50 protein-coding genes, 1 tRNA gene and 2 pseudogenes (1 of these 53 running past the window's edge) are annotated in these 57671 nt (G+C 59.4%); 21 read left to right on the forward strand and 32 right to left on the reverse strand.

The genetic code is table 11. From position 1 onward, the window contains the following. On the forward strand, window positions 1-1374 hold a 1374-nt coding region (locus tag K6U75_09625; GenBank protein MCL6475297.1), incomplete at its 5' end, for a HEAT repeat domain-containing protein. A 27-nt stretch (window positions 1375-1401) separates the two neighbouring features. Here the strand turns inward: K6U75_09625 and K6U75_09630 are convergent. Both K6U75_09630 and K6U75_09635 read right to left on the reverse strand, forming a co-directional pair. After that, window positions 1402-3276: a DUF87 domain-containing protein gene (locus K6U75_09630; protein MCL6475298.1), complete on the reverse strand. Its 1875-nt coding sequence runs from the start codon at window positions 3274-3276 to the stop codon at window positions 1402-1404. Between the two features lie 13 nt (window positions 3277-3289). Beyond that, complete coding sequence (locus K6U75_09635) at window positions 3290-5146, reverse strand: hypothetical protein (GenBank protein ID MCL6475299.1); 1857 nt, start codon at window positions 5144-5146, stop codon at window positions 3290-3292. A 367-nt stretch (window positions 5147-5513) separates the two neighbouring features. Between K6U75_09635 and K6U75_09640 the strand changes: the two genes are divergently transcribed. The 7 genes and pseudogenes from K6U75_09640 (at window position 5514) to K6U75_09670 (ending at window position 14911) form a co-directional block, all read left to right on the forward strand. Then, window positions 5514-5738 carry a PEP-CTERM sorting domain-containing protein gene (locus K6U75_09640; protein ID MCL6475300.1) on the forward strand — a complete coding sequence of 75 codons (225 nt, stop codon included), beginning with the start codon at window positions 5514-5516 and terminating at the stop codon, window positions 5736-5738. A gap of 324 nt (window positions 5739-6062) precedes the next feature. Further along, on the forward strand, window positions 6063-7175 hold the full coding sequence (locus tag K6U75_09645; protein ID MCL6475301.1) for a hypothetical protein: 1113 nt from the start codon (window positions 6063-6065) through the stop codon (window positions 7173-7175). A gap of 125 nt (window positions 7176-7300) precedes the next feature. Continuing rightward, window positions 7301-7546 (forward strand): annotated as a pseudogene (locus K6U75_09650) (DUF433 domain-containing protein). A 339-nt stretch (window positions 7547-7885) separates the two neighbouring features. After that, window positions 7886-9883 (forward strand): DNA sulfur modification protein DndD, encoded by a 1998-nt coding sequence (gene dndD / locus K6U75_09655; protein MCL6475302.1) that lies wholly within the window; start codon window positions 7886-7888, stop codon window positions 9881-9883. A gap of 9 nt (window positions 9884-9892) precedes the next feature. Beyond that, window positions 9893-11443 carry a DUF87 domain-containing protein gene (locus K6U75_09660; protein ID MCL6475303.1) on the forward strand — a complete coding sequence of 517 codons (1551 nt, stop codon included), beginning with the start codon at window positions 9893-9895 and terminating at the stop codon, window positions 11441-11443. 166 nt (window positions 11444-11609) lie between these two features. Then, on the forward strand, window positions 11610-14249 hold the full coding sequence (gene mutS / locus K6U75_09665; protein MCL6475304.1) for a DNA mismatch repair protein MutS: 2640 nt from the start codon (window positions 11610-11612) through the stop codon (window positions 14247-14249). A gap of 89 nt (window positions 14250-14338) precedes the next feature. After that, entirely contained in the window at window positions 14339-14911 is a 573-nt protein-coding gene (locus tag K6U75_09670; protein MCL6475305.1) for an SIS domain-containing protein, read from the forward strand. Window positions 14912-14994: 83 nt separating this feature from the next. Here the strand turns inward: K6U75_09670 and K6U75_09675 are convergent, their stop codons facing one another. Next, window positions 14995-16200 carry an endo-1,4-beta-xylanase gene (locus K6U75_09675; GenBank protein MCL6475306.1) on the reverse strand — a complete coding sequence of 402 codons (1206 nt, stop codon included), beginning with the start codon at window positions 16198-16200 and terminating at the stop codon, window positions 14995-14997. Window positions 16201-16465: 265 nt separating this feature from the next. Here K6U75_09675 and K6U75_09680 point away from each other — a divergent pair, with 265 nt between their 5' ends. From K6U75_09680 to K6U75_09705, 6 genes are all read left to right on the forward strand, one after another. Next, window positions 16466-16615 carry a hypothetical protein gene (locus K6U75_09680; GenBank protein MCL6475307.1) on the forward strand — a complete coding sequence of 50 codons (150 nt, stop codon included), beginning with the start codon at window positions 16466-16468 and terminating at the stop codon, window positions 16613-16615. Between the two features lie 20 nt (window positions 16616-16635). Continuing rightward, entirely contained in the window at window positions 16636-17391 is a 756-nt protein-coding gene (locus K6U75_09685) for a DUF1559 domain-containing protein (GenBank protein MCL6475308.1), read from the forward strand. Between the two features lie 203 nt (window positions 17392-17594). Beyond that, a complete protein-coding gene (locus K6U75_09690) occupies window positions 17595-18605 on the forward strand; it encodes an S-layer homology domain-containing protein (GenBank protein ID MCL6475309.1) in 1011 nt (336 codons plus the stop codon). Between the two features lie 28 nt (window positions 18606-18633). Continuing rightward, entirely contained in the window at window positions 18634-19965 is a 1332-nt protein-coding gene (locus K6U75_09695; protein ID MCL6475310.1) for a CsgG/HfaB family protein, read from the forward strand. A 1-nt stretch (window position 19966) separates the two neighbouring features. Further along, window positions 19967-21052 (forward strand): hypothetical protein, encoded by a 1086-nt coding sequence (locus tag K6U75_09700; GenBank protein MCL6475311.1) that lies wholly within the window; start codon window positions 19967-19969, stop codon window positions 21050-21052. 82 nt (window positions 21053-21134) lie between these two features. Continuing rightward, a complete protein-coding gene (locus tag K6U75_09705) occupies window positions 21135-22037 on the forward strand; it encodes a hypothetical protein (GenBank protein ID MCL6475312.1) in 903 nt (300 codons plus the stop codon). A gap of 58 nt (window positions 22038-22095) precedes the next feature. Here K6U75_09705 and K6U75_09710 read toward each other — a convergent pair whose 3' ends face one another. The 12 genes from K6U75_09710 to K6U75_09765 form a co-directional block, all read right to left on the reverse strand. After that, the gene (locus K6U75_09710; GenBank protein MCL6475313.1) at window positions 22096-24780 is read right to left on the reverse strand and encodes a carbohydrate binding domain-containing protein; all 2685 of its coding nucleotides are present in this window, start codon (window positions 24778-24780) and stop codon (window positions 22096-22098) included. Between the two features lie 27 nt (window positions 24781-24807). After that, window positions 24808-25443, reverse strand: coding sequence for a hypothetical protein (locus K6U75_09715; GenBank protein ID MCL6475314.1), 636 nt, complete (start codon window positions 25441-25443; stop codon window positions 24808-24810). 21 nt (window positions 25444-25464) lie between these two features. Then, entirely contained in the window at window positions 25465-25764 is a 300-nt protein-coding gene (locus K6U75_09720) for a DnaJ domain-containing protein (GenBank protein MCL6475315.1), read from the reverse strand. 355 nt (window positions 25765-26119) lie between these two features. Then, on the reverse strand, window positions 26120-26617 hold the full coding sequence (locus tag K6U75_09725; protein MCL6475316.1) for a ferritin: 498 nt from the start codon (window positions 26615-26617) through the stop codon (window positions 26120-26122). A gap of 50 nt (window positions 26618-26667) precedes the next feature. After that, window positions 26668-27879 carry a hypothetical protein gene (locus K6U75_09730; GenBank protein MCL6475317.1) on the reverse strand — a complete coding sequence of 404 codons (1212 nt, stop codon included), beginning with the start codon at window positions 27877-27879 and terminating at the stop codon, window positions 26668-26670. A gap of 12 nt (window positions 27880-27891) precedes the next feature. Next, window positions 27892-29295 (reverse strand): LPS export ABC transporter periplasmic protein LptC, encoded by a 1404-nt coding sequence (lptC, locus tag K6U75_09735; GenBank protein ID MCL6475318.1) that lies wholly within the window; start codon window positions 29293-29295, stop codon window positions 27892-27894. After that, window positions 29262-31406 (reverse strand): DUF4965 domain-containing protein, encoded by a 2145-nt coding sequence (locus K6U75_09740; GenBank protein MCL6475319.1) that lies wholly within the window; start codon window positions 31404-31406, stop codon window positions 29262-29264. Before K6U75_09740 ends, lptC begins: the two co-directional genes overlap by 34 nt. Next, window positions 31390-31857 carry a carboxypeptidase-like regulatory domain-containing protein gene (locus K6U75_09745; protein ID MCL6475320.1) on the reverse strand — a complete coding sequence of 156 codons (468 nt, stop codon included), beginning with the start codon at window positions 31855-31857 and terminating at the stop codon, window positions 31390-31392. The genes K6U75_09740 and K6U75_09745 overlap by 17 nt, the downstream gene beginning before the upstream one ends. Window positions 31858-31955: 98 nt before the next feature. Beyond that, the gene (locus tag K6U75_09750) at window positions 31956-32870 is read right to left on the reverse strand and encodes a carboxypeptidase-like regulatory domain-containing protein (protein MCL6475321.1); all 915 of its coding nucleotides are present in this window, start codon (window positions 32868-32870) and stop codon (window positions 31956-31958) included. Next, window positions 32867-35890 (reverse strand): hypothetical protein, encoded by a 3024-nt coding sequence (locus K6U75_09755; GenBank protein MCL6475322.1) that lies wholly within the window; start codon window positions 35888-35890, stop codon window positions 32867-32869. The genes K6U75_09750 and K6U75_09755 overlap by 4 nt, the downstream gene beginning before the upstream one ends. Before the next feature lie 16 nt (window positions 35891-35906). Continuing rightward, on the reverse strand, window positions 35907-37280 hold the full coding sequence (locus tag K6U75_09760) for a carboxypeptidase-like regulatory domain-containing protein (protein MCL6475323.1): 1374 nt from the start codon (window positions 37278-37280) through the stop codon (window positions 35907-35909). Between the two features lie 228 nt (window positions 37281-37508). Next, window positions 37509-37916: an arsenate reductase ArsC gene (locus tag K6U75_09765; GenBank protein MCL6475324.1), complete on the reverse strand. Its 408-nt coding sequence runs from the start codon at window positions 37914-37916 to the stop codon at window positions 37509-37511. Window positions 37917-38144: 228 nt separating this feature from the next. On the opposite strand from K6U75_09765, the gene K6U75_09770 reads away from it, so the two are divergent. The 3 genes from K6U75_09770 to K6U75_09780 all read left to right on the forward strand — a co-directional run bounded on the left by K6U75_09770 (window position 38145) and on the right by K6U75_09780 (window position 41867). Then, window positions 38145-38855, forward strand: a complete 711-nt coding sequence (locus tag K6U75_09770) for a DUF1559 domain-containing protein (GenBank protein MCL6475325.1) — start codon at window positions 38145-38147, stop codon at window positions 38853-38855. A gap of 11 nt (window positions 38856-38866) precedes the next feature. Then, the gene (locus K6U75_09775; protein ID MCL6475326.1) at window positions 38867-39712 is read left to right on the forward strand and encodes a DUF1559 domain-containing protein; all 846 of its coding nucleotides are present in this window, start codon (window positions 38867-38869) and stop codon (window positions 39710-39712) included. A gap of 121 nt (window positions 39713-39833) precedes the next feature. Continuing rightward, window positions 39834-41867: a hypothetical protein gene (locus K6U75_09780; protein MCL6475327.1), complete on the forward strand. Its 2034-nt coding sequence runs from the start codon at window positions 39834-39836 to the stop codon at window positions 41865-41867. Between the two features lie 52 nt (window positions 41868-41919). On the opposite strand, the gene K6U75_09785 is transcribed toward K6U75_09780, so the two are convergent. The 8 genes from K6U75_09785 to K6U75_09820 all read right to left on the reverse strand — a co-directional run bounded on the left by K6U75_09785 (window position 41920) and on the right by K6U75_09820 (window position 47322). Further along, window positions 41920-42252: a hypothetical protein gene (locus K6U75_09785; protein MCL6475328.1), complete on the reverse strand. Its 333-nt coding sequence runs from the start codon at window positions 42250-42252 to the stop codon at window positions 41920-41922. 11 nt (window positions 42253-42263) lie between these two features. Further along, on the reverse strand, window positions 42264-42542 hold the full coding sequence (locus K6U75_09790) for a hypothetical protein (protein ID MCL6475329.1): 279 nt from the start codon (window positions 42540-42542) through the stop codon (window positions 42264-42266). Window positions 42543-42549: 7 nt separating this feature from the next. After that, window positions 42550-42831, reverse strand: a complete 282-nt coding sequence (locus K6U75_09795; protein ID MCL6475330.1) for a hypothetical protein — start codon at window positions 42829-42831, stop codon at window positions 42550-42552. A 2-nt stretch (window positions 42832-42833) separates the two neighbouring features. Further along, on the reverse strand, window positions 42834-43547 hold the full coding sequence (hisA, locus tag K6U75_09800) for a 1-(5-phosphoribosyl)-5-[(5-phosphoribosylamino)methylideneamino]imidazole-4-carboxamide isomerase (GenBank protein MCL6475331.1): 714 nt from the start codon (window positions 43545-43547) through the stop codon (window positions 42834-42836). A gap of 136 nt (window positions 43548-43683) precedes the next feature. Then, window positions 43684-44316 (reverse strand): imidazole glycerol phosphate synthase subunit HisH, encoded by a 633-nt coding sequence (gene hisH / locus K6U75_09805; GenBank protein MCL6475332.1) that lies wholly within the window; start codon window positions 44314-44316, stop codon window positions 43684-43686. A gap of 2 nt (window positions 44317-44318) precedes the next feature. Further along, window positions 44319-44909, reverse strand: a complete 591-nt coding sequence (gene hisB / locus K6U75_09810; GenBank protein ID MCL6475333.1) for an imidazoleglycerol-phosphate dehydratase HisB — start codon at window positions 44907-44909, stop codon at window positions 44319-44321. A 25-nt stretch (window positions 44910-44934) separates the two neighbouring features. Then, window positions 44935-46221: a histidinol dehydrogenase gene (hisD, locus tag K6U75_09815; protein MCL6475334.1), complete on the reverse strand. Its 1287-nt coding sequence runs from the start codon at window positions 46219-46221 to the stop codon at window positions 44935-44937. Window positions 46222-46335: 114 nt separating this feature from the next. After that, window positions 46336-47322, reverse strand: a complete 987-nt coding sequence (locus K6U75_09820; protein ID MCL6475335.1) for a Gfo/Idh/MocA family oxidoreductase — start codon at window positions 47320-47322, stop codon at window positions 46336-46338. A 184-nt stretch (window positions 47323-47506) separates the two neighbouring features. Between K6U75_09820 and K6U75_09825 the strand changes: the two genes are divergently transcribed. Then, complete coding sequence (locus K6U75_09825) at window positions 47507-48619, forward strand: glycosyltransferase (GenBank protein MCL6475336.1); 1113 nt, start codon at window positions 47507-47509, stop codon at window positions 48617-48619. Here K6U75_09825 and pyrE read toward each other — a convergent pair. The 5 genes from pyrE to K6U75_09850 all read right to left on the reverse strand — a co-directional run bounded on the left by pyrE (window position 48616) and on the right by K6U75_09850 (window position 51841). Further along, complete coding sequence (gene pyrE / locus K6U75_09830; protein MCL6475337.1) at window positions 48616-49203, reverse strand: orotate phosphoribosyltransferase; 588 nt, start codon at window positions 49201-49203, stop codon at window positions 48616-48618. The genes K6U75_09825 and pyrE overlap by 4 nt on opposite strands. Window positions 49204-49290: 87 nt before the next feature. Continuing rightward, window positions 49291-49905, reverse strand: a complete 615-nt coding sequence (locus tag K6U75_09835) for a hypothetical protein (protein MCL6475338.1) — start codon at window positions 49903-49905, stop codon at window positions 49291-49293. Then, window positions 49902-50111, reverse strand: a complete 210-nt coding sequence (locus K6U75_09840; GenBank protein ID MCL6475339.1) for a hypothetical protein — start codon at window positions 50109-50111, stop codon at window positions 49902-49904. Before K6U75_09840 ends, K6U75_09835 begins: the two co-directional genes overlap by 4 nt. 1 nt (window position 50112) lies before the next feature. Beyond that, the gene (locus tag K6U75_09845; protein MCL6475340.1) at window positions 50113-50880 is read right to left on the reverse strand and encodes a hypothetical protein; all 768 of its coding nucleotides are present in this window, start codon (window positions 50878-50880) and stop codon (window positions 50113-50115) included. A gap of 10 nt (window positions 50881-50890) precedes the next feature. Continuing rightward, window positions 50891-51841 carry an ABC transporter ATP-binding protein gene (locus K6U75_09850; GenBank protein MCL6475341.1) on the reverse strand — a complete coding sequence of 317 codons (951 nt, stop codon included), beginning with the start codon at window positions 51839-51841 and terminating at the stop codon, window positions 50891-50893. Window positions 51842-52272: 431 nt separating this feature from the next. Between K6U75_09850 and K6U75_09855 the strand changes: the two genes are divergently transcribed. Continuing rightward, a complete protein-coding gene (locus tag K6U75_09855; protein MCL6475342.1) occupies window positions 52273-53319 on the forward strand; it encodes a sensor domain-containing diguanylate cyclase in 1047 nt (348 codons plus the stop codon). 44 nt (window positions 53320-53363) lie between these two features. On the opposite strand, the gene hisS is transcribed toward K6U75_09855, so the two are convergent. The 4 genes and pseudogenes from hisS to K6U75_09875 all read right to left on the reverse strand — a co-directional run bounded on the left by hisS (window position 53364) and on the right by K6U75_09875 (window position 56200). Then, entirely contained in the window at window positions 53364-54647 is a 1284-nt protein-coding gene (gene hisS, locus K6U75_09860; GenBank protein MCL6475343.1) for a histidine--tRNA ligase, read from the reverse strand. Between the two features lie 59 nt (window positions 54648-54706). Further along, window positions 54707-54783: transfer RNA gene (locus K6U75_09865), tRNA-Met, on the reverse strand. A gap of 38 nt (window positions 54784-54821) precedes the next feature. Then, window positions 54822-55289 carry a DinB family protein gene (locus K6U75_09870; GenBank protein ID MCL6475344.1) on the reverse strand — a complete coding sequence of 156 codons (468 nt, stop codon included), beginning with the start codon at window positions 55287-55289 and terminating at the stop codon, window positions 54822-54824. 728 nt (window positions 55290-56017) lie between these two features. Beyond that, a pseudogene (locus K6U75_09875) lies at window positions 56018-56200 on the reverse strand (DUF1559 domain-containing protein). A 182-nt stretch (window positions 56201-56382) separates the two neighbouring features. Between K6U75_09875 and K6U75_09880 the strand changes: the two are divergent. Both K6U75_09880 and K6U75_09885 read left to right on the forward strand, forming a co-directional pair. Continuing rightward, window positions 56383-57165: an ABC transporter permease gene (locus K6U75_09880; GenBank protein MCL6475345.1), complete on the forward strand. Its 783-nt coding sequence runs from the start codon at window positions 56383-56385 to the stop codon at window positions 57163-57165. A 23-nt stretch (window positions 57166-57188) separates the two neighbouring features. Continuing rightward, window positions 57189-57671 carry the 5' portion of an ATP-binding cassette domain-containing protein gene (locus tag K6U75_09885; protein MCL6475346.1) on the forward strand. The gene runs 288 nt beyond the window's last position, so 483 of the gene's 771 nt are visible here — the first part of the coding sequence; the start codon lies at window positions 57189-57191; its stop codon lies beyond the right edge, outside the window.

A 57671-nucleotide genomic window follows, 5' to 3' on the forward strand; every position in this document is an offset into this window, starting at 1 on the left:
GCCGACCTGCCTGCGCCCAAAGACCCGCTGGTGATGCCTGCCATCGCGATGCGCCAGACGCCTGAGCTGTGGGTGCGCATCTACCGCGAGTCGGAAAAGGACCCCGCAACGCTGTTGCGCTACCTGGAGCAACACATCGAGTTTGTTCAAAATCGCAAGAGAGCACCCAGTCTCGAGCCCCTCTCCGACCCGCAGGCTATCTTGCAGGTAGAAACCCATGCCTACGTGTTCAATCGTCTGGGAGACGTGGGCACGCCCGAGTTGATACCGGCGATAGAGCAGTTCATGGAGCGCAGGAAGGCGATGAACGACTGGGCGACGAAGGCAGACCTCGCTGTGGCACAGTTAACCATCGAGCGCATCCGGGCGCGCGCCAAGGGTGCCGAGGCGTACAAACAGACGATGCTGGACTGGGTGCAGAACGCGACGCGGTATCCCGACGCGCTCTCGCCCGATGGGCGCTGGAGAGCAATGGCGATAAGGCGGCTGGGCTATGGCATTCGTGCCCTTGCCAGGATGGGCGCAACCGATACGGTACCAGCCGTTCTGGAAGCGGTGCGAAAGGCGAGGCAGGAGATGTCGAAGGCGCAGTGGCTGTTCAATCAGTTTGCCATCCTGCACTTTCTGGCACAATTCGAGGATGAAAGGGTGCTGTCCGAACTGGAGGGTGTGCTGTTTCTGTATGGCCCCACTCTCATGCCGTGGGCAGGGGCAGAGTACCATCTCGAGCCGGGCGAGAAGGACCCGGAGTGGTTGTACTGGCATGTGCGCACGAAGGGCATGGACACGACCGAGACCGTCAAAGCCATCCTGCAGTCCATTGGCAACGGCGGTCCGGGCAGGTTTACCGATAAAATATTGCCGCTTTTTGGCGAGCAGGTGGTTCCTTTGTTGCTGAGGGCTATCACAGAGCCTCCGCGATGCGAGGCGCCCGAGAACATGCAGGCAGTGGCTATCCGTGTGTTAGGGGAGATGCGTTCTCGGCAAGCGGTGGAGTTGTTGCGTTCCGTGCTGCGGACGGGCACGGGTAGACTGCGCAAGAATGCTGCCACCGCGCTGGGCAAAATCGGTGACCCATCCGCCTTGCCCGACCTGCTGGAAGTGGCGCAGAACGATGCGGATGTCACTCTGCAGATGGACGCCATTACCGCGCTGGGCGAACTGGGCGACCCCCGCGCCGAACCGGTGCTGCTGAAACTGTTGGTCGAGCATCACGACTCCCGTATCCGTTACTGCGCCGCTGGGGCCTTAGCAAGGGCTGGTACTCGGGCAGCGATACCGGTGCTGGAATCCCGGATGGACAAGGAGAACTTCGTTCACGTCAGGTCGCAAATCGGCCGGGCAATTCGCGAGTTGCGCCGCAAGGGGCGGTGATGCGCCGCAGAATCAGCAGGATGTGGCTCACTCGCGGGTGCGCGCCACCTCGCGGGTTCGCTGCCACTCGCTCTTGAGCTGGTTCAGGAAGACTTCCACGCGCTGATTAGCGTCCTCGCAGTGGATGGGCACGGGCACGGCTTCCAGCCCGATGGCGTCGTGGCTCATCAACAGCCAGTCGCCCTTTTTGAACTTGAAGGTCTGCGCGAACATCTCCTCGGCGATGCCGAAGGCTTCCGCAATCGCCTGTCGGTCGGACTGGCGCGGCATCTTGCTGACGAAATAGGTGTGGGGCTGCGCCATGATGCTGGTGTCCAGGTAGCGCACGCGCTGGGTGGCGATGCCGATTCCGAGACCGAACTTGCGCCCGCGCCGCGCCAGCGTCATCACCACGAAGCGGGATCGCCCGTAGCTGTCGTCCGTGCCTTCGCGCCGCTGGGGAATGAATTCGTCTGCCTCGTCGAAGACGAACACCACCAGCGGGCTAATCTTGCCGCTCTTGCGTCGGTTCTCGAACATCACCTCGCCCAGCATGGCGGCGAAATCGCGCAGGCGGTCGGGGTCGTGCGACTGCACCACATATAAGCCAGAGGTATGCGGGTCGTTCAGGCGGGCTATCAGGTCGCCCAGCGTCATCTGGTAGGCCTCGTTCACGTGTCGCAGGCTGATGTATCGGCGGTGCGCCTCCTCGACGGCGGTGCGCAGCACCGTGAATGCCTCGCGGGCGTCGTTGGTAGTCAGCAAGCCGTTTTCGAACATCTCGTCGATCCAGTCGTTGATTTTGCGGGCGTTGGTTTCGTCGAAGGGAGTGTCGAAGTGGGTGATGACCCAGTTGCGCACCGCCTGCCGGATGGTGGCGTCGTTCCTGCCCAGCGTGCCGCGCGGTTGCCAGTGTCGCTCCACCAGCCTGCCCAGCGTGGGGGGCTTTTCGCGGTAGAGATGCAGGCGTGCGCCCTTGGGGTTCAGCAGCCGTCGCCACGCAAAGCGGAAATCGCTGCGCCTGCCAATCAACGCGCGGGGATAGAGGGTGGTCTGTGTCAACGCAGTAAGCGCCTGGCTGAAGGTCTCGTTCGAGGGCTGTTCCATGAACTGCAGCACATCTTCGGGCAGGGTCTCTTCGGTCAGCACCAGCAGCGCGGCATCGGGCGCTTTGACCAGCCAGTCCGCCAGCAGCACGCTGTACTCACTCATCAGGTCAAACAGCACCACTTTGACGTTCTCGCGCGGGGCGTCGGGCGGCGGTTCCAGCATCGTATACGCCTGCATCACCTTGTCCACCAGTGTGCTGACCAGGTTCGACTTGCCCGCGCCAGTGAAACCGAAGATGGCGAAGTGCGTGCGCAGCAGGTCTTCCGCGGAGATTTTGACGCCCACCTGCGGGTCGCGCACCAGATTGCCCACGGTGAAGGTGGGAACGCCCACCGGCAGACCGCTGTTCAGCACGTATTCGGTGGAGGGTGTGTCCAGCAGCAACGCCTTCGCGCCGATCATGGGCAGGTTGCTCTCTTCCTGCAGGTGCGCTTTGCCATCGCGCTCCACCAGCTCCAGATTGGTGGGGATGGCGATGCAGCGGATTTTGGTCACATCTTCGGTGGGCTCGTGTTCCTGCTCCTCCCAGTCCCGCGCCGCGCTGCGCGCCGCCTCCACCACGAAACCGGGGTAACCCTGCGGGTTATCCCCCAGCCCGTAGTGCAACGGCAGGATAGAGACCACTTCGAGGATGGAATGGTGGCTGGCTCCTGCTTCCGAGGCGAAGTTGGGCACCGCCAGCAGCGCGCCTTCACGGATCAGGTTCATTGCCTGCCGTGTGTAGTCGAACCAGATTTCGAACTCGTAGCGCGCTTCCGGGTCCTCCTGCATCCGGATGAGCGTGCCTTCCAGACCATTGACAAAGGTAATCATTGCCATCTCTCCTTCATCGTGGGTTCTCCTCGCGCAGTCGGCGCAGCGTTTTGGCGATGGGGTTGGAGTGGAACGGGATTTCGCTGCTGAGTATCAGCTCGCGGGCGCGTTTGCCCACCGTCTTCGCCCCCCAGTCTGCCTTGTGCATCGGGTCGGGATAGCCGATGGCCTCCGGGAAGTGATTGCGGGTGAGTACGTCCAGCAGGTACATCATCACCTGTTGCACGGGGTTGTCGGCGTCGCGGTCAGGGTAGAGCAGGGGCTTGATGACACCCACGCGCGGGTTGCTGACGACGAAATCGTGCGACAGGGCGGATTTGTCCCATCTGGGCATGGCGAGTCGGTCCAGAAAGATGACGTGTCCAGCGAGGGGCGTGCTTTTGCGGCGGTCCAGATAGAACTGCGCCAGCGAGCGCAGGAAGAGCCGTTCGGGAGAGACAATCTCGCCGATGCGACTGGGTGTGCCGATAATGGTGGGTTCGCCGGTGACCTCGTCGCGCCCCAACCGCAGCGTCTGGAACACCGAGTCGAACTCGATGGTGCTCCACGGCGCTTCCAGCGAGGTATCGCAGTACAGCGGTACCGTTTCCAGAAAGATGCGGTCTGTCCAGGGCAGGGGCGCGACCTTCATCTGCTGCATTTCGGGATACACGCCCAGATGCTTCATCACGCCCAGGTAGTTGCGCGTGAGGTAGCGCGACTCCGAGTCCTTCACGATGCCCACCAGCAGGATGTGGCGTTCCCAGCACTTTTCGATGAGCGCACGCAGCCCCACCGCAGTGAGGAAGTGCACATCCTCGGGCGACATCCACCGCTGACGGCGTACGGTGGAGTCTTCCGGGTCAGTGGTTTCATACACCAGCGCGGAGGGGTCTTTGTCCACAAAGAGCCGTTCGCAGATGCTTTCGAACAGGCTGACGGTGTAGCGCCACGAGTCGCGGCACAGGTAGCGCGTGCGCAGGTTGCCCTGACCGTCCATCTCGCACAGCGGCACGGGCTTGCCCATGAGGATGCCTGTTGCGGCGTGCAGCTCGGTTTCGGAAAGGTTCAGGCTGCGGCGCAGGTCGTCCAGAGGCAGGCTTTGCGTGTTGCGGTGATGGAACTCCGCCAGCACCGCGAGATGCCGCCCGAACCGCTTGGTGGATGGAACCTGCAGCTCACGCGAGATGGGATGGGCGAACGCCACACGGATGTCGAAGGCGTCGAGCGCGCGGCGGTCATAAGGATAGCCTGCGAGCTGTGTGCCCGCGCCGTGCGATACCGCCGCCATCAGCCCGCTGAGCGACTGGTCCAGCATGATGAGGCGCGGGTAGTCGGTCGCGCTCGCACTGGCGACGGAGTAGGCGAGGTATATCTCCGCCAGCTGCATCAGGCTGAGGTGGATGTTCGAAAGGTTCACCCGATCGTGGTCGGAGACCACGAAGGTCTCCTGCACGTCGGCGTTGGTCACGTCCTCGATGTTGGCGAAAGGCACGGGTACGTAGGCAACGAGGGACACATCGCGGTTCATGTCCCAGCGTTCGTATTGCACCACGGGCGGGTCGCTTTTCAGTCGCACCGAGCCTTTCGCGCCGTATGCCCCACCGAAAAAGACCACGAAGTCCTGAAAGGCGTCGCGGGTGCAGGTTCCGTCGATGGCGACGAAGTCGATTTTGTCGGTATCGAGGAGGCGTTCTGCCAGCTCGCGCAGGCGACGGCGCACGCTCTCGGAGCGGAAGCGGTCGTGGAAGGGAATCATCAGGCGGTGGAAGAAGCGGTGATAGAAGTCGCAACCGTTCTCCAGGCGGTCGCGGTAAAGGTGTTCGAACCGCTCCCGCGAGAAGAGCAGGGAATGATGATAACCCTTAAAAATCTCCGACAGCACGGACATGCGCGGCACCACCGCAGTTCACTCGGCGTTACGGATATTATACCACCCGGCGGCGAGGGTGTCATCTGATGGTGGACGATGGTTTTACCATGCACTGACAGGGCATCCGGGGTCGCAGCAGACGATAGATTGGCTCCATGCCAACCAGAGTGCAGAATTGTTAAGAAAATGTGATGAAACTCCAACGGCTGCGTGGTGGCCTGTTCCGGTGGTTATTTCTGAGCGTGTGGGATGTTTCTCAAAGTGTTGAACGTCCAATGGATGACGTGGTGGAAAGACAGTATTACGTTCCAAAATGCCACCAGTTCGTGTGCCTCCGTTCGATGTGTTGCCTCGGACGGTGCAATTGGATTTGTGTGCTTGTAACATGAAGAATCTCATTGGTAGTTACCATGTTTATGCCATTTCCGCTGGCATCGGCTCAGGATGGGGCACTTTTGAAGGCGCGGTGGACAACATCTCCTACCGCTTTGGCAACGGTCCGATTGTCACCACCAACTTCGAGGTGGTGCCTGAGCCGACCACGATGGCGCTGTTTGGGTTGGGACTGCTCGGCGCGGCGGGCGGTCTGCTGCGCCGCAGGTCCGCTTAACCCCGCGATAACCCACACGAGTATTCCGCGCAGGGCGATTGCGCCCTGCGCGGTTTTCGTGGCGACAGGCTTCTATACCGTGGCTGGCGCCCTGGTCAGATATAGATTCTGCTGGTTTCTCCCGTCTGAGAGGGTATCCCTTGCCCGCTCGTCGAAGGGTTAGTGCACAGAGGTCTCGAGAAACGTTGGGGGGCAGGCAGCTAAGGAGCGATGAGACCGGTTCAGCAGGAACTGCACAGGGACGTCTGGTATAGTCCTTAATAAGGTGACCACTCTTTCAACCACCTGTGGTCAGACCGAATACGCTCAAGGAGGGGGAACGCATTGAGCGGACTAAACTGGCTAGCTGACGGCATCTATCGGGGGGTGGACCGACTATCGGGAGCAGCGGTGTGGCAGTTGACGAGTACCTCGGTCACCACCCATAACATCTACGGAGAATGGGTCTACGCCTCCACGGATGGTGAGCGCATTGCCTTCGTGCGCGACCTCGCGTATGGCGAAAACCGGCTGGAATTATGGGTGTATGACTTGCCGACGCGACAGGCGGCTAAAATCGGTGAAACCAACGGCGCGTTGACCACGACGCCGTTTCTGGACACGCTGTATTACGTTCGTCAGACGGACGGCACGTCCTGCCTGAACCGTGTGCATCTGAAAACTCTGGAGGTGGAGACCGTTTTTCGCTTTGAGGAGTGCCCCCTTCCGCTATGGGTATCCGCGACCGCAATCTCTCCCGATGAGCGGTACTGGGTCGGCTGCCTGCGTCTGGGAGACAGGCGGTACGGGTTGTGTCGGATAGACCTTGCGCACGGAACCTGGGAGATTTTCCACGAGAACGAGGATATCTTCAATACTCACGTGCAGTTCGAGCCGTCGGAGGGCAAATACATACTCGTTCAGTGGAACCGCGGTGGCTTGCTGGACGAGAACGATAACATCGTGCGGTCGGTTGGCGAGGAGGGAGCCACGCTGTATGTGGTGGATGCCACCAGTGGAGAGATGCTGCCGCTTCCGGTAGGCAAGCCCTACACCGCGCCCGTGACAGGACACGAGTGCTGGGTAGGCGCAAGGCGGCAGGTAATTCTCACTGTGGAGGACGGCGGGATATACCTGTGTGCGCCTGGAGATGAGCAGGCACGCCTGGTGACTCGCAAAAGCGGTTTCATGCATATCTCTGCCTCACCAGATGGGCGGTTTTTCGTGGTGGACGACATCTCTAACGGCTTGTTGTATCTGGGCAGCGTGGAAACAGGTCGCTGTTTTCCGCTCTGCTCTTCTGGCGCCAGCTGCGGACACCCGCAGTATACCCATACCCATCCCTACATCACGCCGGGCAACCGTTATGTCATTTACAACTCGGATGCGACCGGGATTGCGCAGGTGTATGCTGCGGAGATACCGCCGCGCCTCCTGGAGGATATCGAGGCAGTCTGAAAGGGTGGGTTGTCTTGCGGTTTCGGAACACGGTGCTGCTCAGGGTGGCTTGTGTCTGTGGAGGTAGCAGGCGCTCAGGCGGTCTGGTATAATCCTGATGGGTGACAGGTATGGAACGGCGTCCACTGGATGAAGAAGCGTTGCTTTAGCGGATTACGGTGAACCCAGCCATCTTCGGGGGAAAGCCTATCATTCGTGGAAGACGGCTGGCGGTAGAACACGTGTTGGCGATGCTGGCCGCTGGAGATACGCCAGAGACCATCTTTGAAGGCTACCCCTGGCTGGAACCCGACGACATTCGGGCGTGTTTGGTCTACGCGCGGCGGCTCGTGGCTCGTGAGCGTGTGGATGCGTTGACAATCGAGACTTAGCGAGAAAACCTTGTCCTCTACTCTAAAATTGAGGCCACAGCATGAGTTTAGATACGCAGTGAATCCCAGCGCCACTCAGTCTGTCGCATCTATTGACAGGTCTAAATGGGTCGTATTATAATCGAGCCGCCAATCCCTTGATTTGAGGTCGCAAATGAGCCGTATTGAGGAATACAAAACATATCTGGAAGATTTGTGTAGACGACATGGCGTGCCCATAAACATGGTTGTCGAGATGTTAGAAATAGAATTGATGAAGTCAAATATGCGGCGCCGACACAACCTCTACAATGACCTTCGTAAGATTATTGAAAAGTATCTGAAGGAGGACATACCACGTTGATTATCCGTTCTTTCTGTGTTGAAAACTTTGGATGCTACCGCGATAGGGTATGCATACAGTTTGTGCCGCCGCAGACGGGACGAAACTTGTACCTGATTGGCGGGATGAACGGGCATGGCAAAACAACCCTAAGCACTGCCCTAAAAGTGTGTTTGTTCGGAATCCAAGGGCAACCTCGCCTCATTGCTGATTATGTTAACCGAGTCAACGCTCGACAAGGCAAAAACGATGTGGCTATGGAACTGGAGTTCGAGGAAGATAATAAGACCTATGTGGTGCAAAGGCGGTATTACACGCGAGGTTGGGCACAAGGTACTTGGGATGTCGAACTTCAGGTGTTGGTGGATGGTAATCGCTATGAGGGTGATGAAGCTGAGGATATTATTAACCAGATCTTTCCTTCTGACATTGCTGACTTCTTTCTCTTTGATGGAGAAGAGATTAAGAACCTTGCGGACAAGACAGAGGAAGACACTGCGCAGCAGATTGGCGAGTCGTTGGAAGCAATTCTGGGTCTCAGAGTTCTCAGAACATTGCAACAGGACTTGGAAAAGGTGCAAAATGACTATGCTCGTGAGAGCAGTAGTCAGAGTTACCAGGTCCTACGCTCGCTAGAGCAGAGATGCCGCGAGCTCGAAGAAAAAGCAGATGATTACCGTGATAAGATGGAGAACGTAAGAACAGAGCTCCAGCGCATCAACCGAGATATCCAAAGACGGGCGCAGGAACTGGAAAAGGTTCGGGGCGGTTATGAATATTATGCCGAACTACACCGTAGACTCCTGCGGCTTCAAAACCAATCAGATCGGATACTATCGCGTTTGCGTATAAATATGTCGGAGCGCTTGCCATTTGCCCTTGTAGCCACGTATCTGGAGCAATTTCTTATTGCTTCAGAACAATCAGCCCAGTTCCGTTTGCAGCAGCAGGCACATAGGGTTATTCAGCTGAGGCTCGCTGAGCTTGTACAACTGCTAAAAGAGAATGCGGAATGCATCTGTGGGCGGGCTCTTTCCTCTGATTCACTAAATCAAGTGGGACAGTTTTTGTATGCCCACTTATTGGAGCAATCCGGCAATGAAGATGGCAATGCGAACCCGCCGCTCGTGGCTGCCACTCTTCCGACCTTAAGAGAATCCGAGATTGCGGTACTGCGTGAGCACCTAAAACAGGCAGTCTTGTGTGAAGATGTCGTAAAACTCTCGGTAGAACTGCGGCAATTGCAACGAGAGATGGAGGATGTAAAACAGCAACTGGACTCGTTGGGTGATTTGGGCGACCAACGCAAAACTGTGTCTGAACTGGAAAATATCGTGCGGGAACTAAGTGAAAGGAAAGGTGCTCTGGAAAAAGAGTTTCAGACGCTAAAGCAATACGTAGAAAAGGACATACCAGGTGAACTAGAGAAGACTCGTAACCAGATGCAACAGATTCGCGATGAGCTAATTAGGAGTGATAAGGCTCGCAAAGCAGAGAGGCTAGCGGGTAAGGTCAAAGACCTGATTGAGGAACTTCTGCAGGCGATGCGAAGTCAGAAGATAGAGATGCTGGAGCGACACGTTACAGAAACATTGCGCAGGTTGTGGACAAAAGGCGAACTGCTGGACAGAGTTGAGATAATGCCTGATACGTTTGTGGTGTCCGTTGTGCAAAGGGGTGAAGGTAGGCTAGACAAGCAGGCACTGTCGGCAGGGGAGAAAGAGCTGTTTGCCCTATCGCTACTTGCCGGTCTGTGCAAGTGCGCAAGTTCCACGCTGCCTGTGCTAATCGATACGCCGCTTGGTAGACTGGACAGTGAGCATCGTGAGCACGTTGTGCGCAACTATTACCCTTATCTAGCCCCGCAAGTCATATTGTTGTCTACTGACACGGAGGTTACCCGAGACCTCTACCAAGCTCTCCAGCCACATGTGTGTCAAACCTTCACTCTGGAATATGACTTGGCAAAGGAGAGCACTTCAATAAGGAAGGGATTTTTCGATTTCGACGTCTGACGGAGGAAGATGAATATGCCGTTGGGAAGGGTGCTAACATCAGAAAGGGCAGAGAAGATAAAAGACGATCTGACCGAGTTTACTGGACTGCGTGGTGATCAAGTTGCAGTGCTCGCTATTTGTCTGTCCCTGGGTGTTTATGGGAAAAAGGAGTTTAGCTTCGAGGACGCTACTGGTTACGAACTTAATCCGCAAACTTTAACTCGCAACGGTTCTGACCCGTGGGTAGAGGCGTTGTTCAGCCTCGTCTACGGGCGTGATTTATCCGTGCCGGAGGAGAGTGAGACTCTAACCCATCTGGTCAGGGGACACCTGAATCATGGCTTGTACTTATTGCAAGAGATGAAGGACGGTTCTGGGGGCAGGCTCGATGCTTTTCTGAAAGAAATATCTCAGTATGTTACCATCCGTCATCTTCAACTTCAAGACAGATGGAGGCCCGTGGTACACGGAATTAAACTTTTTGTCGGCACAGATGTAGACAGCAGTAATCGGGTCGAATGGGAGTTTAATAATACCGAAAAGTCCCCAAGCCCGCATGTTGGAATAGCAGGACGGTCGGGATATGGTAAGACACAGTTGTTGAAGGCGTTATTAGCACAATTGTGCGGGATAGAAGCGCGTGTACCCTGTCTGGTCTTCGACTATAAAGGTGATTTCGCACGTGATACATCCTTTGTTCAGTCTCTAAATGCACAGGTTCTAAACCCTGAGCATGACCCGCTCCCTATTCACTTGTTTGCTCTTCCTGACTACAGCGAAAAAACAATTAAGCGTTTCGCTGCGCGAATGCAGGAATCATTTTCTGCTGCAGTCCGCATGGGTGAAAAGCAGCAGTACCGTCTGAGGCAAGCAATCATTGAAGCCTTCAACCGGCGCAGAGGCAAGGCCCCTCCTTATCCAGACTGGAGAGAAGTAGCCGAAGCAAACTGTAATCTCAGTCAGAGTGGCGAGGCCGACACTGTGTCTGGCGTCCTTGATAAAATTGTTACTTATGAACTGTTTGCAGATAGCACTACTAGCGTTCCCAACGAACCTTTCTATGCGCGGAATACCATCATCGACTTGAGTGCCCTGAGTGCTTATCAGGAACTGGTCGTCTATCTGCTACTTGACCATGTGTATTATGATATGCGTTCCAAAGGCGATGCTTTGATCAGCGAGGGATGGCAAGAGCTTCGTCTGATTATTGCCTTAGACGAAGCACACCATTACTTACAGGAGGACAACCCCGTTCTGGGCAGACTTTTACGAGAGGGACGCAGTTTCGGTATTGCGGTTTTCTTAAGCACACAAACCTTATCTGACTTCTCTAACCAATCCGTAGACTATTCTGAGCTAATCAACAACGTTTTCCTGTTTCAATTGGCACAAGTTAAGCGGGCAGATCTAACCAAGCTCCTAAGGGTTTCCCGCGAGGAGGCTCGCGGGTTAGAGGATGAGATACACCGTCTTAAGCCAGGACAATGCGTGTGGAGTCGTCCGGTGGGCATTGGAGATAGGACATATTCGGTCATCGAGGCGGAACAATTCTACAAGACAATTGGAAGGGACATTTAGTGGGTTTTTGTTGCGAATACCTGCGTATGGTTTTTTGACGTGTGCAAAACAATGCTTATGTCTTTTGTCTCGCATAAACCAAAAGTCATTTGACGAAGCCAGCATCCTTCTCCGTCATAGTTCCACAGCTCTGGTATAATCATGGTGAGGTGTTCCCGTTTTGGCGATGTCGCAAACGAACACAATTCAACCCCAAACCCCCATGCTGCAGCAGTACTTCCGGGCGAAGGCGGAGTACCCGGAGGCGTTGCTGATGATGCGCGTGGGCGATTTTTATGAGCTGTACGGCGAGGACGCCGAAATCGCCGCGCGCGAGCTGGAGATTGTGCTGACGGGGCGCGACGACGGCAAGAACGGGCGCGTGCCGATGGCGGGCGTGCCCTACCACGCCGTGGAGCGCTACGTCGCCCGGCTGGTGCAGAAGGGCTACAAGGTCGCGCTGATGGACCAGATGGAAGACCCCCGCTTCGCGAGGGGGCTGGTCAAGCGCAAAGTCACCCGCGTGCTGACGCCCGGCACCGTGCTGGAAGACTCCATGCTGGAGGAGCGCAGCAACAACTACCTGGTGGCGGCGGTGGCGGGCGAAAAGCTGTCGGGGCTGGGCGTGGTGGATGTCTCTACCGGTGAGTTTCTCGCCACCGAAATCCGCGGGGAGTTGAGTCTCGCGCGCATCGTGCAGGAGATTGTGCGCCTGCAACCCGCGGAGTGCCTGGTGCCTAAAGACGCCACCGATTTAGCGGCAGCCATCGAGGAAGCCTGCCACGCTACCGTCACCCTGTACGACCCGCAGGAGTATGCCGACCGCCGCGATGCCCGCCAGCTGTTGCTGCAACACTTCCAGACGCAATCCCTGCGCGGTTTCGGTTGTGAGGACTACTCGGTCGGTCTAGAAGCGGCGGCGATGGTGCTGCGCTACCTGAAGCGCAATCAGGTCTCCGCGCTACAGCATATCCGCACGCTGTCCACGTATTCGGTGGATAACTTCATGTATCTGGACGCCGCGGCGCGGCGCAATCTCGAGCTGACCCGTTCGCTGGTGGACGGCTCGCGCAAGGGCACGCTCATCGAAGTGCTGGACATGACCCGTACGGCGATGGGGGCGCGCCTGCTGCGCCGCTGGCTGGATGAGCCTTTACAGGACATCGACGCGATAGAAACGCGCCTGCAGTGCGTGCAGGAGCTGGTGAACGACTCCCTCACCCGCGAGGAGGTGCGCCACCAGCTGGGCAGACTGGGCGATTTGGAGCGGCTCACCTCGCGCATCGCCACAGGGGTGGCATCGCCGCGCGATTTGGCGGCGCTGAGACAGTCCCTGCAGGTGCTGCCCGAACTGCACGCCGCGCTACAGCCGGTGCAAACACCCCGCCTGCAACACCTGCGCGAAGCCATCCGGGGCATGCCCGACCTGGCTGGCTTCATCGCCCGCGCGATTGTGGACGACCCGCCCGCCACGCTGAAGGACGGCGGCGTCATCAGGGACGGCTTTCACGCCGAGCTGGACTCCATCCGCCGCGCACAGCGCGAGGGGAAACAGTGGATTGCAGACCTGGAGCTGCGCGAGCGTGAGCGCACCGGCATCCCGTCGCTGAAGGTGGGCTACAACGCCGTTTTTGGCTATTACATCGAGGTTTCCAAGCCGCATCTTTCCAAAGTGCCCGCCGACTACATGCGTAAGCAGACCACCGCCAACGGCGAGCGGTTCATCACGCCCGAGCTGAAGGAGATGGAGGCGCAAATCACGGGGGCGGAAGAGCGCGCGCTGATCCTGGAGCAGGAGCTGTTCAGCATGGTGCGCGAGGAGGTCGCGCTGCACGCCCCCGAGATACTGGACATCGCCCGCGCGGTGGCGGAACTGGACGTGCTGGCGAACTTCGCGGAGGTCGCCGTGCGCAACGACTACCAGCGTCCGGTGGTGCATTCGGGCACGCACATCCGCATCCGCAACGGCAGGCACCCGGTGGTGGAGCGTTTCGGCATGCAGACCTTCATCCCCAACGACTGCGTGCTGGACGATGAGCAGCGCATGATCGTGCTGACCGGCCCGAACATGAGCGGCAAAAGCACCTACCTGCGACAGGTCGCGCTGATTTGCCTGATGGCGCATATCGGCAGCTTTGTGCCCGCGGATGAGGCGGAGATTGCGCTGATAGACCGCATCTTCACCCGCGTGGGCGCGCATGACGAACTCGCTACTGGGCAGTCTACCTTTATGGTAGAGATGACCGAGACCGCCACCATCCTGAACCATGCCACCGAGCGCAGTCTGGTGGTGCTGGACGAAATCGGGCGGGGCACGAGCACCTACGACGGTCTGGCGATTGCGTGGGCGGTGGCGGAGGCGCTGGTGCAGATTGGCTGCAAGACGCTGTTCGCCACGCACTATCACTACCTGAACGAGCTGGCGAACCTGATGCCGGGCGTGCGCAACTATCGCGTGGCGGTGAAGGAGCAGGGCGAGCAGATTATCTGGCTGCACAAGGTGCTGCCTGGCGGCACGGATAAGAGCTACGGTATTCAGGTGGCGCGGATGGCGGGAGTGCCGCCGGAGGTGGTGGCGCGGGCGCAGGAGATTCTGCGCGAGCTGGAGCGGCAGTCCACGCAGCGCGGCGGCATGGCGAGCGCGATTGCCCCCGACGCCGAGGCGGTTTCCAGCGTGAAGGTCCACAAACAGAAGCTGCAGCTGACCCTCTTCGAGGCGGAGAAACATCCCGTCATCGAGGAGCTGGACAAGATGGATGTAACCACCCTCTCGCCGCTGGAGGCTCTGCTGAAAATCAACGAGTGGAAGAAGCAACTTAAGACGTAGAGGTCATGAGCGTCTGGAAGTCTCGGTGCGCTAGCATTCGATTTGCCGGTAGGGTATAATGGCGATAGATTCTGGAGCGGAGGACACGCATGTTGAAGACATACCTTACCGGGTATCTGGACACGGTGCAGCATCTGGTAGCACAGGTTCCCGTCGAGCAGGTGGAAAGCATCGTTTTGCGACTGGTAGACCTCTATCATCGGGGAGGCACCCTGGCGCTGGTGGGCAACGGGGGGAGTGCGTCCACTGCCTCGCACATTGCGAACGACTTCCAGAAGTGCCTGTACGACCTGTTCGGCAAGCCGTTTCGATGTTTGGCGTTGACCGACAGCATCTCCATCATCACCGCATGGGCGAACGACACCGATTACACCAACGTGTTTGCCCCGCAGGTGCGCACCTGGCTGGGCAAGGACGACGTGCTGATTGCCATCAGCGGCAGCGGTAACTCGCCCAACGTGTTGCACGCGGTAGAAGCGGCAAAAGAGCAGGGCGCATACACCATCGGGTTGACGGGCTACCGCGGCGGCAAGTTGGCGGCTATCGCGCACGAAAGCATCATCGTGCCCTGCGAGAATATGCAGCAGATCGAAGACATGCACATGATACTGGTGCATCTGTTTTTCTCGGGGATGCGCGAGCGAATCGCGGGAAGGGTATAGCAGAAGCGGTTTTCGATGAAGTATCACGAAATAGGTTTGGTAACGGCGCGAGGGGCACGCAGTGCGTGCCCCTCGCCTATTCCTTACAGCCTGATCACCCACTCGTTTCTGCCGCGCTTCAGGGTGAACTGCTGGGTGCGTCTGCCAGCGGTCGCGTTCACCGTGACCTGATAGTCGCCGAGAAAGCCGCGCAGCTTCGCCTCCCCACGCGCGTTCGTGCGGACGGTCTCTTTCGTCCACCATTTGCCCTTGATAAGGCGCATCAGGCGGTGATACACTGGCTTGGGGCTGAGGTCTTCACGAACCAGACCCGCCGGCGCGCCCATCCAGCCGCCGTCCATGAAGTCCCACCAGGTGATGGCTTCCACTGCCGGATGGGAGAAGAGAATGGTGTAGAACTTCTCCACGTAGTCCGCCTGCCGCGCCTCGCCGTCCGGTGTGGTGCGCCAGGGGCGTGGCAGTTCCCAGCCGTGCTGTCCCGAAAGGACGGTGACTTCCGTGAAGTGCAACGGCTTGCCGAACCGCGCATAGGTCTCGCAGATTTGCCATGCTCGCTCCAGCGGCCACTCACCACGTTGCATGTGGGATTGAAGGCCAAAGGCATCGACGGGCGCGTTGCGACGGACGAGTTCCTCCGCCAGCTTCTCGTAAGGAGGTTGGATGTACCAGTCGTTGTACAGCAGAAACGCTTTGGGGTTGGCTTCGCGTGCGCAGGTCAGGCATTCTAACACCACCGCCACCGACCCGTCGCGCTTTATCCAGTTACTGACGCCATTGACGGGCATATTCGGTTCGGTCGCCTCGTTGACGACGTCCCAGCGGTCGATCAACCCCTTGAATTGCGAAACAATCTCACGAATACGCTCAAGCAGAAGGGGTTTTACCTGGTCTACCTCGTTGGGTGCCCACTGGGGATACACTGTATGCCACACCAGCGGGTGTCCTTTGGTGGCAATACCGCGTTGCTGGCACCATCGGGCGATGCGTTCCTGTTCCTCGCGCCCCTTGCGACCGCGTTCTGGCTCATACATGCCCCAATAGAATGCCAGAGTGGCATAGTTCAGCAGGGCAGCAAACTGGCTGCCGTACTTCTCGTGCATCTCACCCTGATAAGAGAACAGCGGGAAGATGTTGCATCCGAACAGGAAGGCATGACGAGTTTGGGCTACCTCGACCTGGGCACCAGCGACGGGCTTGCCCTGCCTGTCTACCACTTTCACGGTAAAGTCCGCCTTGCGGTGCTTCTCGATGCGGCTATCAGCGGTCTTCAGGATTTCTTCCGCAGTCATAGCAACCCTCCAACGATTATGAAGTAACTCAATGGTTATTTTGATGCAAAACGACCTATTTCCTTCGCGTGCTAAGTCAGCCGCGCATTGCTGGAAAAGTATCAATGATAAGTTGAATATTCGCTTTTCCCAGTATTGATACGGTCTTTTTTCGTATGCATGCAGAATGGGCATTGACTCGAGTTATTTAGCTATGTTAAAATCGAGACAAATGTATTACGGCAGACTGCCGACGCACATGAGGCGAGGGAGGGGGTAACAATCTATGCGCGCAGAAATACCACCGTTCGTGGTGGCGATTGTGGTGGTGGTCGTACTGATTTTGGTCGCAATCGGTTACTGGCAGGCTACCAAACCGAAAGAGGTTGTCAAGCCCCAGATGACCGCGCCGACAATACCAACCTATTCTGAGTAGAAGGAGGTCGAACCAAACAAATGACTCGGAGAGGATTCACTCTCATCGAGCTGCTGGTGGTCATCGCAATTATCGCGATACTGGCAGCCATCCTGTTCCCGGTGTTTGCGCAGGCGCGCGAAAAAGCGCGAAGCGCATCCTGCCTGTCCAACCTCAAGCAGCTGGGGCTGGCGGTCGCCATGTACGTACAGGACTACGATGAACGCTTCGGTGGCGGCAGCACCCACCTGTTCGGCACGCCCGAAAACTGTTTAGGGCATCGGTGGTGGCTTGATATGATCGAGCCGTATGTCAAGAACCGCGGGCTCAAGAACTGTCCTTCCGAGAAAGTACGAGTTGGCTGGTTTGACCCCACAATTGCCGATGTGCCTGGTACCCAGTGTGGCGAAGGTGTCTACTACTCCAGCTACAGCTGGAATGTGGTTATCTGCTACATCGATGGGGCGAACGGACTAACTGCGGATTTAGGCTTCGCGTGCCCGTGGGACGGTGGTCGCTACTGGGGGCTTCGCCGTGGTACCGCGCTGGCTGCGGTATCGCGTCCAGCTGAGGTCATCGCGATCATGGACAGCCGAGACGGATGGATCGAGACATGGGCGGATATAATCACTGACCTACATCGTAACCCGAACGGTCCTGGCGTTGCTTATCGCCACAATGAGGGCTTCAATGCGGTGTACGTGGACGGCCACGCCCGTTACCATCGCAAACACTCGACGAAGGTACGTAACTGGGTGATCCAGGAACTGCCCGACAATATCGCGAACCTGCCGTAGGTTCTCGTGTGAAGGCGGCAACTGCACTCCCCGCCACCCCGTGGCGGGGAGTCTTCTCTGGCAACGGGGTCTTCATGGTCTGACCCGCGCTTTACCTGTGCCCTTAATCTTCTTGTAAACAATCACCCTGCTCCTTTGTCTTGCTGCCGTATTGACAACAGCCGCTCCACGTTGTATAATTGATTCACCCCGAGAGGGGGGAGGTGTCAACGGTGGTTCGCGGGCTATTTTTCATCTTACTGTTTGCCAACGCGGTGTTTGCTACGCCGACCAAGGGCGAGCAAGGGTCTCCGCTTGCGCTCGCGGTCTCGGATTTCACCGGTGACAGTCCTGCACTGTGCCAGGCGGCGACCGAGATTGTCCTGACCGACCTGGCTAAATCGCGCAGGCTCACGCTGGTGGAACGAGCGCAGCTGCGGCAGGCGTTGAACGAGTTGCGGTTGCAGAAGACAGGCCTGACGGAAAGCGGTGACATGGCACGAGCCGGCAAAATCATCGGGGCAACCCATGTGGTTATCGGTAGCCTGAGCGTCAACGAACAGAGGGTGATACTGAATGCCCGTGTGCTGGATGTGCGCACCGGCGCGCTCTATGCGGGAGCAGCGGTCAACGTGGAAGGCTGGAGCGATGAGCTTTTCGCGCTGGCACATGAACTGGCAAATGCTCTGCACTACCAGTTGACCGGTGAGTGCCTACCCGGTTTTGTCACGCCTCCTGCCGTGCCCACTGTGAACAGGACGACCCTTGCTGAAGACACTGGCTTGTCGCGGAGCCCTGAGACGCCCGCACCCGACTGGGGAAACCTGCCGGAAAGCGAGGCTATCGCCCTTGCGCTGGCGAAGGGATGCATGAGGCTGTTTGCGGATGGGTCGTTTCGTCCGCACGAGCCGGTAACCGGGCGTTATCTCTATGAAACCTTACGTCGCCTTGCCCGACGCTATCAGATGGATGACTCCCGCCTTTTCCCATCTGGTGATGGAGCCAACGTTGTCTGCCGGATGGAGGCGGTGCGCCTCGTCGGGGCGCTGGTTACAGGGCGACAGTCCTACTTCCTCGATGTGCCTGAATGGGCTACCTCGTGGCTGGGAAATACCCCTCACAAGCCTCTCACCCGCGCTCATCTGGCGATGCTGTTGCGCCTGACGGAAGAGCAGCTGCAACGCAGGATAACGTCTTCTGCACCGGCGTCGTCTGTATCTGCGGGAGAGCGTTAAGAGGGCACAAGGAAAGGAGCGTGCCGTCATGTGGAGATGGATGTGGTCCTGGGGTCTCCTGCTTTGTGCGGTTATCGCACAAGCGGCTGGTGAGGTCATTGCGGTCAGCGATTTTGTGGGTAAGCCTGCGGAGATCGGGCAGGAGATAGCCGAGACGCTCGGTACGGATTTGGCGAAGTCCGAGCGTATCACGCTGGTGGAACGCTCGCAGCTCGGTCAGGCGTTGCGGGAGCTGCGTCTCCAGAGCACCGGTTTGACGGAACCCGCTCAAGCCAGAAAGGTCGGTAAGCTAGTCGGTGCGGATGCGATTATAGTGGGTAGTTTCTACCTGCGCGGTAACCAGATAGTCATCAACGCGCGGGTGGTGGATGTACGCACTGGCAAGGTGATGGCAGGACGGGCGGAGAACGTGCAGGGCAAGCTTAGCGACCTGTACATTTTGCTGGGCGACCTGGCAAACCGTTTGCACGTGCGATTGACAGGACAGGAGCTCGCTTCTGTGGAACCCGGCACGGCGAAGTGGACTTCTCCGAACGTGCGGATAGCAGATGCGCAGGACGACCCTGAAATACTTTATGTCGTACAACAGGGCTGGATGCAGGGAACGCCAGACGGCTACTTCCTGCCGGACAAGCCGGTGACGGTGGGCGATTTTGCGCGGGTGATCTCCCGCCTGGCTGCTGCGCGACGATGGGAAGGCAGGCTGGAGATAGATGCCTCGCGTCCGGGCGACCTGATGAACGCACTGCGTGCTGTGGTCGCGTTAACCCGACTGGCTCTACCCCCGGAGCGATTCTCTGAACAGCCATACGCCGAGGGAGCACTCGCACTGTTGCCACCCTGGTCACGTCCGTATGTCTATCAGGCGCGGCAGCAGGGCTATATTCGCGACATTCAGGAGGCTTCACCCCACCAGGTGCTCAAACGACGACAGCTGGCGGGGTTACTGGCGAGGCTCGTGCCTCCGCCTCCCACTGCACAAATAGCCTCCTTGCAGCCTGCAACGACCTCTGCATCTGCGGGAGCATGGACGGGACTGGTGGTCGATGCCAGGGGATTGGGGATGCGTTCCTGTATGAGCCCGGTGGTCATCGACACGAATGGCAGACAGATTTATCCCGACCCTCGCAACGTACCGCCGCTGGACTACATTCAGGAATACGGTATCGCAGATTTTGTGAAGATGGAGGAACAGAGCCAGCGAGCAGGGGGCAATCCGGTATACGTGCGCCCGATACAGGTGAAAGGTGCAGCCCGAGACACGGTGGTAATTACCGTGTCGGATGCAGAGCGGGTGCTGGAGGCAGAGAGACAGGGAGGCTTCCTGAAACGCTGGCGTGTGGTCTTCCTGGTGGACTGAGATGCGTATTCTCATCGTTGCGCTTGTGCTGATGGTCATCGGCGGAGGGGCACCAGCCGTCTCGCAGGAGGTCGAGATTGTCGCCTCTGGTATGGCGGCAATCGGCAGCGACCGCGCCGCGGCGATAGAGGAGGCGATACTGGACGCCAAGCGCAACGCAGTGGAACAAGCACTGGGCGTTCTGGTCAATGCCGAAGCACTGGCGCAGAACTTCGAGGTCGTGTGGGAAACGATACGCACCCGCAGTCAGGGCTACGTCAAACGATGGGAAATGCTGGGTGAGCCGGACTGGGATAGCCGTAGCGGGCTGGTCAGGGTTCGGATTCGGGCGGTGGTCAGCACGGCGGATGCGGTCAAGGACCTCTGGGAGATACCGGAGGTGTACATCGCTTTAGAGCGTCCCCGTATCGGGGTGAAGCTGCTCTCTGCCGACACGCGCCAGCCCGAACCGCTCAGCATTGCCGCACTGATACATGCTTTGCGCGTCAGGGGCTTCGATGTGGCGGACGGTTCGAGCAACCCGGCGGAGGTGTTCATCACGGGCACTGTGCGCACAGAGGCAGGCATCTGCCTTGGTGACCGGGATGCCCCGTATGGGTTGGGGAAGGTGGTCGCTACTCAGAAAGCGTATGCGGATGTGCGCGTGGTGTGGGCAGATACGGGCGCGGTGATAGTGCCTCCTTTTCGCTGGGAAGCGACCGGTTTCAGCTTCAATTCGAACGAGGAGGCGCGTCGAGAGGCGTTGCAAACGCTGGGACGAGAACTGGTGGAGGAGAGCAAAGCCGCGCTGGGGCAGCGGGTACTGAGCGCGTGGGTCAGCCAGCTGCAAAACGGGTATCGCGTGCGGCTGGTAATACGCGGTGCGGACTACCGAACCCTCTCGCAGTTCGCGGACAAGCTGCGCGGCATTCGCGGTGTGGTGAGTGTGGAACGTGAGCGCATGGAGGCGGGTGAAGGAGTGGTAGAGGCTGTGGTGCGGTCAACGCCTGCTCTGTTTCGCAGGCAACTGTTACATTTGCAGGCAGGTAACAAGCGAGTGGTCATTTTGCGCCATTCGCCCAGTTTGATACGTTTGGCGTTGCGGTGAGTTGCCGGGGAGGGCAGGAGCCAGTGCGGGCAACACAGACGAACCTTTCAAAAGACAACGAGACGCGAAGGAGGGTTTTGCCATGAAGTACGGGGCAATGTTCATCGCCCTTGCTGTGTGCGCAACGGTGCTTGCGCAAAGCAAGCTGCCACAAAGCCAGATGGTTGGTCTGGTGGAGAAAATTGGGGATAAGGGCAAAATAGACTGGCAGTACGGCGTTATCTACGGCAAGGGCATAGGCGCGATGCCGACCAATGAGCCAAACAAAGCGAAGGCATATCTGAAGGCACGCCGTTATGCCGTGATGATGGCTCTGGAGAACCTGCTGATGGTGACCGACCGGGTGCGCGTGGATGCCACTGCGTATGCCGAAGACTTCGAGGTGAAGAACGAGCGCATTCGCACCGAGGTGCGGGGCTTTGTGAAGGGAGCGGAGGTAGTGAGTGAGCGGACCATCACGCTCAACGGTGCGCCAGCGGTGGAAGTAACGATGGCTGTTCGCATGTATGGAGAAGATGGTCTCAGCCGCATCCTGATACCAGAAGTCGCCGCTCAGTCCTCCGAGCCTGCTAAGCCGTTGCCAGTGGTGACAAAGCCGGCACCGCAACCTGCGCCGGTTCCTGCACCGGCGGTATCGGGCAACGCTTACACCAGCGTGATTATCGACACGCTCGGGCTGGGTATTCGCCCCGCCATGAGCCCCAAGATCCGTCGACAGGACGGTTCGGAGGTTTGGGGCACAGTGTCTGTGAGCACGGACTTCGCGATAGAGCAGGGCATCGTCGCGTATGCCAAGACGCTGGAGGAGGCGAAGGCAAACCGGCGTGCGGGACGCCATCCGCTCATCTTGCGGGCAGTCGGCTACGCCAAAACGCCCGGTCGCACAGACCCCGTGCTATCCGACAACGACGTGCGGCTGTTGCTCACCGCGAACGAGAACTCCGGCTTTTTGAACGAGTGCCGCGTGATTTTCGTGGTGGATTAAATGATGGGAGGCTTCTGCAGTTCTGCAGAAGCCTCCTGCATGCACACCATCTGACCGTTTATCTCGGCGTGACCGCTCGCCGCGCCGTGGCGACCACCTCGTACCACAGTGTGCGGTACTGCGGACCAATCTGAATGACCGCTCTGCCGCCAGAGTCACTGCTTACAGGCAGTTTCGCCTTGCGTGCGCCACGCTCATCCAGCGCATACACCTGCACCGCACCGGCAGGCATCGGCAGGGTGATTCGGGCAGGAATGCCTTCCACCAGCGTCGGAGCAGTACCCCAGTTGTCGCGCACGGTAACACGGTTGTCACCCAGTTCTTGCCAGCCCCAGTTCGTATTCTGCACATAGCCCGTGGCCGTGATGAGCAGCTGGGTCGTCTGGGTTACCTGTGGAGACAGCGCGCCCTGCTTGACGGTCAGCGTAATCACGCCGAAGCCGTTCTGGCGGGTGTTGCCAGGTTCTACCTGCACGCCGTCACCGAGGTCAAACTGCCTACCTCCCCCAAAACCGATGACCGCTTTGCTGCGCGGCGACGAAACGGTAATCACACCCTTGCCTGATACGCTCCAGTCCCACTTGAGCTGCCCAGTATCGGAGATGAGAGTGTTACCGGAGGTATTTACCTGGTCGGGACGCAGGGCATCGGATGGTAGCGACTGCCCTTCTGTGGCTACGGCAACACGGTGTTTAAGTGTCATTTCTCCACGCAGACCGACATCGGAACCGTCCACCAGCCTCCACGCCCAGCTGCCGCGCAGAGTCTCTATCTCCTGTTCGCGGCTGAGCGATACCGCCACCAGCTTTTGGGCAGGAGCCACATCTCCGCGCAAGAACATCGCGCCGGCGGCAACGAGGCTTATCCACTGCGTGGGATGCTGGTCGATGTCGAAGAAGCCGGTAATCCTGCGGGCGCTGAGGTCATCGCGGCGGTGTGCGTAGGTATAGAAGTAGATGGCATCCCAATCCTGCAGGAGCCCGTAGGCCGCCGCTATCAGTAACCCTTCGCTCGTGAAGGTATTCGGCGCAGGGTGGTTGTACTCGCTCAGTGTATGCGGTTTGCCCAGCACCCGCTTTGGGGCAAGCGAGGTGAGGGTGCCTCCGCGTTCGTTCACCATCGGGATGTTACGGATAAACCAGTTTCTACTGTCCCAGCTTCCACCCGGAAATTCGGGGTGTTGCCAGTAGGAATGAGTGTCCACCAGGTCCATCGGTGCCATCAGGTTGGGCGTGGTACAGCCCACAATGGTGCCCGTCACCAGCGCGCGTACACCGAGGTCCTGTTTCAGATAGCGGTACAGGCTGGTCCAATAGCGTTCCTCAATGTCCCGCAAGAAGCGCAACCAGTCCTTCTGAACGGGCTCAGGGGTGGCTCCCCAGTTACTGCGCAGCACGTTGCCAACGGTTTTCGCTTCCAGCGTTTGTCCCTCTGGTAGTACGCGCATAGTGCCTCCCGGGCGCAGTGACACCCCTGTGATCCAGTAGGTACCTGTCTGCAAGCCCATGCCGGTGAAAAGTACACGGGCGTTGGTATCGCTCTGGCTGACCACAAAGGTATATTCAAATCGTTGCCAGGAAGTGGTCAACGGCACCGAAATCCAGGGACCGAGTCCTAACCACGGGTCATGCGCCATCGCGACGGCAACGGTGATGCTTCGGCTGGTGTTCGCTCGCGCCCAGAAGGAAAGGGTGTATAGCCGTCGGCCCTCCACCGTCAATCCCGGCTGGTTCCACTGCACGTGCCAGCTCTGTGTGCCGGGCCTGGTGACTTCGATGCGCACGGAACGTGTATATCCCGGTGGTGCACTGGTGGACTGCGTGGCGGAAGCCTGCGCCCCTGCATGTTGTTCCAGTATCCAGCCGTTCAGTCCGCTGGTGTAATCTCCGTTGGTCAGCATTTCACTGCCCAGCGGTTCATTGCGCTCGCCCCATGCTTGGCGCAGGGCCTGGGTGTTGCCGTACTTAGCAATCAGCCATTCGTTCCATTGCCGCTGCAGGTCAGTCTGAAACACCGACGGTATGCGGTCGGTGACGCCGCCCAGGAAGCCGTGAATCAGCCCGTTTTCGTTGTTTATCTCTACGAAGGCGACGGCAGGGTCCTGGGCATACGTTAAACCGGTGTAAGGGTTTCGGTGAGTCAGCAGCAGCCGTGCGTACTCTTTTTGCAGTTCCAGCATCGGCTGATAGAAGAAGCCTATCACGTGCTGGTCTTTCATATCGGTGACGCTGTCTATCTCTGCGGGCAGACCGTCGCGTGAAGAGAACAGGCGATGCACCACCAGGTTCAGGTTGGCGTAGACTCCCACTTTCTTCAGCTGCGCGAAGAAGTAGTCGAGGTTATCCAGCGCCTGCGTGTTCAGCTGGCGTGAGCCGCCCGCGGCATAGTTGATCAGCGAGGGGTTCGCCCAGGGGGCGTCCATGTGGTGAAATCGCACCACGTTCACCCCAGCCTTAGCCAGGCGCAGGGCGACCTTCGGCGCGTTTGCTTTGTGCTGAAAGCAGGCGTCGGCTGTCATGTTGACGCCCCAGAAGCGGATACGCTGCGCGCCAACGTAAAAATGTCCGTCTGCGCCCACGTGCACATGCCCGAACTTTCCTGCAGGGCGATGCAGGAGGACACTCATGTCCGCGACGCCTGCTGGAGCAACATCCCATGGCACCACAAAGGGGAACAGGTCATCCTGAGCAAACGCACGGCTTGCGATCAGCAAAAGGGTAACGGAAAGCCATATCTTGCGCATGACAATTTCCCTCCTATTATGGAAGTATCATCTACCCGTACCCAATCCCGGCAGAGACGGCAATCTGAGAGAGCCGCCCATCGCAGATACGACGCTGCCGAGAAGGTCGCATTTCCACTTGCCGTCTTCCCCTTTGACCATAATCACGTTCCAGTCGTCGTCTTTGCCGCCGCGCCTTACTGTGGTTTTGACGGTTGCGCGGTTTTCCTCAGTGGTTACCTGTTGGATCGAGTAGGCATCGATGTTTATGTCGAGACCAAGCTGCTTCGCCATGTCAAAAACCCGCTGCACATCCTGTCCGCTCTTGACGAAGCCGAGGAACCCCGTCCACATACAGGACTGGTATATTTTCTCGTAGTCCTTTGATTTCAGGGCGTCCAGAAACTGGCGGGCAGCATACTGCGGCGAACGCAGGAAGATGAAGTAATACCAGCTTGCCACACCGATTGCTGCGATCAGGATAATGACCAGTATCGCGGCGACCGCTCCACCTCCCTTGCCGCTGGAACTTCTGGTTGGGGATGGCGCGGTGAGTTGCACCGGTGGAGACTCTTTCGCCGCCTTCGCGATGCGCTCAGCCTCTTCGCCCGTCAACGGCGCAAAGCACACACTGCACGCGGCCAGTCCTTCCTTGACTTCCGCACCGCATTTGGGACACTTCATGGCAAATACCCTCCTTGTGCATTAGATGAGTCCCTCGCGCAACTGGCGGTCGTATTCCGCCCTCCGCGCGGGGTCGGAAAGGATGTCATAAGCGGCGTTGATTTGCTTCATGCGTTCCTCCGCTTGCTGACGGCTGCGCGCATCCGGCTGTTTATCGGGGTGGTATTTCAGGGCGAGCTGCCGATAAGCGGCTTTAATGACCTCCGGCGAAGCGGTAGGGCTGACCTCCAGCAAGTCGTACAGCGTGTTGCGGGCACGAGGCGGCTCTGTGCGTGGAGGCGGCGTCTGGTAGGAGGTCTGCTGGGAACGGTTGTCGTACATCGCGCTGCTCTGTCGCGACATCGCCCACAGTGCCCACAGGAACACCAGCCAGAAGATGGGAAACTTCCACGCCAGAATGAAAGAAATCAACGCCACCGCACACATGCTCTCAGACACCTTTCGCAGGTTACTCCAATGTATCTTACACGAAAGACCGGAATGAAGGCAATAGCCGTGGGGGACTCGGGGCATTTGTCTGGAGGGCGAATCTTCAGGTGAGCCGCACTCCCACCCGACATCCTCGCAGGTGGCGTCGTTTTACGGCTCGGCACAAACCACGCCTTCCAGGTGGTAACCGACTGGTGATGACGGCTGCATCGGGAGAAACCAGCCCCCGATGCAACCAGACGACAGATTACTCCCCGCCGCCGTGCGACAGGTAGGCTTCCACCATAATCAGGTAGTGTTCACCAACCTGTTGCACAATCTGCAGCAGGTCTTGCATTGTGGAGACTTCCTCCACCTGTTCCTTCACGAACCAGTCGAGGAACTCCTGAGCCGCGTAATCCTTCTGCTCGACCGCCATCGTCATCAGCTGGTTGATTTGATGGGTGACTTCCAGTTCCCACTTCAGGGCAAGACGCACCGCCTCTTCCGCGTTCTTGAACTCGCTGGTGGTAGCGCTGATGGCGGGTACTTCCACCGTACCGCCGACCTCATTGAGGTATTCCACGAACTTCATCGCGTGCTCGCGCTCTTCCTCAGACTGCTTGAAGAACATCGCCGCCAGCTTCTTCAGCGCGCGTCCGTCAAAGTACGAGGCGATGGCGATATACTGGTTTGAAGCGAAAAGCTCGCGTCCAATCTGCTCGTTAAACGCCCGGTTCAGCTCGGGGCTAATCAAGGTGGTCATGGTCGTTTCCCTCCTTCTCTGCCGTCGCAGAATAGTTTCCCACTGAAAGTTTACTCGTTTTGCATCTGCTTTTTCAAGCGACGGTAAAAACGGCGCACCTTCTGGCGGTTCCTGCAGGCATCGCCGGTGACCTGCAGACTGCGCACCAGTTCACGGCACTGCTCGTAGGAGAGGTAGGGGATTATCTCTTTTGCGGAGGCGACATGGTAAGGAGGTAACAGCAGTTCGCTGATGCCAACTCCTACGGCAAGGGGTATTAACCACTCGCTTTCCGCCCCCAGCACCATACCCCGCGCCAGCAGTCTTGTCTGTGCAAACATCGTGAGGTTTTCCAGCTCCTGCAGCCACTGTGCCTCGAACCAGTTGCGCACTGCCGTCTCCCGCAGGTAGACGGCGCGGACGTTGGCGACCTCCGGAAAATCGGGCAGGGGGGAGGGAAGTGTCCATCCGCCCAGCAGAGCATCCTGAAAGAGCAGCGCGCCCTCCTCTTCCTCCAGCCTGTTTTGTGCCTGCTGAAGGCTATCCAGAAAGGCATGCACTTCGCCTTGCCGTAGAGAGGGCAGGACAAAGGTGATAACCATCTGCAGAGTCGACTCGGCGATGGCGCGCCAGATTGCCTCATCAGGCAGGACAGGGAGTTCCAGCAACAGGGATTTGCCCGCCGCTCCCTGCAACAGCGCGTGTAGCGCCGCCGGGTTCAACAGGCACCGCTCGCTGGCACAGGCATCTAAAAAGGCACCGTCCGCACCAGCCTCCAGCGATTGCACGGCATCCTGCCATGTGTCGCTGAGGGCAATTACGCGGATGGGGTGGGCGTCCAGCGTACGGGCGGTTTCATGCGTCAATCCCAGCACGTAGCGTTTGCCACTGGGGTGCATCTCCTGACGCTGGTACTGCGTCATCAGGCGCATATCAGGGTCTACGATGAGCAAGCCGTGATTGGCGTCCACAATCACGATGTCGCCGTCGCGCACGTTGAGCAGCAGTTGCGAAACGCCCACCAGCGCGGGTACGCCGATAGCGCCACTTTGTGGCGTGGCGGGGCTTTCCGCAACGATGGCACTGACGCCTGCGCCCGCCCGCCACAGCGCCTCGCCCAAGGCGATGTCGCGACACACTGCGACGAAACCCAGATGCTCCCGATGGCGCGATTCGTAAGCGGTGAACAGGTCTATGGTGGCTCGCAGGTCGGTGGCTCGAAGCACCATCGCTGTACCGACGGCGATACCACGGGAAACCGGTTGTCCGAACATCTTCAACATGGTTTGCCCACCTCAGCGCTGTCCCTGTTGGGGTGGGGTGGTCGGTGATGCTGGCTGGGTGGCGGCGGGCGTTTCCTCCGTCTCCTCTTCCCCTTCGACGAGTATCACCATCTTGCCCGGCTGGCTAATCTTCAGCCACTCATCGCCTGCCTTTACCGAGACGAGGATTTCGGGAGCGATGAGTTCCTGACCTTTTTCATCCACGCCGTGAACGTCACCTGTCAGCTGCACCTGCTCGGTGCGCGAGTTGTAGACCGCTTTCTGCGCGGTGAGCGTGCGTGTCTTGCCGCTCTCCTTCAGTATCTGCACCATCTTCAGGTTGCCGGTGAGAGTGATAATTTTCTTCTGGTACAGGTTCTCCGCGCGGTCGCAGGTAATCTGCACCGGCTCACGCATCTCGGTTTTGAGCGAGCGGGTTTCTTCGCTGGCTGGCTGGGCGACCTGTTCCTCCGACTGTTTGGGCTTGACGAGGATTTTGACGTTACCTTCCAGTACCGCACGCTTCTCCTTCAGTTCGATGGTGAGTTTGTCTGCGGAGAGGTCCACGCGCGGGTCGGTGACGCGCAGGTTACCGCTGGCGCGGATGATTTGCGCCTTGATATCCTGTTCGGCACGGTCGGCGGTCATGATGGTGTCGCCATCTCGTATAACCAGTCCCTCGCCAATACGAGTTTTGCCTTGCTGTTCCTCCAGGCGTTTGAAGGTTATTTCCACCCGACGGGTTTTAGCCTGCTTCTCGCCGCTGTTCTGCCCCGGGGGTTCCGCCTGCAGGAAAGCGACAGGTTCTAGCGATGTATGCATGGTCAGGCGCACCCCTTCCGCGACGAGACGCTTTTGTCTGCCCAGGTAGCGCAGCGTTTGTGCGGTGAACTCGCCGTCGCGCAGGAATCCCCGAATGATGCCCATACATTGCAGCTCACGTGTCTGGTCGCGCCATGTTGCCTGGGAGCAGGTCAGGCGAACCGGATTGCCATACAGGTGGGCATCTGCGACCTGAAGAAAGCGTGATGCGCCTTCGTACAGCGCCTGTGCGGCGGTCAGCCTCCACGCCGGTCTGCCGTCATCATACAGCACCGCTTCCTGCACGCCATCTAGCAGCCAGCGCTGACGGTCTCGCGAGAGGTCTGCACGTTGCACCTTCATCCGCCACAGAGGAGTATTGATCTGGCGAGCAACCACTTCTGTTTCGCTGAAACGCACCAGCACGTTACCCATGCCTGCGTCGGCGTAAAGGGGATTGAGGCGAGCGAAGGGGTCTATCTGCTGAAGCCGGTGGACGCACCACGCCAGCCCGGCAATGCAAAGCATAGCCACAATCGAGGGTATCGCCGCGCGCCAGTTACGCATTTTTCCTATGGTTAGACGAACAGAAGTGGGCAGGGTTACCGTCTGCACCGCGCCAGCCACTTCTGCCACACGTCGGCGTCCGTAAGCATCTTGATGAACACGCCACCTACTACCGACCGCGCCTGAAAGCCCACCTGCTTGCCATCGTGCGTCCAGTACCAGTCGGTAAGGGGCACCCGGCTGGGCGTTTCATTCATCCACCGCCACACGGCGTCGATGAACAGGTTAAAATCCTCGCCCGATTCCGCCAGTGTGGCTGACCAAACCGTCCAGTCCAGTTTGGTGTACTGGCTTCGGTTGTCCAGCGGTAGCCCGTATGGATTCATCTTCGTTTTATAATACGCAATCTCTTTGCCCGCGACTTCCTTCGGGAAGAGGTTCAGACCCAGCAGCTGGTCCCAAACAAGGTTGTATTTCTGGCTCCATGTGCCGGGTTTATCGAAGGCGAGGCGATAGTGGTCGCCATCGTCTGCCATGCGCATCCACTGCTGCGCCATCTCGCGGGCGAGGCGGTGATACTCGTCGGCGCGAGCGGTGTCACCCACCATGCGACACAACATCGCGTATCCACCCAGAGCCAGTATCGCTTTCAGCGACAGGTTGGTGTTATGTGCCAAATGACCGGCGAAGTCGTCGGTACAGAGCTGATTTTCGGGGTCCAGTCCCTTTTCGCGCAGGTATTCTGCCCACTGAGTCAGCAGGCTCCAGTACCTCTTTGCGTAATCCGCGTTACCTTCTGCCTTCCCCAGCGCGGCGACCATCAGCAGCATATTGCCGCATTCTTCTACCGGCATCTGGTTCTCTTCGGAGCGTTCTCCGCCGCCGTACACCTGTCCGTTCGCCTTCGGGTAAGTTCCCAGGTCGTGCGGGGCGAAGGGAAACTTCCAGCGCGGCGAGCGGGCGTAGTCCAGCACGGGCGTGAGCATCCCCTTCAGCAGTTCGGGGTTAAACAGCAGGAAGAAGGGTGAGGATGGATACGTCACATCCACAGTGGCGATACAGCCGTTGCTGAAGTTCTCTTTGGAGAAGAACAGCGGCGTGCCGTCGAAATCGGCGACCAGTTTATGCGCGGCGAGGCATTGCCGGTATGCGAGCGTGCATAAGTCCGCGTATTTCTCACCGCCCACTTTTTTCAGGTCTGCCAGCAGTTCTTCGTCGAATCGGGCGCATTCCTCCTGCCAGCGGGGCAAATCCTGCTCTGCCTGTCGGAGCAGTTCGTCTATCTCCATTCCCGCCCTCCGCCAGTACGGGCGCAGCTTGCGGTAGAAATACTCGATGGAGAAGAGGTCATCGTAAGCGATGAGCAGGTGTCGCGAGACGGTTTGCTCGCCCACGTCTCCCAGATGAAGCGCACACGCCAGCACAATCCAGTCGTCATGGGCGGGGCGGGGCATTCGCAGGTCATCCGAGTCGGGTAGCCTGCCGTTTTGCGCGAAGGCGTTGCGTGTCAGATGTTCCGGGGCGATGATGGTCTCATCTCCTGAGTGCCGCGGCACAGCCAGATAGAGGTATCCCCAGTCGATGCGCAGGTTGTCTCCCGATTTCTCAAGGACAGGTTGTTGTTGAGTGCCCACGCGCAGCACGTCCATCTGCCCCATCCGATACCGTGACCAGACCACCTTTTGGTCGGTAGTGTTCACCGCCCACTCTGCGGAGGCGTCCAGATACAGCGAGACCTCGTGCCGCTTGCCATCGGTGGCGCGTGCCTGCCACAGGATATAGGTAACCGGCCGGGATAGCACCTCCAGAGTGTAAGGCAGAGCGGGGGTGAGGAAAGTCATCTGCAGCTCGACACCGTCCGCTTCGAACGTGTACACGGTGCGGGTAGGCAACACCTGTAGCCGCACCTGACGCATCACAGGAACGGATTCAGGGCGCACACCCATGAAGCGATAAGGCTTGCCGTCGATGCGCGCGATGCCACACAGGGCATGATTCGCACCCGTCCAGTGTTTGCTCCAGCCGTCCGTCAGACGGTCGGCAAAACTCCACGCGCTAAAGTAGGGGTCATGAGTGACCAGCGGAACAGCGGGTGGACGAAGCGCGCTTCGCGGATGGTCGCCGTTGTCTGCCGCCGCTGCAGCAGCAAAGATACATACCACCAGCGCCACAAAAAGTACCTCTACCGAATACAACCGCCTCCTCCTCTCTGAAGCCGGGCGCTTACGGGCAGATGTCATGAGGTGGTGGTGGTGGCGTGCCCTGCGAGTAGACGGTCACAACACCGATGTCGATCACATTCCCTACCGGTGCAGGCAAGTTCAGCGAGCAGCCCTGCACGTTGCGCCCGCGGTAACCGACGACTTCGTAGTACTCGCTCGCGCGACTGCTGACATCTACCTTAAAGGTGGTGGGCGCTGTGCCACTTCCCGCGTCAATGGTAAACCTGCCGTCGCTACCGCTGAGTGCGCTGACGTTATTGGGCAGCACAATGATACGGATACCAGAGACCGCCCGTCCCTGTTCGTCAAGCACCGTCCCCCGCACCAGCAATCCGGTCGGCGGAATAACGCCTGTTCCCGTGCCCCCGCCGCCACAGCCGTTGAGCGTTGCCATCGCCGCCAGCGCCAGCGCGCCCATCGCCACCAGCGCGGCAATCATGCGAAACGAGTTCATCGTTCCCTGTCGCAAAGCCTGTTCCTCCCTTGATTCTCTCGCAAGTTCTGAGTCAAACGCCCTTTCTTTCTTGCGACGTGACCCACCCGGATTCCTGCTGCGCCGCACCGCTTTTAGCGGGTGAGATTCACGTTCACCGTTAACGGTTGATTCTGCGCAGTGAGAGTGACCTCCTGCTGCACGGTGATATATCCTGATTTGGAGACTCGCAGGATGTAGCGCCCGAGCGGTACCCAGAAGCGGAACTCGCCCGAGTCCCGCGTGATGACGGCACTATCCACCTGTGTTTGCGTGTCGGCATCCAGCACCAACACGCTCGCACCCACCGGCGAGTCGGGAGAGGGCACAATCACCCTGCCGAGCAGGTTGTAGGGGCTGGTGGGCGGGTCAGCACTGACAGGCGGTGCGAGGCGTATCTCCCCCAAATCGTTGTCGCCCGGAGACAGCGGCGGGTCAATGGCGAATACCTTTTTCTCAAAACCGGTCGCCTCGATACTTCCTTGATTGGTCTGTGCTACGAGCCGGTCAAAGAAGAAGTTTCCCGCGCTGTTCGTTGTTGTCGTGAATGCACCGATGGTCACCTTCGCGCTGGCAACCGGTTGCCCCGTCTCCGCCGAAACCACTTTCCCCGTGGCTTTCGCAATGCCCGTGTTGGGACCGATAAACACCTCACCGATGTACACCGTGCCGCTGCTGGGGAGAGGCGGAAGGGGAAAGGTCGCTGGAGTGTCGGAAGAGCCTGGCGGCGGGTTTACCGTGCCCTCACTGGCGTCCGAAGGCACTCCAATCACCTCAAAATTGTAATCCTGTCCGTCGCGGTTCTGCTGCACGTTAGTAACCTGCACCGTTTTGCCTGCGATGGTGACGGTGGTGCCTGCGTCAGGCAGCCCGCGCGTATCCGAGCGTTTCACCAGTCCCTGTATGGTCACTGCACCACCGCCGCCTCCTCCTCCGCCGCCGCACGAGGCGAAGCACATTCCCAGAAGCACCGCCAGAATGGCAAACAGAAACCGTCTTATCTCTTTCATCGGGTGACCACCATCGGTAAGATTGCCTGTGCAGAGGTTCCGTCCTCGGTTTGCGCGCGGACACGGAGCAGGTATGCGCCAGCTGGCACAGCGACGCCGCCACCGTCTCGCCCATCCCACACGAGCGACTGCATACCCGCACGCGAGGGTCTACCTTGCTGTAACAGCCGAACCGGTGTGCCGGAGGCGTTGAGCACTTCCGCCATCACCTGCGCGTCGGCAGAGAGGCTGAAGCTAATGGTGACCGCCCCGCCGCGCGTGCGTTGTGCCCGCAGACCCACGATGCGCAAACTACCCTCTGCCTGCGGTTCCGCTACGAGTTGCAGCTGGCGCGTGCCGGAGGCATCTGTTCGCAGAGTGATGGAGGATACCGTGCGCAGGTTGTACCGCCTGCCAGAGACCGCATCTACTAGTATAAGGCGTAGGCGCTTTGGCACCGGGCGCAGGTCGCTCCACGTCAGCGTCACGTCCATTTCGGGAGCGGGAGTGCGTATCTGCAGGTTCCATGCGGTTTTCGTGTTGTCCCCGCGTACGTCCACCGCGTAGCGACCGGCGTAAGCACCCCAGTCTGTATTCTGGATGCTGAAGCCCAGCATCTGCTCGAACGCAGGCGGCGACTCACGGTCGAAGGCGGGGTCGAAGCCCGTGCTGGCAGTGCGAGACTGTCCCACCTGCACCCTCCCGAAGGAGCCTCCTGCGGTGGCGGTCAGCGTGACCAGCCAGTCGGGCTGGGGCATCTCCATGCGGGTCACGGTATTGCGGGTGCGAGTGGCAGGCGCAGGGAAAGTGAGCGTCACGCCCTCCGCCACCAGCACGCGCAGCCAGTAACCCTCCCACGGCTGCAGAGTGGTCGCCGGTTCGTAGCTGTTGTTCGTCGGGTTGTAGCGCCAGATGGTTCCGCCCACCCAGCCTTTGCTCACCGCCGTGGCGAAGGGCACCGGGTCATTCAGCAGGTATTGAACTTCGATATCCGCCACGTCCACCGGCGTGGTGAATGGGTTGCCAATCTGGTTCCATCCGAAGGTGGTGGCGATGGTGAAGTTTTGGTCGGAGCGCGGTGTGACGCCGCGAATATCCGCGATGATGTTACTGCGCAGTTTCACCCAGTATCCCACGCCTGGTCGGAAGGGCGGCGCGGTGGGATAGAGCAGATACTTGTTTTCGCCCGGAGTGTCCTGTCTCCAGTGAGCCAGTAACAGCTGACTGCGTGCCAACCCTAGTGCGTCCGCGTTGTCGGTGGCGAAGGGCAGAATGGGCAGGGAAATCATCTGTAGCCCCGCGGAGAAGCTGTGCGTTAGCGTCTGTGCGCTGTCGGAAGCCTCCAGCACCAGCACTGCCTCCTGATAGCCCAGATTCACCCGCCGTGTTGCCACCGTGTTGCCGCTTGTGTCCTTGATGGTGACGGTGTATCTGGCGGGTTGTTCAAAGGCGGGTGCAGGCAGATTGACGCCGAATCCACCCTGTGCCAGCGCGGCGCTTCCTTCCACGCCCAGACTGTTGCGGATATGCACCGTCCCGGAGTCCAGCCCCAGCACCGTTGCGTACAGGTTGTTTGGATTCGTTTTGGTGCCACCGTAGCCCGACGCATAGGGGATGCGCAGATGCAGTCCTTCCAGTGGCAGGTCGATAAGCACTCTCTGCGCCCCGCCGATGTTGATGAACAGCGGCGCGACCGTGCCCTCTCCGTCCACGATGTCGATGCGTTCGTACTGCGCGCCCAGGAACAGGCGGTTTTGCTGGTTGTAGTCCCAGTAGACAGGATAGCACACGCCACTGAGGGGTATCTCATCTCCGTCGGCGGTGGTTCGATAGTACATCAGCACCATCGAGATTCCGGGGTTGTCCTGTCCCTCGTCGGCACGGTCTGGGACGACCCATGCGTAAATCTTTCTCCCGAAAGAGACGCTGGTGTCCAGCACATACTGTCGCTCGTACCAGAGGTCAAAGGGCAGACCTTCCACGGTGCCTCCGTTCGACAGCACGCTGGCAGCAATCGCCTTCAGTCGCGGAATGTCGCCGCGGAGCTTAATCGGCTCGTTCGGATTGTACTGGGCGTAGTACTGCGCATTGAACTTCTTGAAGAAGTCGGGGTCTTCCAGATACACCTTGAGCCATGCCGAGCCTGCCATCTGCATCCGCGGCAGATACATCCCGCCCAGCGAGCCTGGGCTGATAGGAAGCTGTTTCAGCGAAGGGGCAATGAAAACGTTGTTGCCCAGAGCGGGCTGGTTCAGCAGGTCGTAGAAGGGAAGGGCATGGAAATTCGGGTCGGTCTTGAAGAAGCCATCCGGATCGGGGATGCCCAGCAATTGGGCAACGCGATGCGCCACCACGAGAGTCATCGCCCGCGCAAAGCCCTCCTCCCACGCATCGTAGTCAAAAATCAGGGGTCCATGGAAGGCATGAATCAACACATGCACCAGATTGATGACCACAGAGTTCTGGCTATTATAAACGGGGAACAGTATCTCGTTCGTGGAGGCGTCAAAAATGCCGCCTGCCACCGCGTCGCGGTCGCCGATTTGCAAGTCGTAGTTGACAACCTTGACTGTGCCGCTAATGGCTGGCTTGCCGTACACCTCTTCGATAACTGGCACGGCTGTATCGATGACTCGCCGCAGAAATGCCTCCTGCGTCGCGTTCCACCCCTCAAAGGTAAATGATAGCGTGCCGTTGCCGTAGCGGGTACGTGGCGGTGTGATAATCCTGCCGTTTTCGCGCAATACGACCAGCGTATCGATAGCGATTTGGGCATCTTTGGGCAGCACGCCGCGCTGCTTCCAACGCCGCACCTGTTGTGCCATCAACCGCACCTGTTCGCGTTGCACTGGCACCGCTTTCTGCAAAACTAGCTGACGTAGCCCGGCGGCACTGCGCGTGCCAGCGGGGACATCGATGACCAGCGCGCTCTGCGGTCCGTCCGAGCGCGTGTTGAAGGGCACATTGACCACGTTGCGATAAGGTGCACTCCACGCAGATGCCGCTGCGAGCAGGCACAGTGCAACAGACCATATTCTCATTGCCAGCAGAACTCCTTCATGGTCGATATGTGAACTTCCAGAGCGGGCTGATACTGCGCGCCAGCCCGTCCGACGAGAACGCCACCACCACCCAGTAGTAAGTCTGCCCCGGCTGCAGGGCGGGACCGGTATACACCGTGCTGTTGTTCGGGTGATTGACGCGGCTGTTGCCGGGGTTGTTCAGGTCGGCGGGCCACAGGGGGTCGCGGTTAATGTCGGGGAAGCCTTCAAAGACGATAACCTGATAGTAGGCTGCGCCGTCCAGCCTGTCCCAGCGCAAAGTCGGTGTAGACGTGGTGATGGTCGCGCCGTGCTGAGGCGAAGAGAAGGTGCTCATGGGTGCGAGCGGGGTGGCACTGGCGTTGTTCGAGGGACTGCTCGCCCCCGCGCCCGTGTCGGGGTCAAAATTGGCTCCTACCGCGACGACCTGATAGTAGTAAGTGACGCGAGGGGTCAGCTGCACGTCCAGGTCAGCGAACAGGTCTGCCAGCGGGTCGCGCAGGAAGGCAATGGCGTTGTCGGGAACGGAGGCGGGGTTCGCCGAGCGCGCGCGGTAGATACCATAGCCCAGCCGTCGGCTATCCTCCACATAGTCCCATGTCAGGTCTATCTCAATGAACGAGCCAGCGGGAGTCAAACGGCTGAGGGCACGTCGCTGCGCCCGCTTGGGGTCTATCAGGCGTTTAATGGCTTCCAGCGCATTCGCCATTTCGGGGGAGGCGGCACGAGTGACACCGCGCGGCTGTGTCCACACCACCGCATCCAGATTCTGTGGAGTAGCAGGGATCACTCCGGATGCCACCTGCAACGCGAACGAGACGGCAGTAATCTGCCCTGCTACCACCGACGCCGTCTTCCTGTCGTTCAGAAAGCCGGGCGAGGAAGCCACCACCGGGTAGTCGTATCCTCCGCGCAAACCGTCGATACGATAATAGCCGCTTTTATCGGTAACAGCCATGGCGGAGGTCAGTGGGCCCGCAGCGAAGACCCGCGCTCCTTCAATGCGCCCCCCGTAGGGGTCTAACACAAAACCTTCGATGGAACCCTGTAAATTCGCTGGGCTGAGTAAGATGTTAGCATTGCGCGTGGTATCGTCACCGAAGACCTGTACCAGCGCGACGCCCGTCCAGTCCTGATTGCCGATGCGGGCACGGGCACGCACGTTCTTGAAACCCTCTGGCACATCGATCAACAGGTACGTGCCGTTGGTATTGGTGAATGTCTCTCCCGCTCCGTCCACCCACACCCGTGCGCCAACTACCGGGTCGCCGTTAATGTCGGTAACGGTGCCAGCGATACTGCCCCGGTTGACCTCTTTGCCGCCGCAGGCGGTCAGCCAAAACGCCAGCACACCGACGGCAAATAACTGCCAGAACGCCCCCGTTCGCATCGTGTCTCCCTCAGTTTCAAAAAGTGACTGTGCTTATCATATCAACAGACGGTTCCGGTGTCAACGCGGTTATCCTGTACTGCATCACGCCGAGCCTCACCACCGGCATCTTTCGCTCTCCATCCGTTAGAAGAGAGTAACTCGCAGCAATAGGAACCGTTGCGCGACCTTTGCCCCTTCTATGGGCAAGAGGTTGTTGAGTGACTCGCATAACGCCCCGCCCTCCCGCTACACTCGCTCAGCCAGCCCCTTCAGTCGCCGTTCGATCTCATCGCGTACCTCTCGGAAAATTTCCAGCACTTCTTCCGGCGTGCCGGTTGCGCGGGCGGGGTCAGGCAAACCCCAGTGCTCGGTCGTACGCGCGCCGGGGAAAGTGGGACACTCTTCTGCCGCCTCACCGCACAGGGTCACCACGACATCCACCGGTCGGGGAACATCGCTGATGGTCTTCGGGTATTGGGTGGAGATATCGACACCCTTCTCCGCCATGACCTGTACGGCGAGAGGATGTACACGCTCGGCAGGACGTGTGCCTGCGCTCCAGATGTCCCACCCTTTCAGTAACTGGCGGGCAAATCCCTCCGCCATCTGGCTGCGGCACGAGTTGCCGGTGCATAGGAAGAGAATCCTCAACACGTATCCTCCTGCTCAAAGTGTTCATTAAGAGGATACCACGAAGCACACCCCAAAATACCAGTTTCACCGATTGCGGGGAATGTGGTGCTAAAAAATCTCTTGCACAAATTATGTTAGGATGTTATAATACCGTTGGTGACGAGGAATATCGAAAGGCTCACATGCGGGCTGTTCACAGATTTACGTCGGGCCGATGTGAGTAACCGATAACGCAAGGAGGGTCAAAAAGTGAACGCGAAGAGACGCCTGCGACGGGCATTCACGCTCATCGAACTACTTGTTGTGATTGCGATTATCGCCATCCTGGCAGCGATACTGTTCCCTGTGTTCGCGAAGGCACGCGATAAGGCGCGGCAAACGCAATGCATCTCCAATCTCAACCAGATTGGCAAATCCTTCCGCATGTACAGCCAGGACTACGACATGTACATGCCTCCGACTGCGGTGAGCACCATTCCGGACTCTCCTATCTGGAGTGCCATGGTGGCGCCGTACATCAAGAACACGGGTCTGTTCCGATGCCCGTCGGATGGTACTGGCAGGTATGTGGAGACGTACGCCGAGCGAGGCTGGCTGCCCTACGGATACAACCGCGAGTGGGCGCCCTTTATCCCCTCTCGCAACGAGCTGGACTGGGTGGTGCAGCTGAGCCGCGTGGTTCAGCCATCGATGGTGGTGCTGGTGACCGACAGTGTGCCGGGCGATGTCGCGCAGGGCTTTGTCGGCTACATTGTGCGTGGCAATGCACAGCCTACCCCCATTAACAACAAGGCTGGTTTCGCGGCGCGCCATTCGGACGGGGTAAACATCGCGTTCGCGGACGGGCATTCCAAATGGTACAAGGCGGAGGCAGTGGTTCCCCAGCCGCTGTCTGCGCTGAACAACACGCCCGCTGGAGTACGTTGGGACCCCATCGACTACTATTCGAGCACGAACTAAAGGAGGGCGCCATGTTACGACGAATTCGCGCTTTCACGCTCATCGAGCTTCTTGTGGTGATAGCCATCATCATCATCCTCGCGGCGATACTGTTCCCCGTATTTGAGCGTGCGCGGGAGAAGGCAAACCAGGCGGCATGTCTATCGCACATGAAGCAGCTGGGTCTGGCGCTGATGATGTACGCCGAAGACTACGATGAGACCCTGCCATGGTCGTGGGGTATGCCGGGAAACGAGTATCCCCTTAGCCCTCCGAACATTGCCCCCACCTGGGCAGAGCTGATTTACCCGTATACCAAGAACCTCGGCGTTTTCGGCTGTCCGGCGAATCTGCCCAACTTCGCGGAGTACCGCAAGAGATGCCAGAGAGGCTGGTTTGCCTGCCTGAATCAAACCGAACTGCGCCGACGCTACTCACTGTATGGCGCGCGCAGCTATTCGGCAAACGCCTACGTACTGGGCTGGCTGGGTGCTAATCCGAATGGCGCTCATGGACCCGGAACGGTGCGTTCTCTCGCCGCTATTCCACAACCCGCGCAAGCCATCGCCATCACCGAGTCCATTTCCTTTGGCACGGTGATGCGTTTGCCCACAGGCGCCACGCCCGCGCCGGATATGCACTGGTGGTGGGCAATCTCGGATGAGTGCTGGGCGAGGACGGAAATGCAGTACACCCAGGAGACCGCTGCCTGGTCCAGCCTGCTGTTGCATAACGACGGTGCGAACTACGTGATGGCGGATGGGCACGCCAAGTGGTATCGCCCCTCGCAGACTCTGGCTGCTCTGGAGGTGGTGAACGGGCAACCGAAGGGCAACCTCTGGCAGTGGGACCACGCGCCCGCTGCACGTTGTCGGTAGTCAGGCAGGAGGAGACGCTGCCGCGGCGCAAATCCGTCCGCACAACGGGTGGTGCGATGCCCGGCGTCCCTCCGGCCGGTTGAGATAGATAAATCTATTCAGTAAAGGAGGGTTCGAACACATGAAAGCACGCTGGCTCGTGCTGCTGGCGTTGCCACTGGTATTGTGGGCGACGACCAGCGCGCAGGACAACCTCGATTCACCGTGGGGCGTGAAAAACGCCGACCTCTTCGCTACCAACTCATACACCGTCGACTGGCTGTTCGCGAGTGGGGGAGTAGTAGACAGCCCGGTCGACATCGCGCCCTTTGCTATCCGCCCGGGCGGACACTATGAGGTGCAGACGGTTTTCGACTCGGAGGGCAACCTTTACTTCCGCGGTAGCATCGGCGGAGACGCTCCCAACAACAGTGTGCGTATCTACTCGTTCACCGCAGAGGGAGTGTTCCGCTGGAAGTCCGACAACATCTTTGGCAACTGGCCGGGAGTATCTCCAATTGTCGGGCACAATGCAGTGTACGGCATCGGTGCGGAATACGGAAAGACAGGCACGGGAAGTCCACCGGTGGTGGCTGCTCTGGACAAGAACACCGGCGCCACGCTGTGGTCAACGGTGTTGCCGGAGGGACAGCCCGGCTACGCGGCTACCCTGTACAACGGAGTGCTGTACGTTGCCACCCGAGACTACCTGCGCTCCACCGGCGAGGAAGACATCCCCACGGTGACCATCTACGCGATTAACGCGGCGAATGGAAATATTACCCGCCGATACGATGTGACGGTTTCTCAGGGCGGCTGGACGGCAACCCCGCGCACCTCGCTGACCCTTGTTCCCAACGCATTCGGGGCAGGGGTGCATGGGCTGTACTTCACGGTCGACCGTGGCGGAGGTGACCCGAACGCTCCCACGGTGTTCGGCATTAACCTCGCCACAGGAAACTACTGGGCGACCCCAGCGGGCAAGGCTTTCCATAGCCACATCATCTACTCGTCGGTCACCAATGAGCTCATCAAGGTCTCGTGGAGTGACTACGGGCAGACCATCGCCACGTTTGACCCCGTTACCGGTACAAAGAAGCACCAGTCCAACTGGAGAGACGTGTCGATGATTGATCCGTTGCAGTCTCTGGAGTCCAGCGGCTCGTGGTTGTGGAGCAATATCGGTGGACACGGCTATGCGGATACCTCTGCGCTGTTGCCGGACGGTACCTCAGTGATTACGGCGGGCTTCGGCGGAATCGTCACGCTATATACCCGCGACGAGTCCGGCGCGTATACCGGTCGCATTCTGACGCAGGGGGCAGCACACTGGGGCGAGTTTCACAACGTGGCGCAACTGATCGTGCCCCGACTTCCCAGCAGTTCCCCTCTCAACAGTGTGAACCCCATCTGGCTCACAGCCACCCGTACCGAACGGTCTGAGACAGGGCAGACCTCAATGGTGGTCGCAGTGGATGCGGTGACCGGTCAGGTGCTGTGGCAATACGATACGGGGCGCGGAAGCCACGTGGACTTGCGCGGCTGCGCCGTGATGGGTCCCAGTGGCTATGTCTATTACATGACGCCTGACGGTATCCTGCACATTCTCAAGCCAGCGCCTGCGCCGCAGATCGACGGACTGGTGGAGATGCCGGGCTATGTGGGACCGATAAACACCGGTAGCGGCGACGGGCTGTACACGGCGGCCATACCGCTGACGCTGGAGTTCCGTCAGCCAGGGACTCAGAACGTGCTGTTCCGCAAGACGGTAGCGCTTTCCGTGCCTCAGCTGGATGGCGGAATCGCCTCCTTCAAGCTGAATAACGTCCCTGCAGGAACGTACGACATTGCTGCCAAAGAGTACATTCAGTTCTTCCCGTGGGACGGCGGCAGGACTTTCAAGTTCACACGCACCCTGCGTGCGCTGGCGACGGACGTGGTCGTTCCTGCGAACGGCACGGGCAGCGTCACGGTTTCACTCACCATGCTGGCAGGCGATGCCGACGATGACAACGAAGTCACACTGTTTGACTTCGGGCTGCTCGTGCAGGCATTCGGCACGGTGCGCGGAGACAGCGGCTGGAGCCAGAAGGTGGACTTCGACGGGGATGAGGAGATCACGCTGTTCGACTTCGGCATCCTGGTGCGCAACTTCGGACTAGTTGGTGAGGAATGACGCGGTTCTTCCAAACTGCCCCTCTCCCGCCGTGCGGGAGAGGGGTTTTTGCTTACAGCCTTTGCTGGAGGGATTGTTGTTCCAGCACGGACAGTCGCTCTTCCAGCCGTTCTATTTTCTCGCGCAGAGCAGATAGGGAGTTGTCGGAGGATAGCACAAACTGCGTGCTTGTCTCACGCAGCTGTTGGAACTGCTGGCGAAGGGCTTCTATCTCCTTCCGCAATGCCTCGGTGCCTTGCGTTTGCGCCTGCAACTTCATCCGCTCGAGCTTGACCTTGTGCGAATAGTGGCTGATAATCCACAGCACCGGCACCACGAACGCCAGCAACCCCATGCCGCCGAGAAACACCCCAAATCCCATCGCAACCATGTCCCAGCCGCTCATCGCAGGTCTCCTTATAGCTGTCGCCGAGCCTGAACGGATTCGATGGCATTGACTCTATCTTCCAGACTCTCCAGCCGACGTTCAATTCGCTGAAGGGCATCTTCGAAGGTCAGCGCATACTGCGTGCTGGTTTCCCGCACCTGGGCCAGCTCCTCGCGTATTTGACCAAAGGCTTTGTCGGTTTTTTCCTGGCGTAATCGCTCGCGTGCCAGCTGATATCGCGTCCACATGGCAAAAAAGGGTGTCCCAAATATCAGCACCACTGTGACCAGACCGATTAGCTCTCCCATTTTTCTCTCACCTCATTACCTGTTGCGATTGCTGTTGCTCCAGCTGCGCCACGCGGTTCTCCAAATCGTCCAGCTTGCGCTCGATGCGCTGCAGGGTTTGATCCAGCGCGAGGTCATACTGGGTCGTGGTTTCGCGCAGCTCCTCCAGCATCTTGCGCAGTTCGGCTGTGGCGGTAGCCTCTTGCGAACCCAACACCTTCGCCCGTTCAATCTGGTATCGGGCCATCGAGTTCAAGATGAGGGCAAGGAGCAACAGTATCGGAATCGATAGTGCCAGTATCTCTGCCATGTCTATCCCACCTTTTCCAGCGCTTCTGGCAGGCTAATGTCTCCTGTAAAGAGTGCTTTGCCGATAATCGCCCCCTCCACCCCTGTCTTCTTTAGTGCCAGCAGGTCATCCGGGGTAGAGACGCCGCCCGATGCGATAATCGGTACGCCCGCGTCACGCACCAACGTCGCCATTAACTCCAGATTCGGTCCCTGCAGAGTTCCATCGCGCGAAATATCGGTGACAATCACGCGCCGTGCGCCGCGCTGCACCATCTCGCGAATCAACTCCAACGCATGTATCTCGGTCTGTTCCTGCCAGCCGTGCACTGCCACCTTGCCGTGTCGCACGTCCACTCCCAGTGCGATGCGCTCGCCCCAGTCCGCAAACATCCGCTGTGCAAACTCCGGGGCGACAATGGCGACACTGCCCAGCACCACACGTTCCGCCCCGGCCTCAAACGCCTTCCGCACCGCTTGCTCATCGCGCAAACCACCACCAAACTGCACAGGGATGCGTACGGCGTCCACGATGCGGTCGAGGATATCCAGTTGCCGCGGAGTGCCTTCGCGTGCGCCATCCAAATCCACGACGTGCAGCCACCGTGCGCCCTCTGCCTGCCAGCGGAGTGCGACCTGCACGGGGTCATCACTGTACACCGTTTCCGCGTCGAACTGCCCTTGCAACAGGCGCACACACCGCCCACCGCGAAGGTCTATGGCTGGGTAGAGTTCCATTTTATACTATTTGACCCGTCTGCGTTCTTAAAGTTTCTGAGGAAGAAATCAATTTTTGTCATGCTCATATTATCATATTTGAATGCAGAATGCAAAATATTCGAGAAACCTCCCCGACTTCCGGCGCGGCACGAGCCTATTGCTCTGCGAAGTTACGCAAAATGCGCAAGCCCACCGCGCTGCTTTTCTCCGGGTGGAACTGCACCGCCCGAACGTTCCCCGACCTCACCGCGCAACAGAAGGGTATGCCGTAATCGGACACTGCGGTGACTAATCCCTCCTCTTGGGGAGTGGGAAAGTAGGAGTGTACAAAATACACATGCGAACCTTCGTCTATTCCCTCAAAGAGGGTATCGCGTCGCGTAAAGTGCAAAGCGTTCCACCCGATGTGAGGTACCTTCAACGGCTTGCCCTGCCCATCGGTCAGACCTTCGGGGAAGCGCACCACTTTGCCCCTCAGAATGCCCAGCCCGCGCTCTGGTTCTGCGCTGCGTGTTTCCTCGCTGACCTCAAACAGCAGCTGAAGCCCCAGGCATATTCCCAGAAACGGCTTGCCGGTTGCGATGAACTCGCGGATGGCGACATCCAGCCCGGCGCGACGCAGGTTTTCCATTGCCGCGCCGAATGCCCCGACACCCGGCAGAATCACCCTGTCCGCCCGAAGCACTGTCTCGGCGTCCGATGTGATTTGCGCATCGTAGCCCAGCTTTTGCAGGGCTTTCTGCACGCTGCGCAGATTGCCCATGCCGTAGTCGACGATGGCAATCAACGCTACAGCACTCCTTTCGTGCTGGGCACACCTGCCTCGCGCGAGCGGTAGCGAACCGCATCGGCAAGAGCACGTCCCAGCGCTTTGAAGGTGGCTTCGGCAATGTGATGCGCGTTTTCACCAGCCAGCTGGCGCACATGCAGGTTCATCGGCACGTGGAACGCCAGCGCGCGCAGGAACTCCGGTACCAGCTCTGCAGGCATCTGCCCCAACATGACGGGTGGCAGCTGCAGGTCACAGCGCAGATACGCTCGCCCCGAAAGGTCGACCGCCACCATCACCAGTGCATCGTCCATCGGCACAATGGCGTGCCCGTAGCGCTCGATACCGCGCTTATCGCCCAGTGCGCGCTGTAACGCCGTGCCCAGGCAGATGCCCACATCCTCCACCGTGTGGTGGGCGTCTACCTGCAGGTCGCCACGCGCCTGAATGACCGCGTCGAACAGGGCGTGGCGCACCACGTGCGTCAGCATGTGGTTGAAAAAGCCGATGCCTGTCTCCACCTCGGCTTTCCCCGTGCCGTCCAGATGCAGGCTCACATGCACGCTGGTTTCGGCGGTTTCGCGGTCCACCTGGGCGATGCGTTCTTCCATGCTCATCGTGTATCCTCTCCTGATGTTAATCGTGCAGCCTCCGTTTCACGGCGAGGAGGTGGGCTTCCAGACCTTCCACCGCCGCCAGAGTCTCGATTGCGTCTGCCACCTGCTGCAGGGCTTCGCGCGTGAAATATACCACGCTGGTCTTCTTCACAAAATCGTCTACGTTCAGCGGCGAGGCGTAGCGGGCAGTACCGCTGGTGGGCAGGGTGTGGCTGGGACCTGCGACGTAATCGCCCAGCGACTGGGGCGAATTTGCGCCCATCATCACCGCGCCGGCACAGCGAATGAGAGGCAGGTAGCGCCACGGCTCAGCGACCATCAGCGCAAGATGCTCGGGGGCGCACAGATTCGCGAGGTCTACCGCTTCCTCCATATCGCGCGTCAGGATGATACCGCCGTTTTGCGCCAGAGTCTGCCGCAGAATATCCTGCCGGGCTAATCCCGCACCCGTTTTTTCGATCTCCTCCTGCACTACCTGAGCCAGTGAGCGCGAGGGGGTTATCAGGAAGGCGGCGGTATGGATATCGTGCTCGGCTTGCGTCAGCATATCGATCGCCACGTAACGCGGGTCGGCAGTATCGTCGGCAAGGATGCACACCTCGCTGGGACCCGCGAGCATGTCGATGCCCACCATGCCGTACACCAGTTTCTTGGCGACGGTAACGTAGATGTTGCCTGGTCCTACAATCTTATCCACTGCAGGAACAGACTGCGTGCCATAAGCCATCGCCGCCACTGCCTGCGCTCCGCCCACTTTGAAAATACGGTTCACGCCAGATTGCTGTGCCGCCATCAGCACGAGCGGATGGACGGTGCCATCTTTGCGGGGCGGGGTACACAGGATGACCTCTTCCACACCGGCCACTTGCGCGGGTATGGCGCACATCAGCACCGAGCTGGGATAGACCGCCAGTCCGCCGGGCACATACACGCCCACCCGCCGCAGCGGGGTAACCATCTGTCCGACCAGCCCGCCACGTTCGTCCGCCTCAAACCACGAGGTGCGCTTCTGGTGCTCGTGGAATCGGCGGATTCGCTCTGCGGCGAGCTGCAAAGCTTCCGCTACGGGTGGAGAGACCTCTTCCTGTGCGCGACGGAGTTCCTCCGAGGTAACCTCCAGATGCGTGAGCTGCACTCCGTCGAAGCGGGCGGTGTACTCGCGCAGGGCATCATCGCCGCGAGCTGCCACCTCGTTCAGGATGGCGCGCACGCGCGATTCTATCTCGGCATCCTCCAGAGTCAGCGAACGCCTCAGGATGGCTCGCACTTCTTCGCGAGATGCGCTATCGGTTGAAATCACGCGCATGGGGCATACTCCGTTTCTTGCGTCGGCGAAAAAGCAGGGGGCATGACCCGCCCCCGCCCGTGTTCACACGAGTATTGTACGCTTTTTGCAGGCAACTCGTCAACCGGATGACGGCTACGGCACCGGTACGGGTACCCCGCGCTCCTGCGACAGGTACGCCGCCTCACACATTGCCACCGCCTGGCGTCCATCCCAGCCGGTAAAAATGGGCGTGGTATCATGCAGTACCCAATCCACGAACGAGCGCAATTCGCGCGCGTACGGATCGCCGTATTGCTGCTGAGCCTCCTCTACACAGACCACCGTCTCCTTCTCGCCAAACCGTGCCCAGCGCAGGTTGCCGCCGAAGCCGCCGTGCGCAATCGCACCGCCTTCGCAGATGATATGCACACGATACTCACCCACCGCCGCCGACAGACTGGCTTCCAGGTCGCCGATGCCGCCGTTCTCAAAGTCGATAACGAGGTAGGCTACGTCCTCGTACTCCATCTTGCCCAGCAGGTTGAACATGCGGGCGTATACCTGCTTCGGTTCGCCCATCACCGTGCGCATGTAGTCCAGCTCATGCACGTTTGTTTCCAGCAACATGCCGCCCGCCAGCTCGCGCTTGACGCGCCAGCCGGAGTGAAACACGGTGGCGTATCCTGCGCGGGTGACCGCGATGGCTTTCGGTTTGCCTATCTCACCAAAGGCGATGATGTCCAGCGATTTCTGGAACAGCGGGAACAGGCGCAGCACCTGCCCCACCATCAGCTTCACGCCTGCCTCCTGGGCGGCACGGTTCATGCGGTCGCACCGCTCCACCGAAATCTCCATTGGCTTCTCCAAAAAGATATGCTTGCCCGCCTGTGCGGCTGCAAGCGTCGGTTCCAGATGTAATCCACACGGCGTACCGATGACGACCGCGTCCAGAGCCTCCTTCTGCAGCATCTGTTCATAGTCGGTGTAAAACACGGCGTTCAGGGCGTCCGCCGCGCCCTTGCGTTCGGGGTTGGTGTCAGCAGCTGCCACCACCACAGCATCCTCGAACTGCTGCAAGAGCTTTGCCAGATGCTCCGCCATACCCCCGATACCGATAACACCGAAGCGCAGTTTCTCCATTTTGCCTGCGTGTGCGTGGATGCACACAACCTCCTTTCCACTGTGGGTTAGTAAACAATTCGAGGCGTACCGGTAAGGTTCCTACGGGTGGACGGTGGGAAGGGGAGGAGATTTGCAAGGGCAGCAGGAAGGAATCGGCGAGAGCGGTGCGAAAGCTAGCGTAAAACCATGCTGCGAGGGCGCGATGCCTGTTGCCATCATTCACGATTATTTGAACCAGCTTGGCGGAGCGGAGAAGGTTTTGAACGTTTTCCTGCGCTTGACCTCCGATGCGACGGTATACACTTCCGTGGTAGATTCCGGTGTGCGTGCGGCGTGTGTGCCTCCGCAAGTGCCTGTTCGGTGCAGTTTCCTGCAGAGGTTACCTCTTGCAGTGGAGCGCACACGTCTGTATCTGCCTCTGCTGCCGCTGGCTTTTGAGCGGATGAGCCTTCAAGGGCACAGTCTCATCGTCAGCATATCCAGCGCGTTCGCGAAAGGAGTACGAGCGCCGTCCGGAGTGCCGCATCTCTGTTACTGCCAGACACCGATGCGCTTCGCATGGAATCTGGACGGTTATATGCGTTACGAGCGGGTATCTCCGATGACCCGGGCAGCCGTGCGGCTGCTGATGGCCTGGTTTCGACGCTGGGATATACACACCTCCGGGCGGGTGACCGAGTTCATTTCCATCTCGCGCACAGTGCAGGAGCGTGTCCGGCGGTTCTATGGTCGCCCATCGCGCATCATCTATCCACCGGTGGATACCGTGCTGTACCATCCTGTTTCGCCGCAGGAGAAGGGGGACTACTACCTGGTGCTGAGCCGTTTGCTGCCCTATAAGCGCATCGACGTGGCGATAGAAGCCTGTAATCGCCTGCGCGTGCCCCTGATCGTTGCAGGGGAGGGAAGGGACGAACCTCGCCTGCGCCAGATGGCAGGACCGACGGTGCACTTCACTGGCAGGGTGCCGGATGACGAGGCGCGGCGATTACTGGCTCGAGCTCGTGCGTTGATACTGGTTGCGGAAGAGGATTTCGGTTTGACCCCTGTAGAGGCAATGGCTTCGGGCACGCCGGTGATTGCCTATCGCCGCGGAGGAGCCACGGAATCGGTGATAGAGGGTGAGACGGGCATGTTCTTCGACTGGCAGCATCCCGATTCGCTGGTGGAAGCCCTCCTGAGATACTGCCCTCAGGATTACGACCCCATCCGATGCATGGAGCAGGCGAAGCGCTTCGATACGGTGCACTTCCTGACCGCATGGAGGCAGCTGCTGCAGGAGTATGGCTATCAGACCCGGGCGGAGGCGGCTTAACGCGCCTGCAGGAACCTGCTACCCGGCTCGGTAATCGGCTCGCCGCGCAGGCACAGGGGACATTCCTCCGGTTGCCAGGCTTCGACTACCAGCTGGAGCAGCGACTCGGTGCGCACGCCCAGCTCGACCTGTCCACCCGTGCGGTCTACCAGAATACCCACGCCCACCAGTTGTACCCGGTATGGCTCCAGCATCTCCAGTACCTCGCGCACCGACCCCCCAGTGGTCAGGATGTCGTCCACCACCAGCACGTGTTCGCCTTCGCGTAGGGTGAAGCCACGTCGCAGCACGCGCCTGTCGCCCTCGCGCTCGGCGTAGATGGCGCGCGTGCCCAGCTGTCTGGCAACCTCATAGGCGATAATCACCCCGCCGGTCGTGGGACCTATCACAACGTCAATGCGGTCATTGCGGAAGCGTTTTGCCAGCTCGCCGCACAGCTGCTGCACGTGGTGGGGATATTGCAACACCTGGAACTTTTCGAAATAGGTGTCGCTGTGCTTGCCCGAGCTCAGGCGAAAATGCCCGTGCAACACCGCGCCGCAGTCGCGAAAGATTTGCAAGATTTGCTGTTGAGAGAGAACCATGCACCCAATGCCTCTCGCACATACCATGTAGCCGCACCCTTCGGGGCGCGCCACGCTTTGCGCTGGCTACAGATGTTCGCGATGCAGTCACCGCCCGCGATTTCCATCGTGGGCGGGCGTCTGTGGATTCGTTGCGGGCGGGTTGGTTTCCTCTTCTATCTTGCGACGGACGGTGTCACAAAAGCGCTGCAGGCGTTTTTTGTCGAATTCGTCGGTGGCAAGAGAGAGTGCTCTGGTCAGGTAGGCATACGCTTCGCGATAGTCCTTCCGCGCGCGGAGGATAGCCATGCCCATCTCTTCGTACAATTCAAAGGATTTGGGGTTGTTACGAATGCCTTCCTCCAGCAGTTTCCGGGCATGTTCGTAGCGGTGCAGGCGACCGGAGAGCATAAAGCCTGCCACCTGATACGCCTGCACGAAGTGCGGGTCCAGCCACGTAATCATGCGCAGCATCGGCAGCAGGTCGGTGTCCTGTGCCCAGTCACCGTGGTGTTCGATGTATTCATGGTGGTACTGGTCGACTTTAATCCACAGCAGGTTGGCAAAGACGATGCGGAACTGCCCTGCCATCGCCATCACCGTGCGCAGAGCGGCGTTGTCGACGGAAGCCTGCTCCATCCTCGGCGCATTTGCCGAGAGCAACCCCTCCGACCACACGCAGGCGACAGCCAGAGCGGCGATGAGCACGGGCAGGCGTTTCATCCTTTGACCCTCCTGCGAGATAGCAGATAACTGCCTGCAGCCACCCCCAGTACCACCATACCGCCCAGCTGGGCGAGGATGTCGTGCCGCATCTCTGCGCTTTCCCAGTGGTGCGGCTCGTGGTGATGACCATGACCACCTTCTTCATGAGCGGCAGCGACGGAAAGGAGCAGGAGCATCGTCAGTGCAACGGTGACCAGCCTCATGCTACACCTCCCGCCGCCCGAAGTTCCAGATCGAGAGCGCCATGCAGGTTGCCGCATAGCAGATGCCGTAGATGGCTACCAGCAACAGGTAGTTTGCGGGCACGGTCAGGTCATGCACTAAGGCGTCCTTAAAGCGGAACGCCTCCATATTCGGCAGCACCGCGCTGATGGCAGTAATCGCCCATTTGGCTAAGCCGGTATTGCGCTCTGCGAGGTGGTGCAGATAGCCCATCTTCAGGCTGCCGAGCAGGTAGAAGAAGAGCGTCAGGGTGGCGGTCATGGCAGGGGTGAAGAAGGTGGAAAGCAGCATCGCCAGTGCCCCCACCAGTGCGACTTCCAGATAGGTAAAGGCAATAGCAACCAACGCCAGTTCGGATACGGTGCGCAGGTGCACCCACAGCAGGACAATCAGGGTAATCGCCATCAGTGTCATGCCAGCGTACACCGCTGCCAGCGCGCCGGTGTATCGGGCAACCACGTAAAGCCCGCGCGGGATGGGGCGGGCGAGCACGGGATAGACGAGGCGTTGCTCCACGTCGTGAAACAGCGCGCCGCTGATGAGAAACACCACGCTCAGCGAACCGGCAAGCAAAATCATCACCATGCCGGTATCCTTCACGATTTTGACCTGCACGCCCAGATCGAAGAAGGACACCGTGCCCGCGACGGCGACCACCACCAGCGACAGCAGCACCATCACATGCAGGATTTGCCGTCGCACGGCTTCCAGAAAGCTCAGTTTGACAAGGGCAAAAAACGCTCTGAGCATCCTATCCCTCCTATGCCGCCTTTCCGACGGGAAGTGTGGCAGGCGCGTTCTGCACGATACGCAGGAAAGCCTCTTCCAGGGTCTCGCGCTGCTGGTTCACGCTGACCAACCGCGCACTTGCCTTCTGAAGTGCTTCCATCACCACAGACAACCGGTCACCATCGATGACCGCAACCACCTGAGCACTATCCCGCCGCACGTTTGCGCATATCTGGCGCAGTGCCCTTTCGGCGTCCGGGCTGACGTTCTCGGCGACCAGCACGTACCGGTCTGTCTGTTGGGTCAGTTCCTGCGGGGTTCCGAAAGCGAGCAGATGCCCCCGGTGGATAATCGCCACGCGGTCGCAAATCCGTTCCACCTCCCCGAGGTGGTGCGAACTGAGGAAGATGGTCTTGCCATGCTCTTTCAGCGCTTGCAACACGTTGCGCATCTCCACCCGCGACACGGGGTCCAGCCCAGAAGCGGGCTCGTCCAGAATGAGCAGTTGTGGGTCACCGACCAACGCCTGCGCCAGCGCCACCCGCTGGGTCATTCCCTTGGACAGTTTACCGATGGGACGGTGCGCGAAGGTGTCGGCGCGAGCCAGTTCCAGAGCCACCTCCACCCTGTGCTCTGCTTCCCGGGCTGGCACACCTGCCAGCGCAGCATGGGCAGACAGCAGCTCGCGAGGACTGAGGTAACGCGGGAAGTAGGGCTGTTCGGGCATGTAGCCCACCTTTTGACGGGCGCGAGGCTGTTCGCAGGGAATATCGTACAGCCACGCTCGCCCGCGTGTGGGGGCGATAAAGTGAAGCAGCATCTTAATGGTGGTGGTTTTGCCTGCGCCGTTTGCCCCGATAAAGCCCACCGTCTCTCCGTCTGCAATGCGCAGATTCAGGTCGTGAACGGCGGTATGCGTCTGTTTGCGTAAGGTGTATACTTTGGTCAGCCCTTCGGTGCGGATAGCCCACTGCGCCTGCATGTCGGTGCTCCTGCTGGACAGTTTCTTAAGAGCTACGCTGGCGTAATGAACATGTAGCGAGCTCGTGCTTTTTCCATGCTTGCCCAGACACTTTCTTGTCAGGTCATCCTTGTCACCCTGAGCGTTAGCGAAGGGTCTCAGAGATTCTTCGCTTCGCTCAGAATGACAAAGTAAGTGTCATGCTGAACGGAGTGAAGCATCTCCGGGATTCTTCGCTTCGCTGAGAATGACACATGATGTCGCTTGATATCTCAGACCTACGACCGGTCTTTCAGCTGCGTAACTCCTATCCCTTATCTTTATCGGAAGTAATAGGGCATTTATCGAGGGGGTGAGAATATAGCACTGTTGACAGTAAGAAAGACAACAATTCAAGCCGATGATATTGCCCGAAGGCTTAGCCAGACATTCTGTCGGAGAAGGTGTTGCCCATGGGAAATTCACGCAAGCATCTGAACGGGAACGAACGGGTATCTCATCTGTTCCAGCTGCTACCTGCCGCTTTAGAGGCAATCCACAGCGCGTCGCAGGTGTATCAGGTCACAGAACGTGCCTGTGCCTCTATCGGTGGGGGATTGGGGGCGCAGGCGGTGTTCGTGCTGTGGTATTCGGAGAGTGAGCGTGCGTTTGTGGGGATGCCCTCCGGATACGGCATCGACGACGCCACGCTGTCCCAGATTCGTTTGCCTGCCGGCATGTGCGCGGCAAGCGATACCGCTTTTGTGCATGGCAGACCCTATATCAGCGATCGAACGGACGAAGAGGAACTGTTGACCGGCGCATTGCGCCGCCAGCTGTGTTTGGCGCGCCTGTTAACACTGCCCATCCGCGATGAGAAGCACACTCGCGGTGTGCTGCATGTGGTCAACAAACCGGGCAAGCCATATGACGAAGTGGACGTGGCGTTCGCCATGAGCATCGCGCACGCCTGCGGCGCGGCGCTATCGCTGTTGCACTACCGCCACTATATCGATCGGATGGCGATAACCGATGGGCTAACCGGGCTGTTCAACCGCTATCACGCCGAGTCTCTGCTGGAAGAGAACATCCATCTCGCCATGCAGAACAAGTCGCCGTTAAGTGTGGCGGTGGTGTATCTGGACCACCTGAAATATTTCAATGATGTATATGGTTACCGTGCTGGCGACAGAGCATTGCTGTCGGTGGCGAAGGCTTTGCAGAAAAGCGTCAGCCCTCGTGCGCTTCTGGCGCGGTACGCTGGAGACGAGTTTGTGGCAGTGCTACCCGGCGTGAGCCTGTATGAGGCACAGGCGCAGATGCAGGCGGTGCGCGACCTGGTCGCGGCGGAGTGCTGGGAGCCTGTCGGTGGCTTGAGCGTGAGCATTGGCGTGGTGAGCTATCCCGAAAGCGCAGTGCCTGCTGACCATCTGCTGTCTGCGGCGGAAGATGCGGCGATGGCGGCAAAGCGCCACGGACGCAATCAGGTGGTGCTGGTGACCCCGCGCAGTGCCGCGTAGCCTCCCTACCGCCATCCCCCTCTCGACTCAGCGAGAGGGGGATTTCAGTTCATTTCATCTGGCTGTCCGTTCAGCGTTTCCGCCACCGCCCGCATGACATCGTCCATCGCCACCGTGCGTTGCTCTTTGGTCAGCATGTCCCGCAGGGTAACCACCCCTTGCGCCAGTTCGTCTTCGCCAATCATCAGGGTCACACGGCTGCCGAGGCGGTCTGCCAGCTTCATCTGTCCCTTCAGGCTGCGCCTCTGGTAATCGGTCTCAGCGGAGATACCTGCCTCTCGCAGCTGCTGCAGCAGTTTCAGCGCAGGCAGTACCGCCTCTTCCCCCAGCGCCGCCACGAACACGTCCACCGTCTGGCGTTTCGCTTCCGCCAGCCCCAGCTGTTTGAGCACGATAATCGCCCGTTCGATGCCCAGCGCGAAGCCGATGCCCGGGGTGGAAGCGCCGCCTACCGCTTCCACCAGTCCGTCGTAGCGTCCACCGCCGCCCAGCGCGTTCTGTGCGCCCAGTGCGTCGCTGACAATCTCGAAGGCTGTCTTGGTGTAGTAGTCGAACCCGCGCACCAGATGCTTGTCCACCACATAGGGAATGCCCAGTGCGTCGAGATAGCTCCGCAGCGCGTCGAAGTGGGCGCGGCAATCCTCACACAGGCTCTGCACGATGTCGGGCGCGTCCTGCAGCAAGGTGCGGCAGGTCTCGCGCTTGCAGTCCAGCATCCGCAAAGGGTTCACCTCGTAGCGGGTCTGACACGCCTCACACAGCTGATGCACAAAGGGTTGGGCGAACTCGCGCAGCCGCTCGCGGTAGACAGGACGACAGACCGGGCATCCCACCGAGTTCAGCACCAGTGACAGGCGGGAGATGCCCAGCTCGCGGTAGAAGTGCATGGCAAGCGCGATGACTTCGGCATCGATGGACGGATGTTGCGCGCCGATGGCTTCCACGCCCAGCTGGTGCGCCTGTCGGTAGCGTCCCGCCTGTGGTCGCTCATAGCGGAAGATGGGGGTGATATAGTAGAGTTTGCTGACCCCGCCCAGCGCGGCGAGGTTGTTCTCGACGTATGCCCGCACAACGGGGGCGGTGCCTTCGGGTTTCAGCGTGACGCTGCGCCCGCCCCGGTCGGTGAAGGTGTACATCTCCTTGCTCACCACGTCGGTATGTTCGCCCATACTGCGGGTGAAGAGGTCTGTCTCTTCGAAGATGGGCGTGCGGATTTCGTGGTAGCCGTAGCGTTGGCACAGCGTGCGGAAGGTTTCCTCCACCTGGTTCCAGAGTGGGGTTTCGTCGGGCAGGATATCGTTAGTGCCGCGCGGGCGTTGATAGCGCATTCTGTTCCTCCGCAACAAAACAGCGACACCGCGATAGCGGGTGTCGCTGTTGGGGTACATGGTAGCGGCGGGCGGACTCGAACCGCCGACTCCACGGGTATGAGCCGTGTGCTCTGACCGACTGAGCTACGCCGCCGTATCGCGATTTTATTTTACTCGTAATTGGGCGCGTTGTCAAGGGCTTCGCAGCAGCACATCGGAGAGGTGCAGCAGGTCATGCGCCACGCACAGCTGCACCTGCTGGAAGATGCTCCACTCGCCGAACTCGGGGTGGATGCCGACGCGGTCGCGTGCTTCCATGGGCAGGCTGTTCAGGAACTCCAGCGAGCGGGCGCGCGCCTCCGAGAAGAGGCGCAAGCCTTCCTCCACGCTTCCCCCCGTGTAACGCTCTTCCTGCAGCGCGTAGTGCGGGTCATACACGGTCAGCGCAGGGCGGTCCTGCTCGGCAATCAGGCGGTAGCGAGCGTAAAACGCTTCCTCCACCTCCGCCAGATGATAAAGCAGCTCTTTCGGGGAATAGCGGTCGGGCGAGGGGCGGTATTCCCATCGTTCTGGCGGTACCAGCCTGGCCAAACGCTGTAGCGCGAGGGGCGTTTTTGCCAGCGCCTCCAGACACTCTTCCCAGATGTACGGATGATGCATTCTACCACCTCCTGAGATGTTCCAGGCGTTCACCTCTGTGTGCTGTGCGGAAGAGGCTCCTTCGCTCTGGGTGTGGGGACGTGGTTACGCCCACGCCCCCTGCGCCATTAACATCCGGTGTCTTCGGAATCGGTGATGTTCGTGCCCGGCACGCCGTGCAGGTCATTGTAGGGGTCCTGGCGGGTGCTGGTGACCGCTTCCAGCGCGCCCTCGCTGTTTGCGAGGGGCTCATTCGTGCGCCAGCTGTAGTAAGTGGGGCGCAGCGAACCTGCAGGCGTCGCTCCCCCGGTGGGGATGCCGCTGTAACGGAACCATTTGGCGTGTCCGTCTGCGAAGTTCAGCACCAGCCCTTCCTTGTGCCGGGCATAACCGAGGAAGCTGTAGAACTCGAGCTGCCCTACCGAGCGTATCTGTCGCAGGTAGCCATCATAGAACATGACGGTCTCGGCAGGCACCGGCATACCCCCCAGGGTGGTCGGAGGTGTGCGCTTGGGAAGGTACGGGCAAAAGCTCTCTCCGAACAATCCGAGGTTGGGGATGTAACCCGTGAAGCGGAAGGTGCCGCCGTAGTTCAGCCCCAGGGCGGCGAGACGGCTCTGCCAGTCCACCCCCGGACGGTAGCTGGGACACACGAAAATCTCGGTGTTCTTTAAGTAGGGTGCTACCATGTCGTACACGGCGATCACGGTCGTGGGGTTCGCCAGGTACGCACTCATCGGGAAGGTTTCGTCGTAGTCCTGTGCATACATCAACACTCCCAGTGCCAGCTGCTTCTGGTTGCTGGTGCAGCTGGTTTGCCTTGCGCTCTCCCGCGCCTGCGAGAAAACGGGGAACAGGATCGCTGCCAGTATCGCGATAATCGCGATAACAACCAGCAGCTCAATCAAGGTAAAAGCGTTGCGTCCAGTCATTCCTGCCTCCTTTAAGTATTTTCCTCCGAAGCCTGATGTCGTATCGGCAAACGGAGTTGCTATAGTATAACGATTTCGCCCAGCTATTTGCAATAGCTAATAAGCCGGGCCCTACGGGCACGTATTGACAACCCCTCAGATGCAGGCTATACTGGAACAACAGGGAGAAAGCGCGGAGACCGATGCAGGTTGCAAACCCGGTATACACCTTCACCCGGCAGCTAGCCCAGCTGGTGTTATTTGTGGGCGATATCGGCATCCTGCTGGCGCAGGCGATGGGGTTTGTGTTTCGCGGCCGCTGGGAGGCGCGCGAAACGATGGTACAGATGGCGATTATCGGTGCGCAGGCGGTGCCGATGGTGGTCATCACCAGCGGGTTCACGGGAGCGGTTCTTGCGCTGTATTCGGCGAAGCTGATGCTGCAGTTCGGCGTGGGGTCACTGGCTGGGGGTGCGGTGGCGCTGGCAATGGCGCGCGAACTGGGTCCGGTCGTTACGGGTGTGGTGGTGGCTGCGCGTTCGGCTTCAGCGATTGCCGCCGAAATCGGCAGCATGAAGGTCACCGAGCAGGTAGACGCCCTGCGGGCCCTTGCCGTACCGCCCGTGCAGTATCTGGTTGTGCCGCGCCTGATAGCCTGTCTGACCATGCTGCCCGCGCTGGGCGTGCTGGCTTTCGTGACGGGTATTTTCGGGGGATATGCGGTGGCGGTGCCGATTGGCGTGTCGCCGACATCCTATTTGCTGGGTGTTCGGGAACTGGTGGGTACCTATGATGTGTTCGCGGGGCTCTTGAAGACAGTGGTATTCGGAGCGATTATCGCGCTGGTCGGCTGTCGAGCCGGACTGAGGACGGAGGGAGGCGCGGCGGGGGTAGGGCAGGCCACCACCAACAGCGTGGTGGTGGCGGTGCTGCTGATTTACATAGCGAACTTCTTTCTGGCGTATCTGCTGTTCGGTGGGCGATGAGCGGACAACCGGATGCCCAAACAGTGGTGCGTGTCGACGAGGTGTGGTACGGGGTAGACTCGCGATGGGTGTTGCAGGGCGTTTCTGTGGAGGTGCGTGAGGGCGAGGTATTTGCCATCATGGGTCCCTCCGGCTGCGGTAAGACAACGTTGTTAAAGCTAATTGGAGGTTTGCTCAAACCGCAGAGGGGGGAAATATGGATTGGCGATACGGAGATCTCTCGCCTGCCGGAAGCAAAGCTCACACCGGTGCGCAAGCAGGTCGGGCTGGTGTTCCAGTATGCGGCGCTGTTCGACTCGTTAACGGTATACGATAATGTGGCTTTTGGGGTACGTCGTCACATCACCCGGCGCGAAGAAGAGGTTGCGCGTATCGTGCGGGAGAAGCTGGAGATGGTGGGGATGGCAGGTACAGAGCACCTTTATCCCGCGCAGCTCTCGGGTGGGATGCAAAAGCGCGTGGGGTTGGCGCGCGCGCTGGCAATGAACCCGAAAATCGTGCTGTAT

This window comes from Bacillota bacterium (assembly GCA_023511455.1).
Taxonomy (GTDB): Bacteria; Armatimonadota; HRBIN16; order HRBIN16; family HRBIN16; genus HRBIN16.

Excerpts from the sequence above, each read along its gene's own strand:
- hisD (MCL6475334.1), bottom strand. The coding sequence starts at position 46,221 with ATGCGCGTGATTTCAACCGATAGCGCATCTCGCGAAGAAGTGCGAGCC.
- K6U75_09630 (MCL6475298.1), bottom strand. The coding sequence starts at position 3,276 with ATGATTACCTTTGTCAATGGTCTGGAAGGCACGCTCATCCGGATGCAG.
- hisA (MCL6475331.1), bottom strand. The coding sequence starts at position 43,547 with ATGGAACTCTACCCAGCCATAGACCTTCGCGGTGGGCGGTGTGTGCGC.
- K6U75_09670 (MCL6475305.1), top strand. The coding sequence starts at position 14,339 with ATGTTGAAGACATACCTTACCGGGTATCTGGACACGGTGCAGCATCTG.
- K6U75_09720 (MCL6475315.1), bottom strand. The coding sequence starts at position 25,764 with ATGTACGACAACCGTTCCCAGCAGACCTCCTACCAGACGCCGCCTCCA.
- K6U75_09845 (MCL6475340.1), bottom strand. The coding sequence starts at position 50,880 with ATGCTCAGAGCGTTTTTTGCCCTTGTCAAACTGAGCTTTCTGGAAGCC.
- K6U75_09840 (MCL6475339.1), bottom strand. The coding sequence starts at position 50,111 with ATGAGGCTGGTCACCGTTGCACTGACGATGCTCCTGCTCCTTTCCGTC.
- K6U75_09685 (MCL6475308.1), top strand. The coding sequence starts at position 16,636 with ATGACTCGGAGAGGATTCACTCTCATCGAGCTGCTGGTGGTCATCGCA.
- K6U75_09795 (MCL6475330.1), bottom strand. The coding sequence starts at position 42,831 with ATGGCAGAGATACTGGCACTATCGATTCCGATACTGTTGCTCCTTGCC.
- K6U75_09760 (MCL6475323.1), bottom strand. The coding sequence starts at position 37,280 with ATGCGAACGGGGGCGTTCTGGCAGTTATTTGCCGTCGGTGTGCTGGCG.
- K6U75_09725 (MCL6475316.1), bottom strand. The coding sequence starts at position 26,617 with ATGACCACCTTGATTAGCCCCGAGCTGAACCGGGCGTTTAACGAGCAG.
- K6U75_09700 (MCL6475311.1), top strand. The coding sequence starts at position 19,967 with ATGCGTATTCTCATCGTTGCGCTTGTGCTGATGGTCATCGGCGGAGGG.
- K6U75_09775 (MCL6475326.1), top strand. The coding sequence starts at position 38,867 with ATGTTACGACGAATTCGCGCTTTCACGCTCATCGAGCTTCTTGTGGTG.
- K6U75_09730 (MCL6475317.1), bottom strand. The coding sequence starts at position 27,879 with ATGTTGAAGATGTTCGGACAACCGGTTTCCCGTGGTATCGCCGTCGGT.
- K6U75_09780 (MCL6475327.1), top strand. The coding sequence starts at position 39,834 with ATGAAAGCACGCTGGCTCGTGCTGCTGGCGTTGCCACTGGTATTGTGG.
- K6U75_09635 (MCL6475299.1), bottom strand. The coding sequence starts at position 5,146 with ATGTCCGTGCTGTCGGAGATTTTTAAGGGTTATCATCATTCCCTGCTC.
- mutS (MCL6475304.1), top strand. The coding sequence starts at position 11,610 with ATGTCGCAAACGAACACAATTCAACCCCAAACCCCCATGCTGCAGCAG.
- K6U75_09695 (MCL6475310.1), top strand. The coding sequence starts at position 18,634 with ATGTGGAGATGGATGTGGTCCTGGGGTCTCCTGCTTTGTGCGGTTATC.
- K6U75_09870 (MCL6475344.1), bottom strand. The coding sequence starts at position 55,289 with ATGCATCATCCGTACATCTGGGAAGAGTGTCTGGAGGCGCTGGCAAAA.
- K6U75_09820 (MCL6475335.1), bottom strand. The coding sequence starts at position 47,322 with ATGGAGAAACTGCGCTTCGGTGTTATCGGTATCGGGGGTATGGCGGAG.
- K6U75_09675 (MCL6475306.1), bottom strand. The coding sequence starts at position 16,200 with ATGACTGCGGAAGAAATCCTGAAGACCGCTGATAGCCGCATCGAGAAG.
- K6U75_09680 (MCL6475307.1), top strand. The coding sequence starts at position 16,466 with ATGCGCGCAGAAATACCACCGTTCGTGGTGGCGATTGTGGTGGTGGTC.
- pyrE (MCL6475337.1), bottom strand. The coding sequence starts at position 49,203 with ATGGTTCTCTCTCAACAGCAAATCTTGCAAATCTTTCGCGACTGCGGC.
- hisS (MCL6475343.1), bottom strand. The coding sequence starts at position 54,647 with ATGCGCTATCAACGCCCGCGCGGCACTAACGATATCCTGCCCGACGAA.
- K6U75_09850 (MCL6475341.1), bottom strand. The coding sequence starts at position 51,841 with ATGCAGGCGCAGTGGGCTATCCGCACCGAAGGGCTGACCAAAGTATAC.
- K6U75_09640 (MCL6475300.1), top strand. The coding sequence starts at position 5,514 with ATGAAGAATCTCATTGGTAGTTACCATGTTTATGCCATTTCCGCTGGC.
- K6U75_09755 (MCL6475322.1), bottom strand. The coding sequence starts at position 35,890 with ATGAGAATATGGTCTGTTGCACTGTGCCTGCTCGCAGCGGCATCTGCG.
- K6U75_09750 (MCL6475321.1), bottom strand. The coding sequence starts at position 32,870 with ATGAAAGAGATAAGACGGTTTCTGTTTGCCATTCTGGCGGTGCTTCTG.
- K6U75_09715 (MCL6475314.1), bottom strand. The coding sequence starts at position 25,443 with ATGAAGTGTCCCAAATGCGGTGCGGAAGTCAAGGAAGGACTGGCCGCG.
- K6U75_09880 (MCL6475345.1), top strand. The coding sequence starts at position 56,383 with ATGCAGGTTGCAAACCCGGTATACACCTTCACCCGGCAGCTAGCCCAG.
- K6U75_09710 (MCL6475313.1), bottom strand. The coding sequence starts at position 24,780 with ATGCGCAAGATATGGCTTTCCGTTACCCTTTTGCTGATCGCAAGCCGT.
- K6U75_09785 (MCL6475328.1), bottom strand. The coding sequence starts at position 42,252 with ATGAGCGGCTGGGACATGGTTGCGATGGGATTTGGGGTGTTTCTCGGC.
- hisB (MCL6475333.1), bottom strand. The coding sequence starts at position 44,909 with ATGGAAGAACGCATCGCCCAGGTGGACCGCGAAACCGCCGAAACCAGC.
- K6U75_09705 (MCL6475312.1), top strand. The coding sequence starts at position 21,135 with ATGAAGTACGGGGCAATGTTCATCGCCCTTGCTGTGTGCGCAACGGTG.
- K6U75_09660 (MCL6475303.1), top strand. The coding sequence starts at position 9,893 with ATGAATATGCCGTTGGGAAGGGTGCTAACATCAGAAAGGGCAGAGAAG.
- K6U75_09790 (MCL6475329.1), bottom strand. The coding sequence starts at position 42,542 with ATGGGAGAGCTAATCGGTCTGGTCACAGTGGTGCTGATATTTGGGACA.
- K6U75_09855 (MCL6475342.1), top strand. The coding sequence starts at position 52,273 with ATGGGAAATTCACGCAAGCATCTGAACGGGAACGAACGGGTATCTCAT.
- K6U75_09825 (MCL6475336.1), top strand. The coding sequence starts at position 47,507 with ATGCCTGTTGCCATCATTCACGATTATTTGAACCAGCTTGGCGGAGCG.
- K6U75_09740 (MCL6475319.1), bottom strand. The coding sequence starts at position 31,406 with ATGACATCTGCCCGTAAGCGCCCGGCTTCAGAGAGGAGGAGGCGGTTG.
- K6U75_09835 (MCL6475338.1), bottom strand. The coding sequence starts at position 49,905 with ATGAAACGCCTGCCCGTGCTCATCGCCGCTCTGGCTGTCGCCTGCGTG.